Origin of the sequence: Gluconacetobacter liquefaciens (assembly GCF_003350405.1) — a bacterium.
Classification (GTDB): Bacteria; Pseudomonadota; Alphaproteobacteria; order Acetobacterales; family Acetobacteraceae; genus Gluconacetobacter; species Gluconacetobacter liquefaciens.
The window spans coordinates 111,768-168,286 of the sequence record NZ_QQAW01000005.1; the positions used below are offsets into that span (position 1 = coordinate 111,768).

Genomic DNA, 56,519 nt, shown 5'->3' on the forward strand with positions numbered 1-56,519 from the left:
GATTCTGCCGGTCGATGGCCAGCGTGTATTGCGTCAGGTCGTTGGTGCCGATCGAGAAGAAATCGGCATGTTCGGCCAGGATATGGGCCTGCACTGCCGCCGCCGGCACTTCGACCATGATGCCGACCGGCACGACCGGCGCGTCCAGTTCCACACGGATGGCCTCGCACCGCTGCCGCAGCGCGAGCAACTCGGGCACCGACGTGATCATCGGGAACATGATCAGCAATTCCCCGCCCGCCTTCGCCGCCCGATAGAGCGCGCGCAATTGCGGGTCGAGCAGGTCCGGCCGGCGCAACAGCAGCCGCGCGCCGCGCACGCCCAGGAATGGATTGTCCTCGTGGGGCAGGTCCAGATGCGGCACTTGCTTGTCGCCGCCGATATCGAGCGTGCGCACGATCAGCGGGCGATCGCCCAGTGCCGCGATCATCTCGCGATAGACGGCGTATTGCTCCTCCTCGCTCGGCGTCTCCCCGCGTTCGAGGAACAGGAACTCGGTCCGCATCAGGCCCACGCCCTCGGCCCCCTGCGACAGGCAGAACGCCACCTGGTCGGGCCGGTTGACGTTGGCGCCGATCGCCACGCGATGGCCGTCCGTCGTCTCGGCCGGGTTGGCGCGCTTCTCTTCCTCCGCCGCGCGCAGGCGGGCACGTTCTGCCAGCCATGCGCGGGCCGAATCCAGGTCGGCCGCGCTCGGGTCCAGCCAGACGCGCCCGGTATCGCCATCGACGATCGCCGTGGCGCCAGGGGGCAGGGCCAGCAATCCGGGGCCGCCGGCTACCACCGAGGGCAGGCCCAGCGTGCGCGCCAGGATTGCACTGTGCGATGTCGGGCCGCCCAGCGCGGTCGCAATGCCAGCCACGCGACTGATATCCAGCGTCGCGGTGTCGGAGGGCGACAGGTCGCCGGCCACCAGAATGCAGGGTTCCTCCGGCAGGTCGTCAAGCGTGCCGGTGCCCAGATCGGGGTCGATCTGCGCCAGCACCCGGCGCCCGACATCGCGCAGGTCCGCCGCCCGCGCGGCCAGCACCGGGTTGCCGAGCGAAGACAGCTTCGCCGCCATCTGTTCCACGGCCTGATGCCAGGACCATGCGACGCCATGCCCCTCGACCATGATCTGGCAGGTCAGCGTGATCAGGTCGGTATCGTCCAGCAGTCCCGCCTGCGCGATGAAGATGGCCGCGTCTCCGGCCCCCAGACGGCGTGTCGTGTCGTCGATCAGCCCCGCCATCTGCGCGCGTGTGCGCACCAGCGCGCCATTGAGCAGCGCGCCGCCGGCCACCAGGTCCACGGGTTCGTCCGGAACGTCCGCTTCGGCAGCGGCAAGGATATGGATCTTGCCGATGGCCAGACCAGGGCTGGCCGCGACGCCCGAGATCAGGCGCGGGGTGCTGCCGGCCGGCGTCCAGCCTTTCAGCGGCCCCTTGCGGGCTGCCGCCTCCGCCTTTTCGGCGGCGCGTGCGGCATCGGCCTTTTCCTGCACGGTCAGGCGGGTAACGACACCGTGGAACCGTTCCAGCGCCGCACGCGCATTGGCGCCGGCGGCCGAGATCACGATGGTATCCCCGGCCTTCAGGCCCAGTTGCAGCAGGGCGACCAGACTGCGCGGATCGGCGGCTTCCCCGCCATGCCGCACCCGCAGCGGGCTGCCGGCGCTCTTCGCGGTTTCGGACCATGTGGACGCCGGGCGCGCGTGCAGACCGGCCGGATAATCGACAATCCATTCGATGCGCTCGGGATAATCCTCCGCCGTGCCGGAGGCGGCGGGGGCCGGTGCTTCGTCGCGCAGGGCGGCGGCAATCACCTCCGGGTCGCGCGTGGCGATCAATTCGCGCAGGCGGGCCTCGTTCTGGATCAGGCGCGTCAGGCGCCGCAGGATCGCAATATGGCTGTCGGACCCGGCGGCGATGCCGACCACCAGATGCGCGACCTGTCCGGGATTCCATTCGATGCCATCGACGAATTGCAGCACCACGATGCCGTCGCTGCGCACCAGCCCCTTGTCCTCGCCGGTGCCGTGCGGAATGGCGACGCCGGAGCCGAGATAGGTGTTGGCCACCTGTTCGCGCCGGATCATGCTGTCCTCGTAACCGGGGACCACGCAGCCAGCGGCCACGAGCAATTGCCCGGCCTGCCGAATGGCATCCTCCTTGTCCGCCGCGCGGGCATCAATCCGGATCAGGGTTTCGACCGCAGGGCCGATAGGGGTGGGGAGCATGCGGCGCGCCTCTCCATTCTTGTTTTTCGGGTAGAGAAAACGTTCTCTCCACCTATTGTCAATAGACAGGTATAGGAGAAGGATGCCATTGGCAGAGCATCTTCCCGTGTAGGCCATTTTCGCATGGTATGTGGAGAGAGAACGATTTCTCGATGAGCGTCGGAATCAAGGATGTTGCGCGGGTGGCGGCGGTCTCTCCGGCCACGGTTTCGCGCGTGCTGGCCGGTCGCGCGGTCGACCCGGCGATGCGCGACCGGGTGGTCGCGGCGGTGCGCGAGACGGGCTACCGGCCCAATCTCGCGGCCCGGCGCCTGCGTTCGCGCCACTCCAACACCATCGGCCTGATCGTCGCCGATATCCGCAACCCGTTCTTCACCGCCGTGGCCCGGATGGTCGAAGGCATCGCCTACGAGCACGGCCTGCGCGTCATCTTCAGCAATACCGACGAGGACGCGGCGAAGGAGGCGATGTATCTGCAATTGATGCAGGAGGAGCGCGTCACTGGCGTCATCCTTGCCCCCACACGCCATGGCGTGGACAACATCGCCCAGTACCAGAGCGATTTTCCGATCGTCCTCATCGACCGAGCGGCGTCGGACGGCGCATGCGACAGCGTGGTGCTCGATAACGGCGCCATGGCGGCACGGCTCGTCGCCCACCTTCACGCATGCGGGCACCGCCGCATCACCGGCCTGTTCGGCACCGCCACCGTCACCGGCAATGAGCGCTGCGCCGGCTACGAGCGCGCCATGGCCGATTTCGGCCTGTCGGCGCATGCCGTGCGGGTGCCGCATGAGCGTGCGGAGGCCGAGCGAATCGTCACCGATCTGCTCGCCGATGAATCGCGGCGGCCGGGTGCGCTGATCGTCAGCAACGGCGTGATGCTGCTGAGCGTGCTGCGGGCCATCAATGCGCTGGGGCTGACGATCCCCAAGGATATCGCGATTACGAGCTTCGACAACGAGCCCTGGATGGAGTTCGTCGGCGGCGGGTTGAGCGTGATCGAGCAGCCGGTCGAGGAAATCGGGCGCGTCGCGGTGACGATGCTACTCGACCGGCTGGACCACGCCGATCAGGTCACGCGTCGGGTCGTGCTGGCAGGGCGATTCATCGCCAGGGGATCAGCCGGATGACGCGTGGCGCGCCAGCCTCGGCAAGCCCCCATCCAAAAAAACAGGAGAAGATGGACATGAAACCGCCGATTGGTCGCGATACGAAATTGTGCATGTCGCTGTCGGGCCGGCCCGGCAATGCGGGGTCGCGGTTGCATAACCGGCTCTATGAACTGCTGGACCTCGATTATATCTACAAATCATTCAGCACCACCGATCTGCCGGCGGCGATCGGCGGCGTCCGCGCGCTCGGCATCCGGGGCTGCGCGATTTCCATGCCGTTCAAGGAAGCCGTGATCCCGCTGATCGACGGGTTGGAGCCGTCGGCCCGGGCGATCGAGAGCGTCAATACCATCGTCAACGAAGGCGGTGTGCTGGTCGGCCACAATACCGATTACATCGCGGCGCGGAGCCTGCTGGCCCGGCGAGAGATCGACCCGGCGACTCCCTTCCTGCTGCGCGGCAGCGGCGGCATGGCCCGCGCGGTGGTGGCGGCCCTGCGCGACAGCGGTTTCACCGACGGCACGATCGTGGCCCGCAATGAAGAGGCAGGGCGGACGCTGGCCGACGAATACGGCTATCGCTGGCGCCCGGACATGCCCGACCAAGGGGTGCCCCTGCTGGTCAACGTCACGCCGCTGGGGATGGAAGGACCGGACAGCACGGCGCTGGCCTTCCCCGAAACGCTGATCGAGGCCTGCGCCATCGCGTTCGATGTCGTCGCCCAGCCACCGGAGACGCCATTTCTGCGTGCGGCCCGCGCACACGGAAAAACCGTCATTTCCGGTGCCGAAGTCATCGTGCTTCAGGCCATCGAACAGTTCGTGCTCTACACTGGCATCCGCCCAGCACCGGCGCAGATCCGCGAGGCGGTCCTGTTCGCCCACGGCGCCGCCACGGCCGATGCTCTGGCGCTGTCAGCGGACTGAAGCCGGGACTCGGGAGATTTTCAGGGCCGGACAGCCATTTTTGTCGCCGCAATTACGGCGCCCAGAAGATAGAAGCCGATGAGGGTATGGGCCATGCCGGCGTAATGCGGCATGGCCAGTTCCAGGGCGATGGCCGCGGCGCAGCCCGCGAGGCAGGAGAGGAAGAAGGTCTGGCCAGCCTGCATGGTCATTATCCCGCGACGGGGGTCAGGGCCGGGCGGCCGGCAAGGACCGCATCGACATTATCCAGCGCCAGCATGCACATGTCGGTGCGGGTTTCCACCGTGGCACTGCCCACATGTGGCGTCAGGAACAGGTTGGGCAGGGCCAGCAGGCGCGGGTCGGGGTTCGGTTCGTTGCGGCAGACATCCAGCCCGGCACCGGCGAGTTGCCCGTCCTTCAGGGCCGCGATCAGCGCGTCTTCATCCACCAGGCTGCCGCGTGCGGCGTTGACGAAGATGGCGCCGCGCGGCAGCAGGCCGAACAGTTCGGCCGTCATCACCGGCTTGCCGTCCTTGCTGCCCGGCATATGCAGGCTCAATACGTCGCAATGCGGCAGCATCTCGCGCGGATCGGCAAAATAGGTGGCACCCTCTTCCTGGTCCGGCGCCAGACGGCGGCGGTTGGAATAGAGAACCTTCATCTCGAAGCCCCGCGCCCGTCGGGCGAGTGCCCGGCCGATGCGCCCCATGCCGATAATGCCCAGCGTCTTGCCGGTCACGCGGGTGCCCAGCATTTCGTCCAGCCCCAGGGACCGACCCCAGCCCGAGTCGACCAGCGCGAGATATTCTTTCGCCCGGCGTGACGCGGCCAGGATCAGCAGCATCGCCATGTCGGCATTGCAGTCGGTCAGCACATCGGGCGTGTTGGTCAGGGTGATGCCGCGCGCAAGGATCGCGGGAATGTCCAGATGGTCGGTGCCGACGCTGATGGTGGCGATCACGCGCACGCTGTCGGGCAGGGCGGCGACTGTGGCGGCAGAGACTGGCGTGCTGCTGGTCACCACCACGGCATCGGGGCGGAATGCCTGGGCCTGGGCAACCAGTTCGTCTTCCGTCAGCTTGTGGTCCGGGGCGGGGGGCGTGTCATAGTCCTGCGCGATGCGGGCGTCGGCGGCGGCCAGCAGGTGCTGGGAAACGATCAGGCGGGGGCGTATCCGGGACATTGGTCGACCTCTTTTTCGTGGGTGCCGCGCAGCCGGCGTCCATTACAATTTCGACCGATTGCCGGTGTGTGTCCAGCCGCTTGGCACGGCACGAGGGAAAATGCGATGGGCGAGGGCATGGACATCACCCCCGAGATCATGATCCAGGCCTATTCGATCGGCCTGTTTCCAATGGCGCCCGATGCCCGGTCGGCGCGGCTGGAATGGTACGATCCGGCATTGCGGGGGATCATGCCGCTCGACGGGTTTCATGCGCCGCGCCGGCTGCTGCGTACCGTGTTGTCCGACCGGTTCGAGATCGTCTCCGACCGCGATTTCGAGGCAACGATCCGCGCCTGCGCCGCCCCGGCGCCGGGGCGGGAGGACACATGGATCAACGAGCGGATCGTCCGCCTGTTCTGCGACCTGCACGCGCAGGGCCACGCCCATAGCGTGGAAAGCTGGTGTGACGGGCACCTGGTGGGCGGTCTCTACGGGGTCGCGATCGGTGGTGCGTTCTTCGGCGAGAGCATGTTCAGCCGTGCCCGCGATGCGTCCAAGGTGGCACTGGTCTCGCTGGTCGCGCGGCTGCGGTGCGGGGGCTTCACGTTGCTCGACACCCAGTTCGGCACCGAGCATCTGGCGCAGTTCGGCGGGATCGAAATTCCCTCGTGGCGTTACAAGAAGGACCTGGCGACCGCATTGCGCCTGCCGGCCCGTTGGCCGGATGAAGCATCGCCCCTGGAGCGCGATGCGATCCGTCATGAAATTATCGCCATGCGGGGCGGAAGCGACGCAGGCGCAATTTCGTCCGACGACGGAAGCGGATAGGGTCGTCGGGCATTACTCGGAATAAGCAGGAAGGAATTCAGGACCATGATCCATCCGACAGGGGCGCGCGCGGGCCTGGCTGGCGCGCTGGCGGTGAGCCTGATGACGGCCATCGCGGTTCAGCCCGCTCGGGCGCAGAGCGATGGGGACCATCCGCCGCTGGCCCCCGCGCGCGACGTGCAGGTACAATATGCCGTGCAGCCCGACGGCGCGCCGGCCCCCAAGACGATCGAGGCCTGGTTCACCGCCAATGGCGGCATGATGCGCATCGACAGCCCCGAGGCCATGGGCTCGACCATCCTCAACCGCACCACGCGGCAGGTCACGATCGTACTGAACAAACAGAAGGTCTATACGCAGTTCGACGCCCATAACGGCATCCGCAACCCGTTCCTGCTCGATCTGTCGATGCAGTTCACCCGCAAGGGCAAGGCGCAGGTCGCGGGCGTGCCCTGTACCGAATGGGCCGTGGTGTCGGGGCGGGGCACGGCGACCGCCTGCGTCACCGATGACGGCGTGATCCTGCGCGAGGACGGGGTGGATGGCGACGGCATGAAGGGCCGGCTGGAAGCGACGCGCGTCACTTATGCTCCTCTTCCGACCAGCACGTTCCAGCCGCCCGAGGGCTATCAGATGGTCACGCGCCATCGGGTCGCGCCCTCGCACGCGGTGGGCAGCGGCCAGCCCGTCACCGGTGGGGCGGCGCAGTCCGGCCAATGAGGGAGGACGTGCGCCGTCTGGCGCTGGCTGGTCTGGTCCTGGTTCTGGCCCAGCCTGCCGGATCGGCGGTATGCGCGGCTGAAGATGCGCCGTTCGTCACGCCGCAGCAGGATGTCGATATACGCTACGCGCTGGCGTCGCCCGATCCGTCGATTCCGTTGCAGCACCAGCGCATGCGCTGGTCGGCCGCCACCCGTCGGCAGCGTGTCGACCCCGAAGGGTCGGCCACATACATGATCACCGATTATCGGGCGGGCAGCCTGACGGTGATCGACCAGGCCCGCCATGCCCGCACGGTCATTCCGGCCCCCGGTACGGCCCTGTCGGAGCCGGGGCAGCGGGCAGCGGGCAACTGGGCACGCGGCGAGACCATGCTGGTGGCCGGCGAGAGCTGCACCGTCTGGCATACGCATGACAGCGACGGCCGGGTCAGCGATGTCTGCTACAGCGAAGGTGGCGACATGTTGCAGGTCATGCAGGGCGACCAGATCGTGGTGCGTGCCGAGCAGGTCACCCATGATGCCCAGCCGGACACGATTTTTGCCGTGCCGACGGGACTGAAGGTCGTCCAGGCGGCCCATCCCTGAAACGTCGCTTTCCGTCCCCTTCACTTCATGACGGAAATGGGGCGAAACCTGCCCGTAAATCGCCATGAGGGCATGGTGTGTTTCTTTTCATGCAGGATGGTTCGGTTCCTGCACGGAAAGAAAGGGTACGGCCATGCATAAACTGGCTCGGCTTCTGCTGGTGGTTCCGGTGATGGCGGCGGGGCTTGCCGCCGCGGCCCCGGCGGCCCACGCGCAATGGCGCGGTCATGGATATGGCGGTCCCGGCCCAGGCCCTGGCTGGCACGGTGGCGGCTGGCATGGGGGCTATTATGGTCGTGGTCCAGGCTGGGGTGGTCGAGGCTATTATGGTCGCGGTCCCGGCATGGGCGGCGCCTTTGTCGGCGGCCTCATCGGCGGGGCGTTGATCGGCGCGGCCGGAACGGTGATTGCGGAACAGGCTTATGCGCCGCCCCCTCCGCCGCCGCCACCGCCCCCGCCGGTCTATGTGCAGCCGTACGGTTACGCCTATCCGGCCTATTGACCGGTATCAGAGTTCGGACGCCGCCTTCATCACTTCGGCAACATGGCCGGGCACCTTGACGTTCCGCCACACGCGGGCGACCCGGCCTGAGCCGTCGATCAGGAAGGTGGCCCGTTCGATGCCCATATATTTGCGGCCATACAGCGTCTTCTCGACCCAGACGCCATAGGCTTCGGTCACCGTGCCGATGGCGTCAGAGGCCAGCGGAAAGGCGAGGTTCTGCTTGGTGGCGAAATTGTCGATCGCCTTCATGGAGTCCCGCGATACGCCAATGACGGGGATGCCGGTGCTGCCCAGCGCGCCCAGTGCCTCCTGGAACCCGCATGCCTCGGTGGTGCAGCCTGGCGTGCTGGCCTTGGGGTAGAAATACAGGATGAACGGCTTGCCCCGCATGGCCGCCAGGCTGACATGCCGCCCCTTGCTGGCCTGCATATCGAAATCCGGCACCGGGGCGCCGATGGCGGGGAAAATCGGGGTCTCGGTCATGGATTGGGTCTCCGTTCGGCCCCGTTCGGGGCGATCTGCCATGGGCGGTTATTCTATTTTGATAGGTTTGCCGGTGTCCGCAAGCGCTCCCCCGGCTCCTCGACCGGGCCGACCAGTGTCGCGAACAGGGCGCGCACCGATCGGGCGAGGTCGTCCATCAGACCCAACGCCTCGTCCATCGACGCCACGCCGATTTCGCGCAGCAGGATATCGCTGGTGGCGGCGGGTATGGTGGCGGGGTCGGTCGGGGGGCGGGTGCCGAACAGGATACGCAGCATGCTCTGTACCGATCGCCACAGCCGGTCCGCCCGCAGCAGCACGCTTTCCGCGGCTGGGGCCAGATCGCCATGGCGCGCCAGCAGACGCAGCGCCTCCCGCGTGCAGGGCGAGCGCGCCTCGGCGGTACCGGCGACCAGTTGCAGCGTCTGCGCGATGAATTCCACATCCATCAGGCCGCCGGGCCGGCGCCGAATATCCCACGGTCCTTCGGGTGGCAATTCGCGCGCGATCCGTGCACGCATCGCGCTGGCATCGTCCAGAATCGCCTGGCGCGCGGCGGGCGCGCGGGTGCCATCCAGCGCGGTGCCGATTGCGGCGCGCATGGCGCGGACCAGCGGCGGCGCGCCGGCGACCACCCGCGCGCGGGTCAGGGCCATGCGCTCCCACGTCCAGGCGCTTTCCGCATGGTAGCGACGGAAGGAGTCCAGCGACAGCGCCACCGGCCCCTTGGAGCCGGAAGGACGCAGGCGCATGTCCACCTCATAGAGCGGGCCTTCCGGTCCCGGCGCGGTCAGTGCGGCGATGAAGGCATGGGCCAGCCGGACGAAATACTGCCCTACGGGCAGCGGGCGCGGTGGCAACCCGCCCCCCTGGGCGGCACTCCGCGACGGGACCACACTTTCGGTCACGTCCGCCGGATGGTCATAGATCAGCATCAGGTCCAGGTCCGAGCCGGGCATCATCTCGCGCGACCCGGCCTTGCCCAGTGCCACCACCACCATCGCCCCGCCGGGGATGCGCCCATAGCGTTCGCGATGCTCGGCGGTGACCGTGCGCAGCAGGCCACGAATCACCGCGTCAGCCATGTCGGTGCGGGCCCGGCTGGCGCTGTCCACGTCCATGCGGTGCTCCAGCCGGGCGCTGGAGAGGCGGAATTCCTCGCCACGCACCAGCGTACGCAGCACGGGCAGAAGCTGCTCAGTGGAGGTCGCCGCCGCCACATGCTGGCGCACGAGCTGGGCGGGCGGCAGGTCGGCGATGCGTGCGTCGGTCTCGTCGTCGCCGATGCCGCCCAGCAGCCCTTCCAGCGCCGCCGGGGTTTCCGCCAGATGGTCGGCCAGGAAGGCCGAGCCGTCGAGAATGGTGGCAATGCGCCCGATCAGCGCCGGATTGCGCTCCAGCAGCGAGAGAAACTGCACCCCGGCCCATTGGCGGGAGAGCATGGCGTCGAACCGGCGCAGGCAGGTCAACGGCTCGCGACGCTGGCCGAAGCTGGAGAGAAGGGCCGGCATCAGGCGGCGCAGCAGGCTGCGCGCGCGGTCCGAGCGCAGGGCACGCAGGCGATTGCCGCTCCATCGGCCCAGCAGGGCCAGCGCATCGGGAATGTCGGCCTCCGCGAAGCCGGCGCTGTGCAGATGCTCCGCCATGTCCTCGGCCTCGGGGTCGATCGAGGCTTCGGCGCCTTCGGGCTCGGCGAACTGGCGTTCGAAGATCCGGCGCGATTCCTGCATGATCGGCAGCATCATGGCCGCCAGGGCGCGACCGCTCTCCTCCTGCATGAAGATCGCGTAGATATTGAAGGTCTCGCGCGTCGCGGGCAGGCTGTGGGTCTGGTGGTCGGCCTGCATCTGCAACCGATGTTCGGCGCGGCGCAGCATACGATAGGTGCGGGCCAGGCTTTCGCCCTGCGGGCGGGGCAGAATGCCGGCGCGCACCAGCCGCCGCAACGCACCCAGCGTCGTGGGGTCGCGCAGTTCGGGCTCCCGCCCGCCCCAGACCAGTTGCAGCGCCTGGGCGACGAACTCCACTTCGCGGATACCGCCCTGGCCCAGTTTCAGGTTGTGGCCCAGCAGCCAGTCGCGGGCCAGTCCCGGATCATGCACCGTACGGTCGGTCAGGCGCGACAGGCCGGTATGGCCGGCATTGCGGTGGCGGTCGATGCGCGCCTTCATGTCGTGCAGGTCGTCGATCACCGCGAAATCGAGGTGCCGTCGCCAGACGAAGGGGTGGATCGCGCGCAGGAAGCGGCGGCCGGCACTGATGTCGCCGGCGACCGGGCGGGCCTTGGTCATCGCCGCCCGTTCCCAGGTCTGGCCCATGCTTTCGTAATAGGCGATGGCGGCGGGAAACGAGATTGCCGGCGGCGTCGCCGAGGGGTCCGGGCGCAGGCGCAGGTCGGTGCGGAAGACGTAGCCATCGGCATCGCGCGCTTCCATCAGGCTCACAAGATCGCTAGTCATGCGGATGAATATCCGGCGCAAATCCTCGTGGCCCGGATGGCAATCGGGATCGTACAGCACGATCAGGTCGATATCCGAGGAGTAGTTCAGTTCCCGCGCACCCAGCTTCCCCATCGCCAGCACGACGAATCCGCTGCCCCGGCTCGGATAGTTCGGGTCCGGCAGAACCAGTTGTCCGCTATCATGCGCCGTCCGCAGCAGATGTCTGACCGCTGCTTCCAGCGCGCCTTCGGCCAGTCGGCTGAGGGCGAGGGTCACCTGCTCCAGCGTCCACAGGTTGCCGATATCGGCCAATGCGATGGCCAGCGCGGCCTGACGCTTGGCGGCGCGCAGGGTGGTGGCGATTGTGGCGTGGCTGTCGCGCGGGGTCAGCGCCGCCATGCTGTCCAATGCCGCCGCCATGCCCGCATCCGGCCCCTCGGCCAGCAGACGGGCGAACGGCACGGCGTCGCGCCGGATCAACCCGGCCAGATAGGGGCTGTTGCCGCCTACCGCAGCCAGCATTGCCGACACCCCTTCGGCTTGCAGCAGGTCCGGGTCCAGTGCGTGTTCCTGCCACAGTTCGTCCAGATCCTCGCGCAGCAGGGCGGCGCCACGCGGGTCGGCAGGGGCGGGCCAGGCGCGGCTGGTCCAGGTGGCCGGGCCGCAGGCGGGCGGCATCTGCGTAGCGCGGGCGGTGCGATGTCGGGGCATGGATCGTCCTGGTCCGGACCCCGCGCCTTAGCACGCCGGGGTCGCGGCGCACCCTGGACGGCGGCATGACGCAAGGTCAAGACCCTCAACCGCCCCGGTCCCGCCGGCGGGTGCGCATCCTGTGCGCGCTCGCCGCGGCCTGCCTGGGGGCGCCGGCGTTGCTGGTTCTGGGGCTGCTGACGTGGCTCTCGTGGCGGCCGGTCGATGTCACTCCGCTGGCCCGGCTGGCCTTGGCACGCGTCCTGCCGGCCGATGCACCGGGGCGGCAGCCCAGCCGCCTGGATCTCGGGCGGATGCGCATCGGCTGGGACTGGCTGCATCGCGGCCTAGCTGCGCCGCTGGAGGTCGCGGCCGACGACCTGCGCCTGCACCGGCCCGACGGCAGCGTGGCGGCCAGAGTGGGCGCGGTGCGGCTGGTCGTGGCCAGCGGTCCGCTGCTGCATCGGCGCTTCGTCACGCCCGAACTGGTGCTTTCCGGCGCGCGGGTGGCGCTGCTGCGGAGCCGTGACGGCGCGATCGGCCTCGATACCGGGCCGGCGCCGGTCCGTGGTGGCGGTGAGGGCCTTCCGTTCGATCCCCGGATGATGGAGCGTCTGGCGCTGGAGGATGTGGCGGTCACGCTGCGCGACGTGCCTACCGGCCAGACCTGGCATGCCGACGGCGTGAATGCCGACCTGCATGCCGTGCATCATGCCGCCCTGTTCGGTCTCGTCGGCCATGCGGGCCTGACCCTGGCGGGGCCAGGTGTGCGCACGTCGCTGCGGGCCGACGGTCAGGCTGACGGTGCCGCCGGGCTGGTCTGGCATCTGTCCACGACGCCGGTGACGCCCAGCGCATTGGCCCCATTGGCGCCGGGTCTGGCGCATGTCGATCTGCCCGTCTGGCTGGACGGTACGGTGCATCTTGCAGCCGGCCGGGACGGGCTGATGGCTCGCCCGGTTTCTGCGGCGCTGCGCGTGCAAACCGGCGCCGGTCGGATCGTGACGGGGCCAGGTGGCCTTATTCGCGTGGCCGATGCGCGGGCCGACGTCATCGCCGGTTTCACGCCCGATGCCGGTGGCGGCATGCTGCCGGGCGGGACGAAGATCCGCCTGGACGCGCTGACGGCGAATCTGCTGCCGTCCGACCGTTCCGCCGGGACGCCCGCCGACACGGTCACGCTGACGGCCCATGCCGCGCTGAATATTGCCCGCCTTGATGGTCCTGGCCCGATCGACGGGTCGGCGGATGCCACCATTCCCGCGCTCGATTTCTCGACGCTCGGCTCCTACTGGCCGGCAGGGGCGATGAAGGGCGCGCGCGCATGGGTCACGCGGAACATCACGCGCGGCGCGGCGCGCGACCTGCATGTCGCGGTTGGGTTGGGCAGCCCGGCGGGGTGGAGCGGCATCACCATGCGGTCGATGACCGGCGGCGTCAGCGGCTCGGACCTGGAACTGCACTGGCTGCGCCCGATCCCGCCGATCGACGGGGTCAATGCCGTCCTGACCTTCGAGGGGCCCGATGCGCTGTCGATCGCTTTCAGCGACGGCACTCAGACCATGGAGCGCGCCGGTCGGAATGTCGGCGTCACTGGCACCGGCCATCTGGCGGTGGGCGACGGGCATATGCGCATCACCGGCCTGATGGGAAAGGACCAGATCGGCGACATCACCACCACCCTGCGCGGCAATCTGCGTGATGTGCTGGCCCTGTTGGCCGAACCGCGCCTGCACCTGCTCTCGCGCCATCCGGTCGCGTTCGAACGGCCCAGCGGCAATGCGCGGGTGCTGCTGCATCTGGTCCTGCCGCTGGACGACAAGGTGTCGGTCGACCAGATCCATCTGAACGGCCATGCCGACGTGGACCATCTGCATCTGGGCAACCTGGTGCAGGGGCGGGATCTGGATGACGGACGAGTGGCGCTGGATGCCACCACCGAAGGGTTGAACCTGCATGGCACGGCGTTGCTGGGCGGGATGCAGTCGGTCCTGACCTACGCCATGGATTTCCGGGGCACGCCCGATGTCCGCACCACCGAGACCGCGCATGTGCGCGCCCATGTTACGCCCGAGAGCGCGGCGCGCGCCGGTTTCGATGTCGGGCAGCGCTTTCATGGCAGCGCGGATCTGGATGTCGATTACGATCATTTCCCCGGCGGCGCCGGGCAGGTGGGCCTGAAGCTGGATCTGGCCGATGCCGCGCTGACCATCCCGGTATGGAGCAAGCAGCGGGGACAGCCGGCGGAGGCTTCTGCACGGCTGGGTCTGGATGACGGGCGCCTGGTTTCGGTCGAGGCCATTCACGCGACGGGCCCCGACCTGCTGATCGACGGGCGCGCCACCATGGGCCGCGATGGTGGGCGTACCCTGATCATGCGCGGCTTCCGCGTCGGCCGGTCGCGCGGCGATGCGACGGTGGGCGTCTCGCCCCGTCCGGCCGATCCGCTCCATGTGGCCGTCCATGCGTCGGTGCTGGATCTCTCGCCGCTGCTGGCCCCCACGCCGGACCCGGCGGCCCCTCCGAAAACACCCGCCAAAGCGGCCTATCACATGCCCGAGGCCGCGTCGGGCCGGGTGCATGGGCCCCCCGGACGAAGCTGGCTGATCGATGCCGATGTCCGCACCCTGTTCTACGCCCGAGAATCGGCCCTGACCGGCGTGCATGCGCATCTGGAGGATAATGGCGTCCGTCTCACGCGGATGCGGTTTTCCATGGCAGGCCCGTCGCCGGCCAGCGCGACGCTGACGCCGGAGCATGACGGGCGGCACCTATGGGCCAGCGTCGAGGATCTGGGCCTGATGCTGCGCACACTGGGCGTGAGCACGAAGTTCGACGGCGGCCGAACCGTGATCCGGGGCGTGTTCGATGACGCCCAGCCCACGGCGCCTTTCGCGGGGGTGCTGACGGTCGATCCGATCACGGTACGCGAGGTACCGCAGGTGGTACGCCTCGCCAACAATGCGTCGCTGTATGGGTGGATGCAGGCTGCGCCGGCACCGGGCTTCTCGATCGCGCGCATTTCGCTTCCCTTTACTTTCCGCGACGGGATTCTGGCGGTGCATGACGGCGTGGCCGGCAACGCCTCGCTGGGCGTGACGGTCGAGGGGCCGGTCGATCTGGACCGGGGGAAGCTGGACCTGAAAGGGACGATTGTGCCGGCCTTCGCCGTCAACACCATCCCCGGCCACATGCCAGGCGTGGGGCGGCTGATGAGCCCCGAGAAGGAGGGTGGCCTGCTGGCGGCTACCTTCGCGGTCAGTGGGGCGCTGGATTCGCCGGCACTGCGGGTCAATCCGTTCTCGCTCTTCCTGCCGGGCGTGATGCGGCGGCTGGTGGAATAGGCTGTTTTTGGGAGGAGAGGCGATGTCCGACGGTCTGGGCGCCGGCATATGGGGGCTCGTGGCCCTGGCGGCGATCGCGATCGTGGCCGTTCTGGCACTGATGGCCCGGCGCGGCGGGCGCGGAACGGACGGCGGCGACCTGCTGGCGCGTGTCTATGTGATGATGGAGCGTGATTCCTCGGCGCGCCAGGCCGATGCCGAGGCCCAGCGCACCCGGCTGGAGCAGTTCCGTGGCGAGACCGCCGACCGGCTGGCGCTGATGGCGCAATCCCTGACCCGCGACCTGGCCGAAGCACGGGTGCGGCAGAGCGAGGCGCTGCGGGAGATGGCCGAGAGTTCGGCGCGCCAGCTCGAAGCCATCCGTGCCACGGTGGACGAACGCCTGCACGAAGCAGTGGAACGCCAGATGCAGACCTCGTTCCAGCGCGTGCTGGAGCAGTTCACGGCCATGCAGAAGGCGATGGGCGAAGTCTCGGCGATGACGGCGCAGATCGGCGACCTCAAGCGCCTGTTCTCCAACGTCAAGACGCGCGGCGGTTGGGGCGAGGCGCAGTTGCGCGCCATCCTGGACGACGTGCTGCCCCCTGGCGCCTACGAGGCCAATTGCCGCCTGCGCGAGGGCAGTGCGGAAGTGGTGGAATTTGCCGTGCGCATGCCGGTAAGGGCCACTACCCCGCCGCTGCTGGCGATCGACTCAAAATTCCCGACCGAAGCCTACGAGCGCCTGCTGGATGCCGTGGACCGGGTGGACGCCGAAGCCGAACGCGCCGCCCGTCGCGCGCTGGAAACGACGCTGAAGATTGAAGCCCGCAAGATCGCGTCCAAATATATCGTCCCGCCGGTCACGGTGGAATTCGCGGTCCTGTATCTGCCCACCGATGGGCTCTATGCCGAAATCGCGCGGATTCCGGGGCTGGTGGACGAGATCGGGCGTACCTGCCGGGTGATGATCATGGGGCCGGGCCTGCTGCCGGCCATGCTGCGGACGATCCATCTGGGATACGTCACCATGGCGCTGGAGGAACGGACCGACGGCATCGCCCGCCTGCTGGGGGCCACCCGGCAGGAGATGCTGCGGATGGACGGGGTGCTGGAACGGCTGGCCCGCAATGCCTCGGCCATGTCGTCGTCGATCGACGAGGCACGGCGGCGGACGCGGGTGGTGGCGAAGCAATTGCGCGGGCTGGACGGGATCGACGCGACGGCCGCGCCCGCGGTGGACGAGGGCGCGACAGAGCGTGGTGAAACCGAATTTAATGGTGCTTGAGGCGGGGTGCGATCATGCCTGACCGGACCATGAATGCGACATCGACCTCAGAACCGTTTTCCTCGCCAGGGGAGGCCGGGCCAGGCCGCGAAGCCAGGCCACGGGTGCTGCTGGTGGAAGATGACGGCAAGATCGCCCAGGAAGTCGCCGAGGAACTGGAAAGTCGGGGCTTCGCCGTCCGCCATGCGGAAACCGGGCCGGCCGGACTGGCTGCGGCGCTGGCCGAGACGTTCGACGTCATGGTCGTGGATCGGATGCTGCCGGAATTGGACGGACTGACGCTGATCGAGACCCTGCGCGGCCGCCAGGTCTCCAGCCCGGTGCTGGTGCTCTCTGCGCTGTCGGCGGTCGATGACCGTGTCAGCGGCCTGAAAGCCGGCGGCGACGATTACCTGACCAAACCCTTCGCGATGGAGGAACTGGCCGCTCGGTTGGAGGCGCTGATGCGCCGCCCCAACAACACGCGCGAGACCATGCTGCATGTCGGCCCGTTGAGCATGGACCTGATCGAGCGTACGGTCACGCGCGACGGTCAGCCGATCGACCTGCTGCCGCGCGAATTCCGGCTGCTGGAATATCTGATGCGCCGGCCCAATCAGGTGCTCACCCGCACGATGCTGCTGGAAGATGTGTGGAACTACCGTTTCATTCCGCAGACCAACCTGGTGGATGTCCATATCGGCAAGCTGCGGCGCAAGATCGACGACCCCGCCGGCGTGCCGTTGATCCACAGCATCCGGGGTACCGGCTTCATGCTGCGCGTGCCCGAATAGGCCATGCAACTGGGCGAGGTGCTGCGCACCGCGACGTTCCGGCTGACGCTCGCGGTAGTGGTGGCGATGATCGGCACGGCGGCGCTGCAATTCTCGGTGGGATATAGCCAGACCAAGGCGTTCGAGTTCCGCCGCACGGATGCCCTGCTGCATCGTGAGGCCGCCCTGCTGGCGCAGGAAGCACCGCAGGATCTGGCGCACAAGGTCAGCGAGCGCGCGACCGATGATCTGCGCGTCGTGATTAACCAGGCCGCCCTGTTCGACTCCGCCCATCATTATGTCGCCGGAGATCTGCGCGCATGGCCCGAGGGGCTCGCGGTCGACGGCCGAGTCCACGAACTGACGGTGCGACCGAACGAGGACGAGCCCTATGTGCTGCGTGTCCTGGCCGTGCCGGTCGCGGGCGGCCGGGTGCTGGTGCTTGGGCGCGGGCTGCACATGCTGGCGGAATGGCGGCTGATGATGCGCCATTCGCTGCTGGTCTCGATCGTGCCCACGGTGCTGTTCGCGCTGCTGTGCGGCATCATATTGAGCCATCGTGCGCTGGGGCGCGTGGGCAGGATGCACGAGGCGATCGACCGGATCATGGATGGTGACCTGCACGAGCGCCTGCCCGCCGGGCGCCAGCGCGACGAGATGCAGCGCCTGGCCGGCAGCGTGAATCGCATGCTTGACCGGCTGGAGCATCTGATGGGCGAGATCCGCGATGTCGGGAACGATATCGCCCATGACCTGCGCACACCTCTGGCCCGCGTACGCGCCCGTCTGGACCGCGCGCAGGCCGGCACGCTGTCGGCCGACGACCTGCGCACCGTGATCGCCCGGGCGATCGACGATCTGGACCAGTGCTTTTCCGTCATCACCGCGCTTCTGCGGATCGGCGAGATCGAGAACGCCCGTCGCCGGGTCGGATTCTCGCTGGTGGACCTGAACGAGATCGCGGCCGACATTGTCGATCTGTACGAGCCGATCGCCGAGACGAGGCAGATCCGGCTGGAACTTCTCGCAGCATCGGGCCCTGTGCCTGTGCATGGAGACCGCGACCTGCTGATCGAAGTGCTGGCGAACCTGATTGATAATGCCCTGAAATTCACCGATGAAGGCGGCGATGTCACCCTGGCGGCCTTCACGGACAGCCAGGGTTCGGCACGGCTGGAAATTGCCGATACCGGCATCGGCATCATGCCCCAGGAGCGTCAGGCGGTGATGAACCGCTTCTACCGTTCGGACAAGAGCCGCCATGTGCCTGGCAGCGGGCTGGGGCTCAGCCTGGTCTCGGCCATCCTGCGGCTGCATAATGCGCAACTGACCATTTCCAACGCCCGCCAGCATGAAGAGCGCCCCGGCGCGCTGTTCGGGGTCACATTTCCCCCGCCTGCGCAGGCCGTTTTTTAAATGGGAATTTCATTGGCGTGATCGAATGGCGTGCTAACGAGGCGCCGAACGATCGGGAGTGACGACGATGCACGCTTGCGGGCCAGATCGCAGGAGCGTGGCGGACAGGCCGGATAGATGCGCGGTCCAACGCGCATGGGGGTCGCGCCGCGCATGAATTCGATTGTCGTTACCGCGCTCAAGCGGCCTTATACGTTCGTCGTCCTGTCGATTCTTATCGTCGTGTTCGGTGTCCGGTCGATGGTCCAGACCCCGACCGACGTCTTTCCCAGCATCAAGATCCCCGTCGTCGCGATCGTCTGGACCTATACCGGCCTGATGCCGGAGGATATGTCGGGTCGCGTCGTCTATTATTACGAGCGCGCGCTGACCGCGACCGTCAATAATATCGAGCATATCGAAAGCCAGTCCTATTACGGACGCGGCATCGTCAAGGTGTTCTTCCAGCCGGGCACCGATACCGCGGTGGCCCAGACCCAGATCACCTCCGTCTCGCAGACCGTGATCAAGCAGATGCCGGCGGGCATGACGCCGCCGCTGGTGCTGACCTACAATGCGTCCTCGGTGCCGGTGCTGACGCTCCAGGTGTCGTCGGACTCCATGACGGCCTCGCAGATCTACGACATGTCGTCGAACCTGATCCGCCCCGCATTGGTGGCGGTGGCGGGGGCGGCGATCCCGAATCCCTATGGTGGCCAGCCGGGCAATATCATGGTCGATCTCGACCAGGCGAAGCTGCTGGCGCACGGTCTCTCGGCCACCGACGTCGGCAATGCGCTGGGCAGGCAGAATATCGTTCTGCCCGCGGGCGACCAGAGGATCGGGGCGCTGGACTACATGGTCCAGACCAATGCGACGCCACGCGCAATTGACGAATTCAACGCGATTCCGATCAAGCAGGTCGGCAACGCGGTCGTCTATGTGCGTGACGTGGCGTGGGTACATCAGGGTGGGCCGCCGCAGACCAACATGGTGCTGGTCAAGGGCCATCAGGCGGTCCTGATCGTGATCATGAAGAGCGGCGACGCCTCGACGCTGGACGTGGTCAGCGGCGTGAAGGCCCTGCTGCCCGGTGTCACCGCCACCCTGCCGCCCGGCGTGCAGATCAAGGTGCTGAATGATGCCTCGACCTTCGTGAAGGAGGCGGTGCGCGACGTGGTGCAAGAAATGGGCACGGCGGCGCTGCTGACCAGCCTGGTGGTGCTGCTGTTCCTGGGCTCGTGGCGTTCGACGGTCATCATCGCCACTTCGATCCCGCTGGCCATGCTGTGCGCCATCATCGGGCTGGGCTGGGCCGGTCAGACCATCAATGTCATGACGTTGGGCGGTCTGGCCCTGGCGGTTGGCATTCTGGTCGATGATGCGACCGTCATGATCGAGAACATCGACGCGCATCTGGAAATGGGCAAGGACCTGGAAACCGCGATCATCGACGCGGCGAACCAGATCGTGATCCCGACCTTCGTGTCCACCTTGTGCATCTGTATCGTCTGGATGCCGCTGTTCCAGTTGACCGGCGTTGCCGGCTGGCTGTTCATGCCCATGGCCGAAGCCATCATTTTCGCGATGATCGCCTCCTTCATCCTCTCGCGAACCCTTGTTCCGACCATGGCCAAATACATGCTGGCGGCCCAGGTCGCGGCTCATGACGCCGCTGCGCACGGCCATGCACCGCCGAAGGGGTTCTTCGGACGCTTCCAGCAGGGGTTCGAGGCCAAATTCACGCGCTTCCGCCATGCCTACCGCGACATGCTGACGGCGCTGGTGGCCGCGCGCTTGCGCTTTATCGGCACGTTCCTGGGGCTGGCCGTCGGCTCGGTGGGGCTGTTAATGTTTGTCGGCCAGGATTTCTTTCCCGAGATCAACTCGAATGCGCTGGCCATGCATATGCGTGCGCCGCTGGGCACCAAGCTGACCGAAGCGGGCAAGATCTCGATGCTGGTCAACAACGAGATCCGTCGTCTGCTGCCCGGCGAGGTCGATGACATCGTGGCCAATTGCGGCCTTCCGTTCAGCGGCCTGAATCAGGCCTTCATCCCGACTCCCACCGTCGGCACGCAGGATTGCGACCTGACCATCACCCTGCGCGACGAGGAAGCGCCGGTAGCAGCCTACCGCGATATCCTCCGCAAGGGGCTGGGCGACCGCTTCCCCGGCACCGAAATGACCTTCATGCCCGCCGACCTGACGGCCAAGATCCTCAATTTCGGCCTCCCGGCACCGCTGGATGTGCAGATCAGCGGCCGCAACCTGGCCGAGAACTTCACCTTCGCCCAGCATCTGGCCGAACGACTGCGCCATGTGACGGGCGTGACCGACGTTTCGGTGCAGGAACCGATGACGACGCCCACGCTGCGGGTGAATGCCCGGCGCTCCTATGCGCTGGGCACCGGCCTCACGGAAGCCGATATCGCCAACAACGCGTTGGCGACCCTTTCGGGCAGCGGTCAGGTCTCGCCGACCTACTGGCTGGACCCGAAGACTGGGGTGTCGCATCTGGTCGATATCCAGACGCCGCTGCAATTCCTGCAGAAGCTGAACGACCTGGAGACGATCCCGATCGACCGGGGCGATGGCAATCCGCTGAGCAAGGCGCCGCAGATCCTGGGTGGCCTGAGCCAGATCGTCCAGACCGGCACGCCCGGCGAGGTCTCGCACTACAATATCCTGCCGGTGTTCAACATCTACGCCACCAATAACCGGCTCGATCTGGGTGCGGTCTCGCGTGAGGTGAACCGGGTGGTAGAGGCATCGCGCCACGACCTGCCGCGCGGCTCCAGCCTGACGGTGCGCGGCCAGGCAGTGACGATGAACAGCGCCTACCGCCAGCTTGGCATCGGGTTGGCGATGTCGATCCTGCTGGTGTACCTGATCATCGTCGTCAACTTCCAGTCGTGGCTGGACCCCTTCATCATCATCACGGCTCTGCCCGGAGCGCTGGCGGGCATTGCGTGGAGCCTGTTCCTGACGCACACGGCGCTCTCGGTGCCGGCGTTGACGGGCGCGATCATGTGCATGGGCACCGCCACCGCCAACTCGATCCTGGTCGTCTCCTTTGCCCGCGAACGGCTGGACGTGCATGGCGATGCCATCAAGGCGGCGATCGAGGCCGGGTTCGAACGTATCCGGCCGGTGCTGATGACGGCATCGGCCATGATCATCGGCATGCTGCCGATGTCCCTGAGCAATTCGCAGAACGCGCCGCTGGGCCGGGCGGTGATGGGCGGGCTGATGGTGGCGACGGTGGCGACGCTGCTGTTCGTGCCCTGCGTCTTCGCCCTGCTGCACGGCAGACGGTCCGAACGACATAGTAGCGCCGAAGGAGAACGCGCATGAGCGCCGTGGAACAGACCCGCGGATCAAAACCGTCGGGGCGCGGCAAGCTTCTTGCCGGCGTTGGCGTCATCCTTGCGGTGGTGGTGGTCGGCGGCGGAATCATCCAGCGGCAGATGCATGTCAGCGCCCTGCACCAGCAGACGGAAGATGCCGCGATCCCCAGGGTGCAACTCATCTCGCCTGCCAGGGGGCCGAGCATCCGCACGCTGGATCTGCCGGGCAATATATCGGCTTGGTACCTGGCGCCGATCTATGCCCAGGTCTCGGGCTATGTGCGCATGTGGTACAAGGATTTCGGCGCCGAGGTGAAGGCGGGCGACGTGCTGGCCACCATCGACACGCCGGGTCTGGACGCGCAGTACGCGGCCTCGAAGGCGAATTTCGACGTGGCGATGGCGCGCTACAAGCTGGCGCAGATCACGGCGAAGCGCTGGAAGGCGTTGCAGGGCACGCAGGCCGTGTCGCAGCAGGAAGTCGACGTGCAGGCCGCGAACGCCGAGGCCGAACAGGCCCAGGTGGAGGCCGCCCGGCACGAGGTCTCACGGTATGCCGCGCTGATCGGCTTCAAGCAGATCGTCGCGCCGTTCGATGGCGTCGTGACCTCGCGTCTGGCCGATGTCGGCGATTATGTAAATGCAGGCGGGGGCGATGTCAGTTCCCGTGGCACGGCGACCGAACTGTTCAGCGTGGCCGATGTGCATCGCATGCGCGTGTTCGTGTCGGTGCCGCAGGATTACGCCGACATCATCAGCCCCAAGCTGACGGCCGAGGTGACCGTGCCGCAGCATCCGGGGCGGGTGTACAAGGCCACGTTCCTGGCGACTGCCGGTGCGTTTAATTCCACGACCCGCACGGTTACCACCGAACTGACGCTGGATAACAGCGACCGTACCCTATGGCCGGATTCCTATGCCACGGTTCATTTTCGTGCGCCGGGCGATCCGGACATTCTGGTGATTCCGGAAGGCGCGCTGATCTTCCGTGCAGAAGGCATGCAGGTGGCTCTGGTCGACGAGCATAACCGCATCCGACTGCATAACGTGACGGTCGGGACCAACCTGGGCACCACAGTGCAGATCCGGGGCGGACTGAAGGTGACCGACCGGCTGGTCAACAACCCTTCGGCCGGCCTGCTGGACGGGCAGGAAGTCCGCGTGGTGGACGCGACGCCGGGTTACAACGCGCAGCGGCCCACGGGCAGCGAACCGGTCCGCTCCGACGATGTCCGTGCCATGCCGAACGATCGGGCAGGCACGGAGGAGGCGGGAGCCCGTCAATGACCCTGTCTTCTCGTGCGCGGCGAGCGCGGCTCCGTTCCGCCCGTCGATTGTGGCGTGCAGCCCGGCTGGCTGGCGGTCTGGGGGTGCTCGTCGGCGTGGCCGGGTGCGACATGGCGCCGGCCTATCATCCCGATCATTTCGTCTTTCCGGACAACTGGAAGGGTGAGGGAACGGTGCGGTATGCCGCGCCGAACGAAGCGGCCTTGCGGGGCGACTGGTGGACGCTGCTGGGCGACCCGATCCTGAACCGGCTGGAAGAGCAGGCCAATCGGGTCAATCCCGACCTGCAGGTTGCGGCGGAAACCTTCACCCAGGCGCGCGACATGGCGGCCGAGGCGCAGGCAGGGCTGTATCCGCAGGTCGCGGCCAGCGCGGGCATGGGAAAATACAAGGCGTCTCAGCATCGCCTGTGGCGCGGCCATGGCGCGACGGGTCCGACCTACATGTCGTCGGAGCAATATAGCGGGACCGCGACCTGGGAGCCGGATTTCTGGTCGGCGATCCGCAACCGCAAGCGGATGCGCACCCAGCAGGCGCAGGAGCGCGCGGCCGACTATGCGGTGATGCGGCTGAGTACCGATGCCGAACTGGCATCGGACTATATCGCGATCCGTGGGCTGGACGTGCAGGACGCGGTCTATCGCGACTCGATTCGGACATGCAAGCTTGCGGTGCAGATCACGCGGATGCGGCAGGCCGGGGCGATCGCCGCCGGGTTGGATGTCTCGCGCGCGGAAAACCAGCTTTATGCGACCCAGGCGCAGGAAACCGACCTGCTGGCGCGTCGGGCGGTGCTGGAGCACGCCATCGCGGCCTTCGTCGGCGTGGCGCCGGCGGCGTTCCATCTGGAGCCTGAAAGCCAGATGCGCTTCCCCGATATCGGGGTGCCGATGCTTCTGCCCTCCGCATTGCTGGAGCGGCGGCCGGACGTGGCCGCGGCGGAGCGGGAGATGGCGCAGGCCAACCGCGCCATCGGCGTGTCGCGGGCCGCGTTCTATCCGAATGTCTCGGTGAATGCGATGACCGGCTTCATGGATAACGGCTTCACGCTCGCCGACCTGTCGAACAGCATGTATTCCTATGCCGTTCAGGCCGCGATGCCGCTGTTCCAGGGGGGGCTGCGTCGCGCAGAACTGCAACGCACATGGTCGCAGTACCGCCAGGCGGAAGACAATTATCGCGGGACCGTGCTCCAGGCGTTCCAGGATGTCGAGGACGGGCTGACCATGACCGGGCAGTTGCGGGCAGAACTGGCGCAGCAGCATCGTTCGGTCCAGGCCGCGATGCGGACCCAGGGCATGACCATGGCGCTCTATACGGGTGGGCTGACCAATTACCTGGACGTGGTGGTGGCCCAGATCGCGGCCCTGACGGCGCGGATCGCGGAAGTGCAGGTCGAAACGCGCCGTCATCAGGCGACGGTGTCGCTGATCCGCGCGCTGGGCGGCGGCTGGACGCGCGACCAATTGCCTTCCGATAAGTCGATCATGCCCTTCTCGCCGCTGCAATATGACGGGTTGCGCGTGCCGAAGGAGGCTGGCGGCATCGCGACGGGCAGTGGGCCGGAGAAGCTGAACCTGACGGGTCCCGGCCTGGCGGGGGTGGGGTTGACAACCCCGGCCCAATAAGGTTAGGGACCCGCCTCTTACGGAACGCGGGAGGTCGCGTCCGCTGCCTTGCGCGGCGGGGCGACCGCAGGAACCGCGGTCCGGGTGAAACAGTCAGGAGCCCCGGATATGGCCAAAAAGATCGTTGGCTACATCAAGCTACAAATTCCCGCCGGCAAGGCGAATCCGTCCCCGCCGGTCGGCCCGGCGCTGGGTCAGCGCGGCCTGAACATCATGCAGTTCTGCAAGGAGTTCAACGCCAAGACGCAGGGCCTCGAGCCCGGCATGCCGATCCCGGTCGTCATCACCGCCTTCGCCGACCGTACCTTCACCTTCATCACCAAGACTCCGCCGAACACCTATTTTCTGATGAAGGCTGCCAACATCAAGAAGGGTAGCTCGACGGTCGGCAAGGCGGCCGCAGTCGGCAGCGTCACGATGACGCAGCTGCGCGAGATCGCCGAGCAGAAGAAGCAGGACATGAATGCCAACGACATCGACGGGGCTGTGCGGATGCTGATCGGCTCCGCCCGTTCGATGGGCCTTACGGTGGTGGAGGGCTGATCCAATGGCCAAGAACAAGCGTCTGACGGCCGGCCAGGCCTCTGTTGACCGTAACAAGGCCTATGGCCTCGACGAGGCGATCGGTCTGGTGAAGCAGACGGCGACCGCCAAGTTCGACGAGACGATCGAGATCTCGCTGAACCTGGGCATCGACCCGCGTCACGCCGACCAGATGGTCCGCGGCCTGCTGTCGCTGCCGAACGGCACCGGCAAGACCCTGCGCGTGGGCGTGTTCGCCCGTGGCGCGAAGGCCGAGGAGGCTTTGGCCGCCGGTGCCGACGTGGTCGGCGCCGAGGATCTGGCCGAGAAGGTGCAGGCTGGTGAAATCGCGTTCGATCGCTGCATCGCGACGCCGGACATGATGGCCCTCGTCGGTCGCCTGGGTAAGATCCTGGGCCCGCGCGGCCTGATGCCGAACCCGAAGCTGGGTACGGTGACCATGGACGTGAAGGGTGCCGTCACGGCGGCCAAGTCCGGTCAGGTCGAGTACCGCGCCGAAAAGGCCGGTATCATTCACGCCGGTATCGGCAAGGCGTCTTTCGGCAGCGACAAGCTGGCCGAAAACATCCGCGCCTTCGTCGATGCGGTGCAGAAGGCCAAGCCGACGGGGGCCAAGGGCACCTATCTGCGCAAGGCCGCTCTGTCGTCCACGATGGGCCCCGGCGTGCGCGTCGACGTGTCCGCGTTCTCGGCGGCCTGAGCATCAGGAGATGACGTGATGCCCGCAAGGGCATCACGGACAGGAGGCGAGGTGCTTCGGGCCTCGTTCTTCCGAACCTGTCCATGACCGGATGTGGCTTATGCCTTGATGGGCCTTCGGGTCCGCAACCGGAAGACGGGGATTGCCGGATAGGGGTGGCTTCGCTGCCCGCACTGGTTGTTCCGTTGTTCACAGGACAGGCGAACCGGAGGATGGGCTGCAAGGCTCTGTCCTCCTAGGGTAAACCCGGCCTGTTGGGGCATCCCCGGCAGGTCACGACGGAGACGGGAATTGGACCGTACGGAGAAGCGGGAGTTTGTTGCCTCCCTCGCGGCCGTGTTCGCCGAGACGTCCATGGTTGTCGTAACCCGCAATGACGGGCTCACGGTGGCCGATGCGACGATCCTTCGGCAGCGCGTGCGTGCGGCTGGAGCGACTTACAAGGTCGCGAAGAACCGGCTGGCCAACCTCGCCCTGGCAGGGACCCGATTCGAAGGCATTTCGCCGCTGCTGAAGGGGCCGACCGCGATTTCGTGGTCTGCCGATCCGGTGGCCGTGGCGAAGGTGCTTGTCGAGTTCGCCAAGACCAACGAAAAGCTCGTTCTGCTCGGTGGAGCGCTCGGCACCCAGACATTGAATGTCGATGGTGTGAAGGCGCTGGCCGAACTGCCGTCCCTGGATACGCTCCGGGCGCAGCTGGTGGGGATGATCTCCACGCCGGCCACGCGCATCGCGAGTGTCGTCCAGGCGCCGGCCGGACAGCTTGCGCGGGTTTTTGGGGCCTACGCCAAGAAGGACGAGGCTGCCTGAGCCATCTGCGCCCCGCATGCGCGGGGTGATGAAATTTACACAGTCTCGTGAAATCGGGATTGTGTTGCGCCAATCAGTGTATAAATTAGGAAGACCAAATCATGGCCGATCTGACCAAACTCGTTGACGAGCTGTCCGCCCTCACGGTTCTCGAGGCCGCCGAGCTCTCCAAGCTGCTGGAAGAGAAGTGGGGCGTTTCCGCCGCCGCTCCGGTTGCCGTTGCCGCTGCGCCGGCCGCTGCCGCCGCTGCCCCGGCTGAAGAGCAGACCGAGTTCACCGTTGTCCTGGCCAAGGCCGGCGACAAGAAGATCAACGTCATCAAGGAAATCCGTGGCATCACCGGCCTGGGCCTGAAGGAAGCCAAGGACCTGGTCGAGGGTGCGCCGAAGACCGTGAAGGAAGGCGTGAACAAGGACGAAGCCGAGAAGATCAAGAAGGTTCTTGAAGAGAACGGCGCGACCGTCGAAGTGAAGTAATCTGCCGGATGCAGGCGGCCTCCGGGCTGCTTCTCCTGCTTGATGCCAGGTGAGGGCGGGAAACCGAAAGGTGCCCGCCCCCTTGGCCGTTCTGGCGCCCTGACCGCGAGGTCTCGGGCGCCTTCGGCGGTAGAAGGCCCATCTTTCGGGGTGGGCGGGGGTGCCGGTTTCGGCGCCCAGGCATGGATGGTTTGTGATGATCCGCTTTCGGTCGCCGTGGCTCCGGGTTCCGGGCGCGGAAAGGTCCGGGTCGTCGGGGATGGGGGCAGGATAGACGATGAACGCCATTACGAAATCGTTCACGGGACGCAAGCGCATCCGCAAGAGCTTCGGGCGGATACCCGAAATCGCTCCGATGCCCAATCTGATCGACGTGCAGCGCGCCAGCTACGAGGCGTTCCTGCAGATGAACGTGTCGCCCGACAGCCGGACGCAGACCGGCCTGCAGGAAGTGTTCCGTTCGGTTTTTCCGATCAATGATTTCGCCGGGCGCGGTCGCCTGGAGTTCGTGCATTACGAACTCGAAGAGCCGAAATACGACGTCGAGGAATGCATCCAGCGCGGCCTGACCTTCGCGGCGCCGCTGAAGGTGGTCCTGCGCCTGATCGTGTGGGATGTCGACGAGGACACCGGCTCGCGCTCAATCCGCGACATCAAGGAACAGCCCGTCTATATGGGCGACATGCCGCTGATGACGGATAACGGCACCTTCATCATCAACGGGACCGAGCGCGTCATCGTCAGCCAGATGCACCGCAGCCCCGGCGTGTTCTTCGATCACGACAAGGGCAAGACCCATTCGTCGGGCAAGTTCCTGTTCGCCGCCCGCGTCATCCCCTATCGCGGCTCGTGGCTCGATTTCGAATTCGACAGCAAGGACCTGATCTACGTCCGCATCGACCGCAAGCGGAAGCTGCCGGTCACGACGCTGCTCTACGCCCTGGAAGGCGAGGCTTCAGCCGCCGCCCGTGCCGCGAAGACCGCCGAGGGTGGCGACGTGGACGCGATGGAGATCCGCGGCATGGATGCCGACGAGATCCTGGGCTATTTCTACAACAAGGTCGTCTTCACCAAAGGCCCCAAGGGCTGGGCCCGTCCGTTCGACGCCGAGTCGTTCCGCGGCATGAAGCTGCTGGAGCCGCTGGTGGACGCGCAGAGCGGCGAAGTGGTGGCCGAGGCTGACGCCAAGCTGACCGCCCGCATGGTGCGCAAGATCGCCGAGACGACCAAGGAAGTGCTGGTCGGCGCCGCCGGTCTGGTCGGTCGTTACGTCGCGCATGACCTGGTCAATCCCGAGACCGGCGAGATCTATGCCGAGGCTGGCGAGGAACTGACCGAGGCGCGCCTCGAGGCCCTGGAAGAGGCGGGCGTCGACTGCCTGCCAACGCTGGCGGTCGATGCCGCGAACGGCCCGTGGATCCGCAACACGCTGGCGGTGGACAAGAACGGCTCGCGCGACGACGCGCTGACCGACATCTATCGCGTGATGCGCCCCGGTGAGCCGCCGACCCCGGAAACCGCCGAGGCCATGTTCTCGGGCCTGTTCTTCGATGCAGACCGCTACGACCTCTCGGCCGTCGGTCGCGTGAAGATGAACATGCGCCTGGGCCTGGACGCGCCGGACACCATGCGCGTGCTGCGCAAGGAAGACATCCTGCGCACCGTCAAGATCATGTGCGAGCTGAAGGACGGCCGCGGCGCGATCGACGACATCGACAATCTGGGCAACCGTCGCGTCCGCTCGGTCGGCGAACTGATGGAAAACCAGTACCGCGTCGGCCTGCTGCGCATGGAGCGTGCGATCCGCGAGCGTATGGGTTCCGTCGATATCGACACCGTGATGCCGCATGACCTGATCAACGCCAAGCCGGCGGCAGCCGCGGTGCGCGAGTTCTTCGGCTCGTCGCAGCTCAGCCAGTTCATGGATCAGACCAACCCGCTCTCCGAAGTGACGCACAAGCGCCGCCTCTCGGCGCTTGGCCCGGGCGGTCTGACCCGTGAGCGCGCGGGCTTCGAGGTGCGTGACGTTCACCCGACCCATTATGGCCGCATCTGCCCGATTGAGACGCCGGAAGGCCCGAACATCGGTCTGATCAACTCGCTGGCCACCTACGCCAAGGTGAACAAGTACGGCTTCATCGAGACTCCGTACCGCCTGGTGCGTGACGGCGTGCTGCAGGACGGCTGGAAATACCTCTCCGCCATGGAAGAGGAAAAGCTGATCGTCGCCCAGGCCGATGCGAAGCAGGATCAGGAAGGCCGTCTGACGGACGAACTGGTTTCGGTGCGTCGTGGTGGGGACTTCCGTCTGGTGAAGCCGGAAGAGGTGACCGCCTGCGACGTGTCGCCCAAGCAGCTTGTCTCGGTCGCGGCCGCTTTGATCCCGTTCCTGGAGAACGATGACGCGAACCGCGCGCTGATGGGCTCGAACATGCAGCGTCAGGCGGTGCCGCTGGTCCGCTCCGATGCGCCGCTGGTCGGCACGGGCATGGAAGCGGCCGTGGCACACGATTCGGGTGCGACGATCGTGGCGAAGCGCAGCGGCGTGATCGACCAGATCGACGGCGCGCGCATCGTGGTTCGCGCCACCGATACGGCCGGGGCGACCCAGGGCGTCGATATCTACCGTCTGCGTAAATATATGCGCTCGAACCAGTCCACCTGCATCAACCAGCGCCCGCTGGTGCGCGTGGGCGACCAGGTGCTGGCCGGCGACATTATCGCCGACGGCCCGTCGACCGAACTGGGCGAACTGGCGCTGGGCCGGAACGTGCTGGTCGCGTTCATGCCGTGGAACGGGTACAACTTCGAAGATTCGATCCTGATCTCCGAGCGGATCGCCCGGGATGACGTCTTCACCTCGATCCATATCGAGGAATTCGAGGTCATGGCCCGCGATACCAAGCTGGGCCAGGAAGAAATCACCCGCGACATTCCCAATGTCGGCGAGGAAGCCCTGCGTAATCTCGACGAGGCGGGTATCGTCTATGTCGGCGCCGAGGTGAATCCGGGTGATATCCTGGTCGGTAAGGTGACGCCGAAGGGCGAAAGCCCGATGACGCCGGAAGAGAAGCTGCTGCGCGCCATCTTCGGCGAAAAGGCGTCGGATGTCCGCGATACGTCGCTGAAGCTGCCGCCCGGCACCACAGGCACGATCGTCGATGTGCGCGTCTTTTCGCGTCGCGGCGTCGACAAGGACGAGCGCGCGATGGCGATCGAGCGCGCCGAGATCGAGCGTCTGGCCAAGGACCGCGACGACGAGCGCGCGATCCAGGAGCGGTCGTTCTACAACCGGCTGCGCGAGCGTCTGGTGGGCCAGGTATCCGGCACGGGCTTCAAGGGCATCCGTTCGGGCACCGAGATCACCGAAGAGGTGCTGGCCGAGCATCCGCGCGGTGCATGGCGCAACATCACCGTTGCCGCCGATCCGGTGATGGTCGAGCTGGAAGTGCTGCGGCGCGAGTTCGATGCCGCCGTGGCCCGCATCCAGGCGCGCTTCGAAAGCAAGGTCGAGAAGCTGCAGCGCGGTGACGAACTGCCGCCCGGCGTGATGAAGATGGTCAAGGTGTTCGTCGCGGTGAAGCGCAAGCTGCAGCCCGGCGACAAGATGGCCGGCCGCCACGGCAACAAGGGTGTGGTGTCGCGCGTCGTGCCGGTGGAAGACATGCCGTTCCTCGAGGACGGCACGCCGGTCGATCTGGTGCTGAACCCGCTGGGCGTGCCCTCGCGCATGAATGTCGGGCAGATCCTGGAGACCCATCTGGGCTGGGCCTGCGCCAATATCGGCAAAGGCATCGGCGGACTGGTGGATGAATACCAGCGCACCGGCGAGAAGAAGCAGGAACTGCTGGACCGTCTGAAGACCGTCTATGGCGACAAGGTCTATGACGACTCCATCGTCACCCTGCCCAACGAGCAGCTGGTCGAACTGGCCAACAACCTGCGCAAGGGCGTGCCGATCGCGACTCCGGTGTTCGATGGCGCATCGATCCCCGATATCGAGGCGATGCTGGAGGATGCCGGCGTCAACAAGTCGGGCCAGTCGCAGCTGATCGACGGGCGCACGGGCGAAAAGTTCGAGCGTGTGACCACGGTGGGCTACATCTACATGCTCAAGCTGCATCACCTGGTCGACGACAAGATCCATGCTCGGTCGATCGGTCCGTATTCGCTGGTCACGCAGCAGCCGCTGGGCGGCAAGGCCCAGTTCGGTGGCCAGCGTTTCGGCGAAATGGAGGTCTGGGCGCTGGAAGCCTACGGCGCGGCCTACACGCTGCAGGAAATGCTCACGGTGAAGTCGGACGACGTGTCCGGCCGCACCAAGGTCTACGAAGCGATCGTGCGCGAGCAGGACGATTTCGAGGCCGGTATCCCCGAGAGCTTCAACGTTCTGATCAAGGAACTGAAGTCGCTCGGCCTGAACGTGGATCTGGAGCAGAGTGGCGACTGACGCCGCCGTCAGTCACACCACTTCGTCTCTATCTGTTCTTTTTTCATGGATGGTTGCAACCCGGTGGGTCGCAGCCATTCATTTCCCCCAGGGGGTTTGCGGCGCATGAACGAACTCATGAAGATCCTGGGCCAGACTGGCCAGACCACGGTCTTCGATCAGATCAAGATCCAGCTCGCTTCGTCCGAGCAGATCCGGTCCTGGTCGTACGGCGAGATCAAGAAGCCCGAGACCATCAATTACCGGACCTTCAAGCCCGAGCGCGACGGCCTGTTCTGCGCGCGGATCTTCGGGCCGATCAAGGACTACGAGTGCCTGTGCGGCAAGTACAAGCGCATGAAGTTCCGCGGCATCATCTGCGAGAAGTGCGGCGTTGAGGTCACGCTGGCCAAGGTCCGCCGCGAGCGGATGGGCCATATCGAACTGGCCAGTCCGGTCGCGCATATCTGGTTCCTGAAGTCGCTGCCCAGCCGTATCGGCCTGATGGTCGACATGACGCTGAAGGATCTGGAAAAGATCCTGTATTTCGAAAGCTACGTGGTGCTGGAGCCCGGCACCTCGCCGCTCAAGCAGTACAGCCTGCTGAACGAAGACCAGTATCTCGACGTCATGGACGAGCATGGCGAGGAAGGGATCGAGGTCGGAATCGGCGCCGAGGCCATCAAGAAGGTCCTGGAGCGGATCGACTGCAAGGCCGACAAGGAGCGCCTGCGCCAGGAGCTGAAGGACACGACGTCCGAGGCCAAGCGCAAGAAGCTGGTCAAGCGCCTGAAGCTGATCGAGGCGTTCGCTGAGAGCGAATCGCGCCCCGAGTGGATGATCATGGACCTCATCCCGGTGATTCCGCCGGAGCTGCGTCCGCTGGTCCCGCTCGATGGCGGCCGTTTCGCGACCTCCGACCTGAACGACCTGTATCGCCGCGTCATCAACCGTAACAACCGCCTGAAGCGGCTGATCGAGCTGCGCGCGCCGGACATCATCGTCCGCAACGAAAAGCGCATGCTGCAGGAATCGGTCGATGCGCTGTTCGATAACGGCCGTCGTGGCCGCGCGATCACGGGCGCCAACAAGCGGCCGCTGAAGTCGCTGTCCGACATGCTCAAGGGCAAGCAGGGTCGCTTCCGTCAGAACCTGCTGGGCAAGCGCGTCGATTACTCGGGCCGTTCGGTGATCGTGGTCGGGCCGGAGCTGAAGCTGCATCAGTGCGGCCTGCCCAAGAAGATGGCGCTGGAGCTGTTCAAGCCGTTCATCTACTCGAAGCTCGAGAAATACGGTCACGCCACCACCATCAAGGCCGCGAAGCGGATGGTGGAGAAGGAGCGTCCCGAGGTATGGGACATCCTCGAAGAGGTGATCCGCGAGCATCCGGTGATGCTGAACCGCGCGCCGACGCTGCATCGCCTGAGCATCCAGGCGTTCGAGCCGGTGCTGATCGAAGGCAAGGCGATCCAGCTTCACCCGCTGGTCTGCACCGCCTTCAACGCGGATTTCGACGGCGACCAGATGGCCGTGCACGTCCCGCTGAGCCTCGAGGCCCAGTTGGAAGCGCGCGTGCTGATGATGTCGACCAACAACATCCTCAGCCCCGCCAACGGCAAGCCGATCATCGTGCCGTCGCAGGACATCGTGCTGGGGCTGTATTATCTCAGCCTCGAGACGCCCGAGTTCCGCGTCACGCCCGACCGTAACGAGTACGACGCCGAGGGCCGGATCACGGTGCAGGGCGCGTCGTCCTTCGCCACGGTCGGCGAGGTCGAGTACGCCCTGTCGGCCGGCGCCATCAAGCTGCATGACAAGATCGTCGCGCGGTACGAGACAGTCGATGCCGATGGCAAGCCCGTGCGCCAGACGGTCATCACCACGCCGGGCCGTATGCTGATCGCGCAGATCCTGCCGCGTCATGCGGCGATTCCCTTCGCGCTCATCAACAAGCAGCTGACGAAGAAGAACGTGTCGGACGTGATCGACGCGGTCTATCGTCACTGCGGCCAGAAGGAAGCGGTGATCTTCTGCGACCGCATGATGGGGCTGGGCTTCCGTCACGCGGCCAAGGCCGGCATCTCGTTCGGCAAGGATGACATGATCATCCCGACCGAGAAGAAGGGCCTGGTCGATCGCACCGCCACCGAGGTGAAGGAGTTCGAGCAGCAGTATCAGGACGGTCTGATCACCGCTGGCGAGCGCTACAACAAGGTGGTCGATGCCTGGTCGCGCTGCACCGACGAGGTGCAGGCCGCGATGATGAAGGAGATCTCGCGCCAGGAGGTCGGCAAGGTCACGAACTCGGTGTGGATGATGAGCCACTCCGGTGCCCGTGGGTCGCCGGCACAGATGAAGCAGCTGGCCGGCATGCGCGGCCTGATGGCCAAGCCATCGGGCGAGATCATCGAGCAGCCGATCATCGCCAACTTCAAGGAAGGCCTGTCGGTTCTCGATTACTTCACCTCGACCCACGGCGCCCGTAAGGGCCTGGCGGACACCGCGCTGAAGACCGCGAACTCGGGTTACTTGACCCGTCGTCTAGTCGACGTGGCGCAGGACTGCATCATCGTCGAGGAAGATTGCGGTTCCGAGCGCGGCCTGACGGTTCGTGCCGTGATGGATGGCGGCGAAGTCGTCTCCTCGCTGTCCGAGCGGATCCTGGGCCGCACGGTCGCGGCCGATGTGCTGGACCCGGCGACGGGCGAAGTGCTGGTGAAGCGCGACCTGTTGATCGACGAGGCTCTGGCCGAGAAGATCGAGAAGGCCGGCGTGGAAAGCATGCTGATCCGTTCGGTCCTGACCTGCGAGAGCCGGGTCGGCGTCTGCGGCCTGTGCTACGGGCGCGATCTGGCGCGCGGCACCCCGGTCAATATCGGCGAGGCGGTCGGCGTGATCGCGGCGCAGTCGATCGGCGAGCCGGGCACCCAGCTGACCATGCGTACCTTCCATATCGGCGGTGCGGCGCAACGTGGCGCCGAGCAGTCGATGGTCGAGGCGTCGCGTGACGGACAGGTGACGATCAACAACCGCAACGTCGTCCATAACAGCCAGAACGTGCCGATCGTGATGTCGCGTAACTGCGAGATCGTGCTGACGGACGAGAAGGGGGTCGAGCGTGCCCGCTTCCGTGTGCCTTACGGCGCGCGCCTGCTGGTGGAAGAAGGGGCCACGGTCACACGCGCCCAGAAGCTTGCCGAGTGGGATCCGTACACCCTGCCGATCATCACCGAGCAGTCGGGAACGGTCGAGTATCTGGACCTGATCGACTCCATCACGCTCGTCGAGCGAATGGACGAAGTGACGGGCCTGACCTCGAAGGTGGTCGTCGATTACAAGCAGGCGGCCAAGGGTGTGGACCTGCGTCCGCGCCTGCAGCTCAAGGACGCGAACGGCAACGTCATCAAGCTGTCCAACGGCAACGACGCCCGCTACTTCCTCTCGCCCGATTCGCTGCTGTCGGTCGAGAACGGGGCGCAGGTCAGCGCCGGTGACGTGCTGGCCCGTATCCCGCGCGAAGGTTCGAAGACCCGTGACATCACCGGTGGTCTGCCGCGCGTCGCCGAACTGTTCGAGGCAAGGCGCCCGAAGGACCATGCGATCATTTCCGAGACCGACGGTCGCGTCGAGTTCGGCAAGGATTACAAGGCCAAGCGCCGGGTCATCGTGAAGAACGACGAGACGGGCGAAGAGACCGACTACCTGATCCCGAAGGGCAAGCACGTCTCGGTCCAGGAAGGCGATTTCGTCCGCGTGGGCGATCCGCTGGTCGACGGTCCGCGCGTGCCGCATGACATCCTGAAGGTTCTGGGTGTCGAGGCGCTGTCGGACTACCTGGTGAACGAAATCCAGGACGTCTATCGACTCCAGGGCGTGAAGATCAACGACAAGCACATCGAGGTGATCGTTCGCCAGATGCTGCAGAAGGTCGAGATCCTCGAGCCTGGCGACACGACCTACCTGGTCGGCGAGACGGTGGACCGGATCGAGTACGAGACCGAGAACACGAAGCGCCTGAACATGGGCGAGCGCCCGGCCGCGGCCATGCCTGTGCTCCAGGGCATCACCAAGGCCTCGCTGCAGACCCAGTCCTTCATCTCGGCGGCGTCGTTCCAGGAGACGACTCGTGTCCTGACCGAGGCTGCCACGGCCGGCAAGCGCGACACGCTGAACGGCCTGAAGGAAAACGTGATTGTCGGGCGTCTGATCCCGGCGGGCACGGGCAGCGTGATGAACAAGCTGCGGGCGATCGCAGCAGGGCAGGACCGCCAGCGCCTGGCGCAGGGCCGTCCCGTGGTCACCAAGGCCGGCTGAGCCCGTCTCGGCTGTGTTCGCCGCCCCTTGTGACGGGGCGGGTTGTGGAAGGGGCCGGGTGGCAACACCCGGCCCCTTTCCTATGGGGCCGAGGTCCTGTATCTGATGGCCGACCGGATCGTGCCGAATCGGATGATTGGCACGGTCGGGATGCGTGACGATCGCGCGACGGCGGGCCTGCCGTGACTGCATGCCCGCCATCGCCTGCCCGCTGAGATAATTCGGCGGGAATCGGCCGCGAATCCCGAGGTAACACTTGACTCAAGGGCAGGGGCTTCGTAGGTTCCGCGCCCTCGGCTAGCCCCGTCTCGTATGACGTCGTTGGCCGTCGAATGCAGCATGCAGGCATGCGGTGCCGTGGTCCGAAAGGGCCGCCAAGGCCGGATGTAAATATGATGCCCAGGCGAATGATCCTCATTCGGTGGGATTTTGTTGTGAACGACAGTCGGCAATCTAAGACGCGGTTGGCCGGCCGAAATTTGTAAGGATCGGGAAAGGCGTATGCCGACCATCAACCAGCTGATCGCCAAAGGCCGCGAGCCCGCAGCCAAGCGCAATAAGGTGCCTGCTCTGCAGGGTTGCCCGCAGAAGCGCGGTGTCTGCACCCGCGTCTACACAACCACACCGAAGAAGCCGAACTCGGCTCTGCGTAAGGTTGCGAAGGTGCGTCTGACGAACGGCTATGAGGTCGTCAGCTACATCCCCGGTGAAGGCCACAACCTGCAGGAGCACAGTGTGGTCCTGATCCGTGGTGGCCGCGTCAAGGATCTTCCGGGCGTTCGTTACCACATCCTGCGTGGCGTTCTGGATACCCAGGGTATCGCCAAGCGTCGTCAGCGTCGCTCGCTCTATGGCGCGAAGCGTCCGAAGTAAAAGGAATAACCAGGCATGAGTCGCCGTCATCGCGCCGTGAAGCGCGAGATTCTTCCCGATCCGAAATTTGGTGATGTCGTCATCACGCGCTTCATGAATGCGCTCATGTATGACGGCAAGAAATCCACCGCCGAAGGCATCGTCTATGGTGCGCTCGAGGTGTTGCGTCGCCGTGGTGGTGCAGCAGCCGATCCGGTTGTGATGTTCCACAGCGCGCTGGACAACGTGAAGTCGGCCGTCGAGGTCCGTTCGCGTCGCGTCGGTGGTGCCACCTACCAGGTGCCCGTCGAAGTGCGCACGGAGCGTCGTCAGGCGCTGGCGATCCGCTGGCTGATCGACGCCTCGCGCAAGCGCGGCGAGAACACCATGCAGGAACGCCTGTCCAACGAGCTTCTGGACGCGGTCAACAATCGCGGGTCCGCCGTGAAGAAGCGTGAAGACACGCATCGCATGGCCGAGGCCAACAAGGCGTTCAGTCATTATCGCTGGTAAGGGGCGTTTGTCCGGTCTAAAGACCGGCACGCTTCCGGTTAGGAACATTTCAACCCGACTCCCGGCCTGAAGGCCGAGGTAACGGAGATAGACGATGGCAAAGGCTAAATTCGAGCGGACGAAGCCGCACTGCAATATCGGCACGATCGGTCACGTCGATCACGGCAAGACGTCGCTGACCGCCGCGATCACCAAGACGCTGGCGAAGACCGGTGGCGCCACCTTCAAGGCGTACGATCAGATTGACGCGGCGCCGGAAGAGCGCGCTCGTGGCATCACGATCTCGACCGCCCACGTCGAGTACGAGACCGCCGCGCGTCACTACGCGCACGTCGACTGCCCCGGCCACGCCGACTACGTGAAGAACATGATCACGGGTGCGGCGCAGATGGACGGCGCCATCCTGGTGGTTTCGGCTGCCGACGGCCCGATGCCGCAGACCCGCGAGCACATCCTGCTGGCGCGTCAGGTCGGCGTTCCGGCGCTGGTCGTGTTCCTGAACAAGGTTGACCAGGTCGACGATCCGGAACTGCTGGAACTGGTCGAGATGGAAGTGCGCGAGCTTCTGTCCGCTTACCAGTTCCCGGGCGACGATATCCCCATCATCAAGGGCTCGGCCCTGGTGACGCTGGAAGATGGCGATCCGGAAGTCGGCGAGAACCGGGTGCGCGACCTGATGGACGCCGTTGACGCGTACATCCCGCAGCCGGAGCGTCCGGTCGACCGTCCGTTCCTGATGCCGATCGAAGACGTGTTCTCGATCTCGGGCCGCGGCACCGTGGTGACCGGCCGTGTCGAGCGTGGCGTCGTGAACGTCGGTGACGAAATCGAAATCGTCGGTCTGCGTGCGACGCAGAAGACGACGGTGACGGGCGTCGAAATGTTCCGCAAGCTGCTGGATCGCGGCGAGGCCGGTGACAACATCGGTGCGCTGGTCCGTGGCACGAAGCGTGAAGACGTCGAGCGTGGCCAGGTTCTGGCTAAGCCGGGTTCGATCACCCCGCATACGAAGTTCAAGGCCGAAGCGTACATCCTCACGAAGGAAGAGGGTGGCCGTCACACGCCGTTCTTCACCAACTACCGTCCGCAGTTCTATTTCCGCACCACCGACGTGACGGGTGTCGTTCACCTGCCGGAAGGCACGGAAATGGTCATGCCGGGCGATAACGTTGCGATGGATGTCGAGCTGATCGCACCGATCGCGATGGACGAAGGTCTGCGTTTCGCCATCCGCGAAGGCGGCCGCACTGTCGGCGCCGGCGTGGTGGCCTCGATCACGGCCTGATCGGGTTAGTAACCAGAACTGGCGACCCCGGCCGGAGCAATCCGGCCGGGGTCTCCTTTGGCGGCTCGGGTTCCCCCGAACCATTGAAGTTGGACTGAATAGACGATGGACAACCAGAACATCCGCATTCGCCTGAAGGCGTACGATCATCGGGTGCTCGATAACAGCACCAAAGAGATCGTCAACACGGCGAAGCGTACGGGTGCGCGGGTTCGGGGTCCTATCCCGCTGCCGACGCATATCGAACGGTTCACCGTGAACCGCTCCCCCCACGTGGACAAGAAAAGCCGCGAGCAGTTCGAAATTCGGACTCATCGCCGGCTGCTCGACATTGTCGAGCCGACCCCGCAGACCGTGGACGCTCTCATGAAGCTCGACCTCGCCGCTGGCGTGGACGTCGAGATTAAACTTTAAGGTCCAGACGATGCGCACCGGATTGATCGCAAAGAAGCTGGGCATGACCCGGCTGTTTAAGGAAGACGGCACCCATGTGCCTGTCACCGTCCTGCATATCGACAACGTGCAGGTGGTGGATGTCCGTACCCAGGAACGCGACGGCTATACGGCCGTGCAGCTCGGGCTCGGCAACGCCAAGGTGAAGAACGTCTCCAAACCGAACCGCGGCCATTTTGCCCGCGTGAAGGTCGAACCCAAGAAGAAGCTCGTCGAATTCCGCGTTGCGGAAGATGCCGTGCTGGAAGCAGGCGCCACTCTCTCTGCCGCCCATTTCGTGGTGGGTCAGAAGATCGACGTGACGGCCACCAGCAAGGGCAAGGGCTTCGCCGGCGCCATGAAGCGCTGGAACTTCGCGGGTCTCGAAGCTTCGCACGGCGTGTCCATCAGCCATCGTTCGCATGGTTCGACGGGTAACCGCCAGGATCCGGGCAAGACCTTCAAGAACAAGAAGATGGCCGGGCACCTGGGCTCTGAGCGCGTGACCACCCTCAATCTCGAGGTGGCGGCGGTGGATGCCGAAAAGAACCTGCTCCTGGTCCGTGGCTCCGTGCCCGGCGCCAAGAACGAGCTGGTGCTGGTTCGTGATGCGATCAAGAAAGCCCGTCATGCCGAGGCGCCGTATCCGGCGGCCCTGGTTGAGGCTGCGGGCTGAGGATAGAGGGCAATGGATTACGAAATCAAAACCCTCGACAACGGGAGCGCCGGCACGGCCGTGCTTCCTGACGAGATTTTCGGGGTGACGCCGCGGGCCGATATCATGGCGCGTGTGGTGCACTGGCAGCTGGCCAAGCGCCGCGCCGGCACGCACAAGGTCAAGGGGATGGGCGAAGTCTCCGGCACGACCAAGAAGCCGTACCGCCAGAAGGGCACGGGTAGCGCCCGCCAGGGTTCGCTGCGTGCGCCGCAGTACCGCACCGGTGGTGCCGTGCATGGGCCGGTCGTCCGCGATCATGGCTACGACCTGCCGAAGAAGGTGCGTCGTCTGGGCCTGATCTCCGCGCTGTCGCAGAAGGCCGCCGAAGGCAAGCTGGTGGTGCTGGACGCCGCCACGTCGTCGGGCCGCACTGCCGAGCTGGCCGCGAAGGTCCAGGCGCTGGGCTGGAAGTCCGCCCTGATCGTCGATGCGACGGTCGAGGAGAATTTCGGTCGCGCCACCCGCAACCTGCCGAAGATCGACGTGCTGCCCACCATCGGCGCGAACGTCTACGACATCCTCAACCACGACGTGCTCGCGATCACCCGCGCCGGCGTCGAAGGCCTGAAGGAGCGCCTGGCATGACCAACGTGCTCGCAATCCGCAAGAAGGCGGAGCGGATGTCGCGCGAGACGATGTACGACATCGTTCGCGCGCCGCTGATCACCGAGAAGGCGACGGCGCTGTCCGAGAAGAACCAGGTGGTCTTCAAGGTCGCGATCGACGCCACGAAGCCGGAGATCAAGGTCGCGGTCGAAGGTCTGTTCGGCGTGAAGGTCCTGGGCGTGAACACGCTTGTCCAGAAGGGCAAGACGAAGCGCTTCAAGGGCCGCCCGGGCCAGCGTTCCGATGTGAAGAAGGCGTTTGTGCAGCTTGCCGAGGGTCAGTCCATCGACCTGACCGCGAAGCTGGTCTGACGCGGGGTAGCAAGACATGGCACTGAAGCACTTTAATCCGGTCACCCCCAGCCTGCGCAATACGGTCCTGATCGACCGTAAGGAGCTGTGGAAGGGTAAGCCTGTAAAGGCTCTGACCGAAGGCAAGAACAAGTCCGGCGGACGCAACAACCATGGGCGCATCACCTCGCGCTTCATCGGTGGCGGCCACAAGCAGTCCTATCGTTTCGTCGATTTCAAGCGGCGCAAGTTCGATGTGGCCGGCACGGTCGAGCGTCTGGAATATGACCCGAACCGCACCGCCTTCATCGCACTGGTGAAGTATGAGGACGGCGAGCTGGCCTACATCCTGGCGCCGCAGCGCCTGAAGGTGGGCGACCAGGTGGTGGCCGGCGCGCGCGTCGACATCAAGCCGGGTAACGCGATGCCGCTGTCGGCCATTCCGGTCGGCACGATCGTGCACAATATCGAGCTGAAGCCGGGCGCCGGGGGCAAGATTGCCCGTTCGGCCGGCACATACTGCCAGCTGGTCGGCAAGGATGCCGGCTATGCGCAGATCAAGCTGCAGTCGGGCGAGCTGCGCGTCGTGCGCGGCGAGTGCATGGCGACGGTTGGCGCGGTGTCCAATCCGGACAACATGAACCAGCACATGGGCAAGGCCGGTCGCGGCCGCTGGCTGGGTCGTCGTCCGCATAACCGCGGCGTCGTGATGAACCCGGTTGACCATCCGCATGGTGGTGGCGAAGGCCGCACCTCGGGCGGCCGTCATCCGGTCACGCCGTGGGGCAAGCCGACCAAGGGTTACAAGACCAGGGTTAACAAGCGTACGGACAGTCTGATTATCCGTCGCCGGAAAACCGGTAAGTAAGGGGCAAAGAAGATGGCACGTTCCGTCTGGAAGGGCCCGTTCGTGGACGGGTATCTGCTGAACAAAGCCGATGCGTCGCGCGCGTCGGGCCGTAACGAAGTGATCAAGATCTGGTCGCGTCGCTCGACAATCCTGCCGCAGTTCGTCGGTCTGACGTTCGGCGTCTATAACGGGCACAAATTCCTGCCCGTTCAGGTGTCGGAGAACATGGTGGGGCACAAGTTCGGCGAGTTCTCGCCGACTCGTACCTTCACGGGGCATTCGTCGGACAAGAAGGCGAAGCGGGGCTGATATGAGCAAGCCGAAGCATCCGCGCACGCTCGCGGAAACCGAGGCGCAGGCCGTCACGCGGAACATCCGCGTGAGCCCGCGCAAGCTGAACCTGGTCGCAGCGCTGATTCGCAACAAGCCGGCGGCCCAGGCCGTGGCGACGCTGACGTTCTCGAAGCGGCGCATCGCGCAGGACGTCAAGAAGACGCTGCAGAGTGCGATCGCGAACGCCGAGAACAACCATCAGCTGGACGTGGACCAGCTGGTGGTGGTGCGCGCCGAGGTTGGCAAGTCGATCGTCATGCGTCGTTTTCATGCGCGTGGCCGTGGTCGTTCGTCCCGCATCGAGAAGTTCTTCAGCCATCTGAAGATCGTCGTGGCCGAGCGTTCGGCCGAGGCGGAGACAACCGAGCAGAAGGCGGCCTGATCCATGGGACACAAAGTCAATCCGATCGGGCTGCGGCTCGGCATCAACCGCACCTGGGATAGCCGCTGGTATGCTGGCGCTGACTATTCGCGCCTGCTGCATGACGACCTGAAGCTGCGTTCGCACCTGCGCCGCAAGCTGTCGGGTGCCGGCGTGTCCCGCGTGGTGATCGAGCGTCCGGCGAAGAAGCCCCGCGTGACGATCTACGCCGCCCGTCCGGGCGTCGTGATCGGCAAGAAGGGCCAGGATATCGACGTCCTGCGCAAAGATCTGACCCGTATGGCGAAGACCGACGTTGCGCTGAACATCGTCGAGATCCGCAAGCCCGAGATCGACGCGACGCTGGTGGCCGAGAACATCGCCCAGCAGCTGGAGCGTCGCGTGGCCTTCCGTCGCGCCATGAAGCGCGCTGTGCAGTCGGCGATGCGTCTGGGCGCGCAGGGTATCCGGATCAACTGCGGTGGCCGTCTGGGCGGCGCCGAGATCGCGCGTGTCGAGTGGTATCGCGAAGGCCGGGTGCCGCTGCACACGCTGCGCGCGGACATCGATTATGGCGTGGCCACGGCGAAGACCACCTATGGCACCTGTGGTGTGAAGGTCTGGATCTTCAAGGGTGAGATCCTCGCCCAGGACCCGCTGGCGCAGGATCGGCGCGCCGCCGAGCAGGCTCCGCAGCGCTAAGCTGCGGAACCTAAGGATCTAGAACGGCGCCAGGCGGCGCGTGAGGATTTAGAACAATGCTTTCTCCCAAGCGGACAAAGTACCGCAAGGCCCACAAGGGCCGCATTCATGGGCTGGCAAAAGGCGGAACGACACTGAATTTCGGTGCGTTCGGCCTGAAGGCCCTGGAGCCGGAGCGGGTTACCGCCCGGCAGATCGAGGCCTCCCGCCGGGCCATCACCCGTGCGATGAAGCGTGCCGGTCGCGTCTGGATTCGGATCTTCCCCGATCTTCCGGTCTCGACAAAGCCCGCCGAAGTGCGTATGGGCTCCGGCAAGGGGTCGCCGGAATACTGGGTGGCCCGTGTTAAACCGGGTCGTATCCTGTTCGAGATCGAAGGCGTTTCGCCGGAACTGGCGCGCGAAGCGCTGGCTCTCGGCGCTGCGAAGCTGCCGATCAAGACCAAGTTCGTGACCCGCATCGGAGAGGCGTGAGATATGGCAAAGGCAACCAAGCCGGCCGATCTGCGTGCCAAGACCGCGGAAGAACTGGAGGCGCTTCTCATCGACCTGAAGCGCGAGCAGTTCAACCTGCGGTTCCAGCGCGCGACCGGCCAGAATGAAGGACAGGCACGTGTTCGTACGGTGCGTCGTGAGATCGCCCGTCTGAAGACGATTGCGTCCGAGGCGTTGAAGAAGAGTGCAGCCGGCGCGAATGCGTCGGCCGCGAAGTCCTGAAGGGAGACGGGCGATGCCGAGGCGCGTCCTGAGTGGACGTGTGACCAGCGACAAGATGGACAAGACGGTGACCGTCCTTGTCGATCGTCGCGTCATGCATCCGCTGTATAAGAAGTTCATTCGCCGCTCGAAGAAATATGCGGCGCATGATGAGCAGAACGAATGCAAGGTTGGTGACACGGTGCGCATCGAAGAGTGCAAGCCGATCTCCAAGCGCAAGACCTGGACCGTGATCGTCCGTAACGGTGCCCAGCTGGGTACCGCCGGCGTCGAGTCCGGCGCGCAGGCGTAAGAAGGGCATAGGTTATGATCCATCCCGAGACCAACCTGGACGTCGCCGATAATTCGGGCGCGCGTCAGGTGCAGTGCATCAAGGTGCTGGGCGGTTCCAAGCGGAAGACTGCCTCGGTCGGCGACGTGATCGTCGTGTCCGTCAAGGAAGCGATCCCGCGCGGCAAGGTCAAGAAGGGCGACGTTCACCAGGCGGTGATCGTGCGTACTTCGTACCCCGTGCGTCGTCCCGATGGCAGCGCCATCCGCTTCGACCGGAATGCGGCCGTCCTGATCAACAAGCAGCAGGAGCCGATCGGCACCCGCATCTTTGGGCCGGTTGTGCGTGAACTGCGTGCGCGCAAGTTCATGAAGATCATCTCGCTGGCGCCGGAGGTGCTGTAATGGCCGCGCGTATCAGGAAAGGCGACCAGGTCGTCGTCACCACCGGGTCGTCCAGGGGCGTCCGGGGCGAGGTGCTTTCGGTGCTGCCCGGTGACAACAAGGCCGTGGTGCGCGGTGCAGCGGTGGCCAAGCGCCACACGCGCCCGAACCGCATGGGTGAGCAGGGAGGCATCATCGAGAAGGAGATGCCGATCCACCTGTCGAACCTGAAGCTGGTCGATCCCAAGAGCGGCAAGCCGACGCGCGTCGGTTTCCGTGTCCTGGAAGATGGCCGCAAGGTCCGCGTCGCCAAGGCGACCGGCGAAGTCATCGAAGGCTGAGGAGGCGCGGATGTCTGAAGTACAAGCCACCCGCTCGGTGCCGCGTCTGCAGAAGCGTTATCAGGACGAGCTGCGCGCCAAACTGCGCGAAGAGTTCGGCTACAAGAACGTGATGCAGGTTCCGCATCTCGAGAAGATCGTCATCAACATGGGTGTTGGCGAGGCCGCGGGCGACCAGAAGAAGCTGGACGCCGCCGTTGCCGAGCTGACGCTGATCGCCGGACAGAAGCCGGTCAAGACGATTGCCAAGAAGGCGATCGCCGGCTTCAAAATCCGTGCGGGTCTGCCGATCGGCTGCAAGGTCACCCTGCGCCGCGCCCAGATGTACGAGTTCCTCGACCGTCTCGTGACCATCACGCTGCCGCGCGTCCGCGATTTCCGTGGCCTGCCCGGCAACAAGGGTTTCGACGGCCATGGCAACTTCGCCATGGGGATGAAGGAACAGATCGTGTTCCCGGAAATCGAGTACGACAAGGTCGACGATATCCGTGGCATGGACATCATCTTCGTCACCAGCGCGAAGACGGATGCGGAAGCGAAGGCTCTTCTGAAGGCGTTTGATCTGCCCTTCGCTGCGTAATTGCAGCGATTGGGGCTTCCGCCCAGAGGTCAGAAGACCTATTAGACACGTTGTTTGGAAAACCGTCGGGATGGCCCGACAGGTTCCGGAGGGTAGAACAAGGCATGGCCAAGATCTCCGCCGTTAACCGGAATGCCAAGCGTCAGCGCATGGCAACCCGGGACAAGGCTAAGCGGATTGCGCTCAAGAACATTGTCATGGATCGGACGCTTCCGGTCGAAGACAGGTTCGAGGCAACTCTGAAACTCGCAGAGCTTCCCCGCAATGGTTCGCGCGTTCGCGTGCGTCTGCGGTGCAAGCTGACGGGGCGTTCACGCGCCAATTACAGGAAGTTCGAACTCTGCCGTATCGCGCTGCGCGATCTGGCTTCCAGTGGCCAGATTCCTGGCATGGTCAAGTCGAGCTGGTAAGGGCAGAGAACGATGTCACTTTCTGATCCGTTGGGTGATATGCTCACCCGGATCCGCAACGCGCAGCGCGCGCGTCATGCGGCCTGTGTCTCGCCGGCGTCCAAGCTGCGCGCGAATGTTCTCGAGGCTCTGCGCCGCGAGGGCTATATCCGCGGCTACGCCCAGGAAGAGGTGCGCAAGGGCATTGCCCAGCTGCGCATCGAGTTGAAATACCTGGATGGCGAGCCGGTCATCAAGGAGATCCACCGCGTGTCCAAGCCGGGCCGCCGGGTCTACTCGAAGATCAAGGAACTGCCGCGGGTCTATGCCGGCCTCGGCGTGTCGATCCTGTCGACGCCGCGTGGCGTCCTGTCCGATGCGGAAGCCCGCGCTGCCAATGTTGGCGGCGAGGTCCTCTGCCGCGTGTTCTGAGGAGGGATACATGTCGCGTGTAGGCAAATATCCCGTCGAAGTTCCGTCGGGCGTCCAGGTCTCGATCGTCGATGGCGTGTTCGTGGCCAAGGGCAAGTTGGGCGAGCTGAAGCTGCCGCTGTCCTCGCATGTCGAAACCGAGATCACCGACAACAAGGTTGCGGTCCGTCCGGTCGGCACCCAGGCGCAGGCCCGGATGATGTGGGGCACCACGCGCGCGCTGGTGGCCAGCATGGTCAAGGGCGTGTCCGTGGGCTTCTCCAAGACCCTGGAAGTGACCGGCACCGGCTATCGTGCCGCCGTGCAGGGCAGCAACCTGGTCATGAACCTCGGCTACTCGCATGACATCGTCTATGCGATTCCGCCGGGCATCAAGATCTCGACGCCGCGCCCGACTGCTATTGTGGTCGAAGGCGTGGACAAGCAGCGGGTTGGTCAGGTTGCGTTGGATATCCGCAGCTTCCGCAAGCCCGAGCCCTACAAGGGCAAGGGCGTCCGCTACGACACCGAGACCATCCGTCGCAAGGAAGGCAAGAAGAAGTAATGAGCACGCAGCAGGATCTGCGGGAGCGTCGGCGTCAGCGTCTGCGCTTCCAGCTTCGCCGCAAGGGCGGCGGGCGTCCGCGTCTGTCGGTGTTCCGGTCAGGCAAGAATATTTATGCCCAGGTCATCGACGATGCCGCCGGGCGTACCCTTGCCGCCGCTTCGAGCCTGGACAAGGCGCTGCGCGAGCAGCTGAAGACCGGTGCCGATTCCGACGCGGCGACGGCGGTTGGCAAGCTGGTTGCCGAGCGCGCGGTTGCGGCCGGTGTGACGCAGGTGGTCTTCGACCGCGGTTCGTATCTGTATCATGGGCGCATCAAAGCCCTGGCGGAGGCTGCCCGCGAGGGTGGTCTCGCCTTCTAAGGAAAGGGGCACGCAATGGCACGTGAACCGAGAGAAGGCGGCCGGGGTGGCCGCGAGCGTGAGCGCGAAGGCGACGATCTGGTCGACAAGCTCGTCACGATCAACCGCGTTGCGAAGGTCGTAAAAGGCGGCCGTCGCTTTGCTTTTGCTGCGCTGGTCGTGGTGGGTGACCAGAAGGGTCGTGTCGGCTATGGCGCCGGCAAGGCCCGCGAGGTGCCCGAGGCGATCCGCAAGGCGACCGAGCGCGCCAAGCGCACGATGATCCGCGTTCCGATGAAGGAGGGTCGTACTCTCCATCACGACGTCGCCGGTCATTTCGGCGCTGGTAAGGTGGTGCTTCGTTCGGCTGATGCCGGCACGGGTATCATCGCCGGTGGCCCGATGCGCGCTGTGTTCGAGAGCCTGGGCATCAATGACGTGGTGGCCAAGTCGCTCGGCACCCGGAACCCGCATAACATGGTCAAGGCCACCTTCGACGCGCTGGAGCGTTGCGCCAGCCCGCGTTCGGTTGCCAACCGTCGCGGCAAGAAGGTCTCCGACATCCTGGGCCGCCGTGAGGTGGCCGGTACGGCGGAGGCGAGCGCCGATGTCTGAAGGCAAGACCGTCCGCGTCACGCAGGTGGCGTCGGGTAACGGCCGCAAGCCGGGCCAGCAGGCAACGCTGGTCGGGCTCGGCCTCAACAAGATCGGTCGCACGCGGGAACTGGAGGATACACCTTCGGTTCGCGGCATGATCACCAAGGTGGCCCACCTCGTGAAGGTGGAGGATTGAGATGAACCTCAACGAACTGCGCGATAACGAGGGCTCTCGTTATCGCAAGAAGCGTCTGGGTCGCGGCATCGGGTCCGGCAAGGGCAAGACGTCGGGAAAGGGCGTGAAGGGCCAGAAGGCGCGTGAGGGTGTGTCCCTCAACGGTTTCGAGGGTGGTCAGCTTCCGCTGTACCGTCGTCTGCCGAAGCGCGGCTTCAAGAACATCTTCCGCAAGGTCTACGCTCCGGTGAACCTGGGTGCGCTGGACCAGGCCATCGAGGCTGGCAAGATCGACGCCAGCGCGACGGTGACCGAAGATGTGCTGCGTGCGGCCGGTCTGGTCGGCTCGGGCAAGTTTGCCGGTGTCCGCCTGCTGGCGAAGGGCGAGCTGGCCCGTGCCGTGACCATTGAGGTCGCTGGCGCGTCGGCTACCGCGATCGCGGCAGTCGAGAAGGCCGGTGGAACTGTCCGGGTTGCCAAAGCGGCGCAGGACGAGGCGACGGCGTCGGCTTGAGCCGGATTCCGGGATGGCATGCCCGTCAAGCCGTCCCGGATCGGCCCCGGCGTTGTCTCTTGCGTTGGTGCAAGACGACGCCTTACACTCTTTGCTGATGTGTCATGACAGCGTCCCGTTTCGTGCGGTGACGCTGTTGTTGTTGAAAGGGACGGGCGCATGGCCTCCGCGGCCGAGCAGCTGGCTGCCAATCTGAATTTCAGCTCCTTCGCCAATGCGACGGAGTTGAAGAAACGAATCTGGTTTACCCTGGGGGCGTTGATCGTCTACCGTCTGGGTACCTACATTCCGGTTCCCGGCGTCGACGCGACGGTCATGGGCCAGCTTCTGGCGCAGCACCAGGGCGGTATCCTGGGAATGTTCGACATGTTCACCGGCGGTGCGCTCGGTCGTATGACCGTCTTCGCCCTGAACATCATGCCGTATATCAGCGCCTCGATCATCGTGCAGCTGATGTCTTCGGCGATTCCCGCGCTTGAGAACCTAAAGAAGGAAGGTGAGCAGGGGCGGCGCAAGCTGAACGAATATACCCGCTACCTGACTGTGCTGATCGCGCTGTTCCAAGCCTATGGCATCGCCGTTGGACTCGAGAACATGCACAGTGCAGCGGGGTCGGCGGTGATCGCGCCCGGCATGTTCTTCATCGTTTCGTGCGTGGTGACGCTACTGGGCGGCACGATGTTCCTGATGTGGCTTGGTGAGCAGATCACATCCCGCGGTGTGGGCAATGGCATTTCGCTGATCATCTTCGCCGGTATCGTGGCGAACTTGCCGCATGCGTTGGCCAGCCTGTTCCAGCTTGGCTATACGGGCGCCCTGTCGCCCTTCTTCGTGCTGGTCTTCCTAGTGCTGGCGGCGATAACCATCGCCTTCATTGTCTTCATGGAGCAGGCGCAGCGCCGGGTGGTCATCCAGTATCCCAAGCGGCAGGTCGGTCAGCGCATCTATGGCGGCGACTCCACCCATATGCCGCTGAAGGTGAATACTGCCGGTGTGATTCCGCCGATTTTCGCCTCTTCGGTACTGCTGATTCCGGTGACGATCGCTGGTTTTATGAATAGTGCGTCGATGCCCGGATGGCTTTCGTTCCTGGGGCAGGAACTCGGGCAGGGGCAACCGCTTTACATGCTGTTCTATGCGGCCATGATCGTCTTCTTCTCGTATTTTTATGCGGCGGTGACGTTCAATCCGCAGGAAACGGCCGATAATCTGCGTAAGCAGGGTGGTTTCATCCCGGGCATCCGACCAGGTGCGAACACGGCGGCTTATTTTGACCGGATTCTGACGCGATTGACGACGATCGGTGCCGCCTACCTGGTGGCGGTGTGTTTGCTGCCGCAGATTCTGATCAGTCATTATAACGTGCCGTTCTATTTCGGCGGGACCAGCTTGATCATCATCGTATCAGTGACCATCGACACCGTGACGCAGATCCAGTCCCACCTGGTGGCTCACCAGTACCAGGGGCTGATGCGGCGGGCGCGTGGGAAAGGCAGGGGTCGGTGAACGTCATATTTCTTGGCCCTCCTGGGGCCGGCAAGGGAACCCAGTCCAAGCGGCTGGAAGCGCGCTACGGTATCGCGCAGATCTCGACGGGGGACATGCTGCGCGCCGAGGTGGCAGCAGGGACTCCGATCGGCCAGGAGGCAAAGGCTCTGATGGATTCGGGGCAACTGGTCCCCGATGACGTGATCATTGCGATGCTCGAATCGCGCATCGCGCAGCCTGATTGCGCAAAGGGATTCATTCTCGATGGATTCCCCCGGACAGCGGGTCAGGCTGCGGCATTGGATTCGATGCTGAAGCGGCGGGGGGCGCGAATCGACGTCGTGCTGTTTCTTGAGGTCGATGAAAATGCGCTGGCGGACCGGATCGCCGGCCGCTTCACCTGCGGTACCTGCGGGACAGGATATAACGACCTGTTCAAGAAGCCGAAGGTCGAGGGCACATGTGATGTCTGTGGCGGGCATTATTTTGTCCGCCGCGAGGACGACCGGCGCGAGACCGTTGCTGCCCGTCTGGCCGCCTACCGAGAGCAGACGGCGCCTATCCTGCCGTATTACGAGGCCGAAGGGCGCCTGTACCCGGTGGACGGCATGGCCGACATCGACACGGTGACTGAGCAAGTCTTCGAAATCATGGATGGCATCACGAAAAAGTGATCGTTATTCATTGACTCAAAAGGGCGCGCGGGTATATTGCGCGCCCTCAAGGTATCGGCTCCCGTGCCCGACTGGCGCGGAGAGCGGAGATCACGAATCCGATTGATGATGGGGTTGACCGGCGGTGCCGGCACGTTCACGACGCTCCGGCTTGCCGGTGGTGTGGAAAAGCCCCGGCGACGATCTTAAGGGCCCGAGTAACGCGGGCGGACGAGGAGTAAGTGGCGTGGCGCGTATTGCCGGCGTGAACATCCCAACCAACAAGCGGGTGACGATTGGCCTGCGTTATATTTATGGCATTGGTCCGACCAAGGCCGAGCAGATCTGCCAGCAGCTCGAGATTCCGGCTGAGCGCCGGGTGAATGAGCTGTCGGACGACGAGATCCTGAAGATCCGTGAGCTGATTGACAGCGAATACCGGGTCGAAGGCGATCTTCGTCGCGAAGTGGCGATGAACATCAAGCGCCTGATGGACCTGGGTTGCTACCGTGGCCTGCGTCACCGTCGCGGTCTTCCGGTCCGTGGCCAGCGGACGCACACCAATGCCCGTACCCGCAAGGGTAAGGCGGTGGCGATCGCCGGTAAGAAGAAGGCTACCCGCTAAGCGGCTCCAGCCGCATTCGCGGCCAGCGCCGGGTGTCCCTGGTTACAATCTCCAGGGGTATCCGACGCGGCTCGCGTTGATGAACAGACAGGACCAGGAAGACTATGGCGAAGGCTGCAGCTCCGCGTATTCGGAAGAAAGAGCGGAAGAACATTATCTCGGGGGTGGCGCATGTGCTCTCCACCTTCAACAACACGATGATCACGATCTCCGATGCCCAGGGCAACGCGATCGCGTGGTCTTCCGCTGGTGCTCAGGGCTTCAAGGGCTCGCGCAAATCCACCCCGTACGCGGCGCAGGTCGCCGCCGAGGATGCAGGCCGCAAGGCGCGTGAGCACGGCATGGAGACGCTGGAGATCGAAGTGTCGGGTCCGGGTTCGGGGCGTGAGAGCGCACTGCGCGCGTTGCAGGCGGTCGGGTTCTCGATCACCTCGATCCGCGACATGACGCCGGTGCCGCATAACGGTTGCCGTCCGCGCAAGCGTCGTCGCGTCTGATCGTCAGGCTCGGATTCGTTTTCTGCCGGCCTCGTGCTGGCGGGGTTGAGTGTCATCAGGCACCCGTTCGCACGGGTGCCGTCTGCCTTGGTGCAGATCAGTTTTGAAAGGCCATCAACTTGGTCCTCCAGAAAAACTGGCAATCTCTGATCAAGCCGGAGAAGCTGGAAGTCGAGCCGGGCGGCCAGCCGTTGCGCACAGCGACTGTGGTGGCGGAACCGCTCGAGCGTGGCTTCGGCATGACGCTCGGCAATGCTATCCGGCGCGTGCTGCTGTCCTCCCTTCAGGGGGCTGCCGTAACGGCGATCCAGATCGACGGCGTGTTGCATGAGTTCTCGTCAGTGGCCGGCGTCCGCGAGGACGTGACGGACATCGTCCTGAACATCAAGCAGCTTGCCCTGCGGATGCATGGCGAAGGCCCGAAGCGCATGGTGCTGACGGCCACCGGACCGGGCGAAGTGCGTGCGGGCCAGATCCAGACCGGCCACGATATCGAGGTGATGAATCCTGATCTCGTGATCTGCACCCTCGACGAAGGCGTGAAGTTCGGGATGGAATTCACCGTCAATCTGGGCAAGGGCTACGTTCCCGCGGCGGCCAACCGCCCCGAGGATGCGCCGATTGGCCTGATTCCGGTGGACGCGATCTATTCGCCGGTGCAGCGCGTGTCCTACAAGGTCGAGCCGACCCGCGTGGGGCAGGTGACCGACTATGACCGGCTTCTGCTGACGGTCGAGACGAACGGCGCGGTGACGCCTGAGGATGCGGTGGCCCTGGCCGCCCGGATCCTACAGGACCAGCTCCAGCTGTTCATCAATTTCGACGAGCCGCGCCCGGTCCGGACCGAAGAGCCGCAGGACGACCTGCCGTTCAATCGGAACCTGCTGCGCAAGGTCGACGAACTGGAACTGTCGGTTCGCAGTGCCAACTGCCTGAAGAACGACAATATCGTCTATATTGGCGATCTGGTGCAGAAGACCGAGCAGGAGATGCTGCGGACGCCGAATTTCGGCCGCAAGTCCCTGAACGAGATCAAGGAGGTCCTGACGTCGATGGGGCTCTCCCTTGGTATGAACGTCCCGGCCTGGCCGCCGGAAAATATCGAAGACCTGGCCAAGAGGCTCGACGAGCCCTTCTGACCGGAAAGACAGGAAGACTTTATCATGCGTCACGGTGTTGCCGGCCGGAAGCTCGGCGTTACCTCCACCCATCGCGCCGCCATGTTCCGCAACATGGCTGTCGCGCTGATCAAGCACGAGCAGATCACCACGACTCTGCCCAAGGCGAAGGAGCTTCGCCCCGTGGTCGAGAAGCTGATCACGCTCGGCAAGCGCGGCGACCTGCACGCCCGCCGTCAGGCTTATGCGCAGCTCCGTGACGACGTGATCGTCTCCAAGCTGTTCGCGGCCGTGGCGGATCGCTACAAGGCCCGTAGCGGTGGTTATATCCGCGTCCTGCGCGCGGGCATCCGTCATGGCGACGCTGCCGACATGGCGGTGATCGAACTGGTGGATCGCGATGTGTCCGCCAAGGGCCAGGATAGCGGCCCGCGTCCGGAAGTCGTTTCCGACGAGGGGCTGGCAGCGTAAGTCTTACGCTCTGGCTTTATGAAAAGACCCGGCCCTTTGGCCGGGTTTTTTTATGTCTGAACGGCGGGGACGGGCAGGCGGTTTCACCTCCGTCAGACGATCCGATCCCTGCAGCCCGATCAGCCGTCTATGCCCATTCCTTCGTCCTGCGTTCAGGTGAGCCGGAAACCACGAGCGCCATCAACAGGGCCGCTATCCGATCGGGAGGCCAGTGAGGCGTCCGGTCGAGTATTCCCCTCTTTTCGCTCGAATTCTGCATTGGGTGATGGCCGCGATGCTCCTGGCAATGCTCTTCATCGGCATCATCATGGCGTCGACGGTGGCACCGACCTATCACCGGCTGCTCGATCCGCATCGCCCACTCGGCATCTGTGGTTCGCCAGGTCAATCGACTGCTGCTGCGCGACGATGCGCTGCCATTATGGCAGGCGGCCGGAGCAGCAGGGCGATGGACGAGCCAGCCTCTTAACCCGGCTTGATCGGTGTGTAATGCGTGCCGGGCGAGATCGCGGTGACGTAGGGGCCGGTCCAGTCCCGTGTGAAGATACGGTTCAGGGTCGCGGCCGGGTTGTGACCATGGACGAAGATCGAGGCATCGACAGTGGTGTTGAAATAGCTCCATTCCCAGTTGCCGGTGCCGATGAAGATGGCATCGTCGTCGGCAACGGCATATTTGCAATGCTCGACACGGGCGAAGGGAATGAATCCGCTGCTGGCTTGGGGAACAGTGCTGAATTTCACTTCGATATTCGGCATGGCGGCCAAGCTCTTCAGATAGGACTGCATCGGCTCGTTTAGCGCCCAGTTCGACACGATGATCTGCACCGATACGCCACGGGCCGCTGCATCGCGCAGCGCCGTATCCAGTACAGGCCAATATCCTTTCGGGCCGTAATGTTTCAGAGCACTCAGCGTCAGGACCTGAAGCCGGAAGACATGCCGGGCCGCGTGGATCATCGTGACCAGAGATGGTTCTTCCGCTGTCAGCGAGGTCGGCATCATCATCGGCGGGCTGAAGGCGGGGAAGGCGATCACACTTTCCCCGCCTGGCTCGCGCAGCATGGCCGGGGCGAAACCGGTCGCGATCGGCCGCTCGGCCGGCGGCTGCATGCGCATCTGGGGCAGGGTTCGGCCGCCGCCCAATGCCCACAGTGTGTCGAACGCGCTCTCGAAACTGCCGGCGATGGCAGTGTCCTCGATCGCAGCACCGATCTCGTGGATTTCCTCCAGTGCCCGCCAGTCCCAGTTCTGGCTGCCGACGAATACCTGCCGCCCATCGATGATCATGAATTTGGCGTGCAGTACACCGCCCGTCAGGCGCTGGGTCGGCAGGGTTTCGATCTGGATGTTATGGATGGGCTTCAGCCGTTCCAGAACTGGCGCCGTCTCTTTCAGGAAACTGTCATCCACCACCAGGCGGACCTGGATACCGGCATTGGCGCGTTCGATCAGCGCCTCGATAACGGCGGACATCGCGCGGCCGGGTTTATCGGCAATATAGAACTGCGCCACGTCGATCGTGTGGCGGGCATGACGGATCATGTCCAGCCAGACTGGCTGGGTGCGCGGAACGCCCGGTTCTCCATAGATGCTTTCTTCCGGCACGCTCTCGACGATTCGGAAGGTCGGGGCCGCACTCTCGGCCCATGCTGCGTGGACCGAAAGAGAGAAGGACGCGAGAAGGGCGAGAAGGCCAACCCCGTTCCGAAACCGGAAGGTAGAAGATGTCTCGGCCATATCCTGCTCCAATCATATTCCGGGCAGGGCGTCACGTCGCGCCGTCTCGCCAGTGGCCGGCATTCTGATCATGGGCGGCCAACCCGGCAAGACGGGTCGTCACCCGCGCATACGGAAAATTTGCGAAAAGTCTGGTGATAGTGGCCGCTTACTGATAAAAATGCCTAATCCACGCCCGTTCAGTACCGAAACTTGATGACGATCCGGACTTCGCACCTCCGGGACAGGGCTTCATCGCGACAGGGTGTTCGTCACCCTGACATTCGGTACCGGGGGAGCCGTCATGACGGTCGATCTGCTGATCAGGGATGCTTTTCTTTATATTGATCGCGACTGGGAAGTGGCGAATGGCTGGCTGGCGATCAAGGACGGTCGCGTCCATGGTATCGGCGACCGGGCTGAGGATGCGCCGGCTGCACGATCGGTCATTTCGGCGCGCGGGCGGCTGGTCACGCCCGGACTCGTCAATGCGCATCACCATATGTATCAGAACCTGACCCGGGCCTACGCCCCGGTGACGAACGGCACGCTGTTCGAATGGCTCAAAGGCCTCTATCCGCTTTGGGCCGATCTGGATGAAGAGTCGGTCTATCTCTCGACCTGCGTGGCTATGGTCGAACTGCTGATGGGCGGCTGCACGACCTCCATGGACCATATGTATGTCCATCCCCGGCCATTCCTGATCGATGCGCAGTTTCGCGCGGCGCGCGATATCGGGTTTCGTTTCCACGCCACGCGCGGGTCGATGACGCGATCGGTCGAGGATGGCGGGCTACCGCCGGCCTCGGTGGTGCAGGATGAAGATACGATCCTGGCCGACAGCGAACGGCTGGTGGGGGCCTTCCACGATCCGGCACCGGGTGCGATGGGCCGGGTGGCGCTGGCACCCTGTTCGCTGTTCAGCGTGTCTGAACGGATCATGACGGAATCAGCGCGTCTGGCCGAAAAGCACGATCTGCGCCTGCATACCCACTTGGCGGAAGATCCCGATGAAGACGCCTATTGTGCCGAAATCTACGGCTGCACGCCGACCGAATATTTCGAGCGTGTCGGCTGGGCCAGCCCACGTTCGTGGGTAGCGCATTATATCTACCCCACGGGTGACGAGATCGACCGGCTGGCCCATGCCGGCGTCTGCACGGCGCAATGCCCCTGTTCAAACATGATGATCGGCGGCGGTACGGCCGATGCGATGGACATGCGGCGACGCGGCATGCGCGTCGGTCTGGGGTGTGACGGGTCGGCGTCGACCGATCATGCGTCGATGTGGCTGGAAACCCGCATGGCGATGCTGCTGGGTCGGTTTCGGCATGGTCCGCACGCCATGTCGGCGCGCGATGCGCTGGACATGGCGACGCGTGGCGGCGCCGCCTGCCTGGGCTGGGAGGACGAGATCGGGCATCTGCGGCCCGGTGCCTGCGCCGATCTGGTTATCTGGTCGATCTCCGAGGTCGCGGCTGCCGGTGCGTTAAGCGATCCGGTCGAGGCGTGGCTGCGCTGTGCGCCGGCCGTGGCGGGCACCACCATCATCAATGGAAAGGTGCTGGTGTCGGATGGCGTGCCTGTGCTGGCCAATCTGGGCGACATCCTGCGCGATCATGCGCGGGAGGCGAGGCGGATACAGCGGCTCGGGACGTGAGCAGGGTATCTTCTTTTTTCTGAAGAAAAAGAAGCAAAAAACTTCGCCATTCGGGGCCGTCGTCTGTTCCCCGGCCGAAGGCTCCGGGGCGGATCAGAACAAACGCACATG

The 56,519-nt window shown here is 65.1% G+C and carries 56 protein-coding genes (1 of these 56 only partly in view); 50 read left to right on the top strand and 6 right to left on the bottom strand.

All coding sequences use genetic code 11. The annotated features are described in order from the left end of the window. Window positions 1-2,218, bottom strand: the 5' portion of a protein-coding gene (gene ptsP, locus C7453_RS10320; RefSeq protein ID WP_114727465.1) for a phosphoenolpyruvate--protein phosphotransferase. 320 nt of this gene lie to the left of the window's left edge; the window shows 2,218 of its 2,538 coding nt (coding positions 1-2,218); it begins with the start codon at window positions 2,216-2,218; its stop codon lies beyond the left edge, outside the window. A 152-nt stretch (window positions 2,219-2,370) separates the two neighbouring features. Between ptsP and C7453_RS10325 the strand changes: the two genes are divergently transcribed. Both C7453_RS10325 and C7453_RS10330 read left to right on the top strand, forming a co-directional pair. Further along, entirely contained in the window at window positions 2,371-3,351 is a 981-nt protein-coding gene (locus tag C7453_RS10325; protein WP_114727466.1) for a LacI family DNA-binding transcriptional regulator, read from the top strand. Between the two features lie 56 nt (window positions 3,352-3,407). After that, window positions 3,408-4,259, top strand: coding sequence for a shikimate 5-dehydrogenase (locus C7453_RS10330; RefSeq protein WP_114727467.1), 852 nt, complete (start codon window positions 3,408-3,410; stop codon window positions 4,257-4,259). A gap of 20 nt (window positions 4,260-4,279) precedes the next feature. On the opposite strand, the gene C7453_RS18950 is transcribed toward C7453_RS10330, so the two are convergent. Next, window positions 4,280-4,444, bottom strand: a complete 165-nt coding sequence (locus C7453_RS18950; protein WP_170143193.1) for a hypothetical protein — start codon at window positions 4,442-4,444, stop codon at window positions 4,280-4,282. Window positions 4,445-4,449: 5 nt separating this feature from the next. Further along, window positions 4,450-5,424, bottom strand: coding sequence for a 2-hydroxyacid dehydrogenase (locus C7453_RS10335; RefSeq protein WP_114727468.1), 975 nt, complete (start codon window positions 5,422-5,424; stop codon window positions 4,450-4,452). A gap of 105 nt (window positions 5,425-5,529) precedes the next feature. Here C7453_RS10335 and aat point away from each other — a divergent pair, with 105 nt between their 5' ends. The 4 genes from aat to C7453_RS10355 all read left to right on the top strand — a co-directional run bounded on the left by aat (window position 5,530) and on the right by C7453_RS10355 (window position 8,043). Beyond that, on the top strand, window positions 5,530-6,234 hold the full coding sequence (aat, locus tag C7453_RS10340; RefSeq protein WP_114727469.1) for a leucyl/phenylalanyl-tRNA--protein transferase: 705 nt from the start codon (window positions 5,530-5,532) through the stop codon (window positions 6,232-6,234). Between the two features lie 45 nt (window positions 6,235-6,279). Next, window positions 6,280-6,954, top strand: a complete 675-nt coding sequence (locus C7453_RS10345; protein ID WP_114727470.1) for a DUF4412 domain-containing protein — start codon at window positions 6,280-6,282, stop codon at window positions 6,952-6,954. Then, window positions 6,951-7,541, top strand: a complete 591-nt coding sequence (locus C7453_RS10350) for a hypothetical protein (RefSeq protein WP_114727471.1) — start codon at window positions 6,951-6,953, stop codon at window positions 7,539-7,541. The genes C7453_RS10345 and C7453_RS10350 overlap by 4 nt, the downstream gene beginning before the upstream one ends. A gap of 133 nt (window positions 7,542-7,674) precedes the next feature. Then, window positions 7,675-8,043 (top strand): hypothetical protein, encoded by a 369-nt coding sequence (locus C7453_RS10355; RefSeq protein ID WP_114727472.1) that lies wholly within the window; start codon window positions 7,675-7,677, stop codon window positions 8,041-8,043. 6 nt (window positions 8,044-8,049) lie between these two features. Here the strand turns inward: C7453_RS10355 and C7453_RS10360 are convergent, their stop codons facing one another. Beyond that, window positions 8,050-8,529 carry a peroxiredoxin gene (locus tag C7453_RS10360; protein ID WP_114727473.1) on the bottom strand — a complete coding sequence of 160 codons (480 nt, stop codon included), beginning with the start codon at window positions 8,527-8,529 and terminating at the stop codon, window positions 8,050-8,052. A gap of 53 nt (window positions 8,530-8,582) precedes the next feature. After that, a complete protein-coding gene (locus tag C7453_RS10365; protein WP_114727474.1) occupies window positions 8,583-11,681 on the bottom strand; it encodes a bifunctional [glutamine synthetase] adenylyltransferase/[glutamine synthetase]-adenylyl-L-tyrosine phosphorylase in 3,099 nt (1,032 codons plus the stop codon). A gap of 65 nt (window positions 11,682-11,746) precedes the next feature. Between C7453_RS10365 and C7453_RS10370 the strand changes: the two genes are divergently transcribed. The 43 genes from C7453_RS10370 to rplQ all read left to right on the top strand — a co-directional run bounded on the left by C7453_RS10370 (window position 11,747) and on the right by rplQ (window position 53,032). Continuing rightward, the gene (locus C7453_RS10370) at window positions 11,747-15,004 is read left to right on the top strand and encodes an AsmA-like C-terminal region-containing protein (RefSeq protein WP_141288829.1); all 3,258 of its coding nucleotides are present in this window, start codon (window positions 11,747-11,749) and stop codon (window positions 15,002-15,004) included. A gap of 22 nt (window positions 15,005-15,026) precedes the next feature. After that, window positions 15,027-16,271, top strand: a complete 1,245-nt coding sequence (locus C7453_RS10375; RefSeq protein WP_114727476.1) for a DNA recombination protein RmuC — start codon at window positions 15,027-15,029, stop codon at window positions 16,269-16,271. 29 nt (window positions 16,272-16,300) lie between these two features. After that, window positions 16,301-17,044: a response regulator transcription factor gene (locus tag C7453_RS10380; protein ID WP_114727477.1), complete on the top strand. Its 744-nt coding sequence runs from the start codon at window positions 16,301-16,303 to the stop codon at window positions 17,042-17,044. A gap of 3 nt (window positions 17,045-17,047) precedes the next feature. Then, window positions 17,048-18,439 carry a sensor histidine kinase gene (locus C7453_RS10385; RefSeq protein WP_114727478.1) on the top strand — a complete coding sequence of 464 codons (1,392 nt, stop codon included), beginning with the start codon at window positions 17,048-17,050 and terminating at the stop codon, window positions 18,437-18,439. Between the two features lie 153 nt (window positions 18,440-18,592). Beyond that, a complete protein-coding gene (locus C7453_RS10390) occupies window positions 18,593-21,775 on the top strand; it encodes an efflux RND transporter permease subunit (protein ID WP_114727643.1) in 3,183 nt (1,060 codons plus the stop codon). Then, window positions 21,772-23,055: an efflux RND transporter periplasmic adaptor subunit gene (locus C7453_RS10395; protein ID WP_114727479.1), complete on the top strand. Its 1,284-nt coding sequence runs from the start codon at window positions 21,772-21,774 to the stop codon at window positions 23,053-23,055. Before C7453_RS10390 ends, C7453_RS10395 begins: the two co-directional genes overlap by 4 nt. After that, the gene (locus C7453_RS10400; protein ID WP_114727480.1) at window positions 23,052-24,683 is read left to right on the top strand and encodes an efflux transporter outer membrane subunit; all 1,632 of its coding nucleotides are present in this window, start codon (window positions 23,052-23,054) and stop codon (window positions 24,681-24,683) included. Before C7453_RS10395 ends, C7453_RS10400 begins: the two co-directional genes overlap by 4 nt. Window positions 24,684-24,791: 108 nt before the next feature. Continuing rightward, window positions 24,792-25,226: a 50S ribosomal protein L11 gene (gene rplK, locus C7453_RS10405; RefSeq protein WP_114727481.1), complete on the top strand. Its 435-nt coding sequence runs from the start codon at window positions 24,792-24,794 to the stop codon at window positions 25,224-25,226. Between the two features lie 4 nt (window positions 25,227-25,230). Further along, window positions 25,231-25,926 carry a 50S ribosomal protein L1 gene (rplA, locus tag C7453_RS10410; RefSeq protein ID WP_114727482.1) on the top strand — a complete coding sequence of 232 codons (696 nt, stop codon included), beginning with the start codon at window positions 25,231-25,233 and terminating at the stop codon, window positions 25,924-25,926. Between the two features lie 291 nt (window positions 25,927-26,217). Beyond that, complete coding sequence (rplJ, locus tag C7453_RS10415; protein ID WP_114727483.1) at window positions 26,218-26,736, top strand: 50S ribosomal protein L10; 519 nt, start codon at window positions 26,218-26,220, stop codon at window positions 26,734-26,736. A 101-nt stretch (window positions 26,737-26,837) separates the two neighbouring features. Next, window positions 26,838-27,212, top strand: coding sequence for a 50S ribosomal protein L7/L12 (gene rplL, locus C7453_RS10420; protein WP_114727484.1), 375 nt, complete (start codon window positions 26,838-26,840; stop codon window positions 27,210-27,212). A gap of 277 nt (window positions 27,213-27,489) precedes the next feature. Next, a complete protein-coding gene (gene rpoB / locus C7453_RS10425) occupies window positions 27,490-31,662 on the top strand; it encodes a DNA-directed RNA polymerase subunit beta (protein WP_114727485.1) in 4,173 nt (1,390 codons plus the stop codon). 105 nt (window positions 31,663-31,767) lie between these two features. Next, complete coding sequence (rpoC, locus tag C7453_RS10430; RefSeq protein WP_114727486.1) at window positions 31,768-35,955, top strand: DNA-directed RNA polymerase subunit beta'; 4,188 nt, start codon at window positions 31,768-31,770, stop codon at window positions 35,953-35,955. A 501-nt stretch (window positions 35,956-36,456) separates the two neighbouring features. After that, window positions 36,457-36,828 carry a 30S ribosomal protein S12 gene (rpsL, locus tag C7453_RS10435; protein WP_003621118.1) on the top strand — a complete coding sequence of 124 codons (372 nt, stop codon included), beginning with the start codon at window positions 36,457-36,459 and terminating at the stop codon, window positions 36,826-36,828. Between the two features lie 15 nt (window positions 36,829-36,843). Continuing rightward, entirely contained in the window at window positions 36,844-37,320 is a 477-nt protein-coding gene (gene rpsG / locus C7453_RS10440; RefSeq protein WP_114727487.1) for a 30S ribosomal protein S7, read from the top strand. A gap of 94 nt (window positions 37,321-37,414) precedes the next feature. Then, complete coding sequence (gene tuf / locus C7453_RS10445) at window positions 37,415-38,605, top strand: elongation factor Tu (protein WP_114727488.1); 1,191 nt, start codon at window positions 37,415-37,417, stop codon at window positions 38,603-38,605. A 105-nt stretch (window positions 38,606-38,710) separates the two neighbouring features. Further along, on the top strand, window positions 38,711-39,019 hold the full coding sequence (gene rpsJ, locus C7453_RS10450; RefSeq protein WP_007282720.1) for a 30S ribosomal protein S10: 309 nt from the start codon (window positions 38,711-38,713) through the stop codon (window positions 39,017-39,019). Window positions 39,020-39,029: 10 nt separating this feature from the next. Then, window positions 39,030-39,713, top strand: coding sequence for a 50S ribosomal protein L3 (gene rplC / locus C7453_RS10455; RefSeq protein ID WP_114727489.1), 684 nt, complete (start codon window positions 39,030-39,032; stop codon window positions 39,711-39,713). A 12-nt stretch (window positions 39,714-39,725) separates the two neighbouring features. Then, window positions 39,726-40,340, top strand: coding sequence for a 50S ribosomal protein L4 (gene rplD, locus C7453_RS10460; protein WP_114727490.1), 615 nt, complete (start codon window positions 39,726-39,728; stop codon window positions 40,338-40,340). A 35-nt stretch (window positions 40,341-40,375) separates the two neighbouring features. After that, window positions 40,376-40,672 carry a 50S ribosomal protein L23 gene (locus C7453_RS10465; RefSeq protein WP_174787951.1) on the top strand — a complete coding sequence of 99 codons (297 nt, stop codon included), beginning with the start codon at window positions 40,376-40,378 and terminating at the stop codon, window positions 40,670-40,672. A 16-nt stretch (window positions 40,673-40,688) separates the two neighbouring features. Then, window positions 40,689-41,519 (top strand): 50S ribosomal protein L2, encoded by an 831-nt coding sequence (gene rplB / locus C7453_RS10470; RefSeq protein WP_114727492.1) that lies wholly within the window; start codon window positions 40,689-40,691, stop codon window positions 41,517-41,519. Window positions 41,520-41,531: 12 nt separating this feature from the next. Next, window positions 41,532-41,810 carry a 30S ribosomal protein S19 gene (gene rpsS / locus C7453_RS10475; protein WP_007399623.1) on the top strand — a complete coding sequence of 93 codons (279 nt, stop codon included), beginning with the start codon at window positions 41,532-41,534 and terminating at the stop codon, window positions 41,808-41,810. A gap of 1 nt (window position 41,811) precedes the next feature. Next, entirely contained in the window at window positions 41,812-42,216 is a 405-nt protein-coding gene (gene rplV, locus C7453_RS10480; protein WP_114727493.1) for a 50S ribosomal protein L22, read from the top strand. Between the two features lie 3 nt (window positions 42,217-42,219). Further along, window positions 42,220-42,897: a 30S ribosomal protein S3 gene (rpsC, locus tag C7453_RS10485; RefSeq protein ID WP_114727494.1), complete on the top strand. Its 678-nt coding sequence runs from the start codon at window positions 42,220-42,222 to the stop codon at window positions 42,895-42,897. A 56-nt stretch (window positions 42,898-42,953) separates the two neighbouring features. Beyond that, window positions 42,954-43,370: a 50S ribosomal protein L16 gene (rplP, locus tag C7453_RS10490; RefSeq protein WP_114727495.1), complete on the top strand. Its 417-nt coding sequence runs from the start codon at window positions 42,954-42,956 to the stop codon at window positions 43,368-43,370. A gap of 3 nt (window positions 43,371-43,373) precedes the next feature. Continuing rightward, entirely contained in the window at window positions 43,374-43,613 is a 240-nt protein-coding gene (gene rpmC, locus C7453_RS10495) for a 50S ribosomal protein L29 (RefSeq protein ID WP_114727496.1), read from the top strand. Between the two features lie 13 nt (window positions 43,614-43,626). Beyond that, window positions 43,627-43,905 carry a 30S ribosomal protein S17 gene (rpsQ, locus tag C7453_RS10500; RefSeq protein ID WP_114727497.1) on the top strand — a complete coding sequence of 93 codons (279 nt, stop codon included), beginning with the start codon at window positions 43,627-43,629 and terminating at the stop codon, window positions 43,903-43,905. Window positions 43,906-43,919: 14 nt separating this feature from the next. Further along, complete coding sequence (gene rplN, locus C7453_RS10505; protein WP_042059420.1) at window positions 43,920-44,288, top strand: 50S ribosomal protein L14; 369 nt, start codon at window positions 43,920-43,922, stop codon at window positions 44,286-44,288. Beyond that, the gene (gene rplX, locus C7453_RS10510) at window positions 44,288-44,608 is read left to right on the top strand and encodes a 50S ribosomal protein L24 (RefSeq protein WP_114727498.1); all 321 of its coding nucleotides are present in this window, start codon (window positions 44,288-44,290) and stop codon (window positions 44,606-44,608) included. Before rplN ends, rplX begins: the two co-directional genes overlap by 1 nt. A gap of 10 nt (window positions 44,609-44,618) precedes the next feature. Continuing rightward, window positions 44,619-45,188 (top strand): 50S ribosomal protein L5, encoded by a 570-nt coding sequence (gene rplE / locus C7453_RS10515; protein ID WP_114727499.1) that lies wholly within the window; start codon window positions 44,619-44,621, stop codon window positions 45,186-45,188. Between the two features lie 104 nt (window positions 45,189-45,292). Continuing rightward, on the top strand, window positions 45,293-45,598 hold the full coding sequence (gene rpsN / locus C7453_RS10520) for a 30S ribosomal protein S14 (RefSeq protein ID WP_114727500.1): 306 nt from the start codon (window positions 45,293-45,295) through the stop codon (window positions 45,596-45,598). Window positions 45,599-45,610: 12 nt separating this feature from the next. Continuing rightward, window positions 45,611-46,009 (top strand): 30S ribosomal protein S8, encoded by a 399-nt coding sequence (rpsH, locus tag C7453_RS10525; RefSeq protein WP_114727501.1) that lies wholly within the window; start codon window positions 45,611-45,613, stop codon window positions 46,007-46,009. 10 nt (window positions 46,010-46,019) lie between these two features. Continuing rightward, window positions 46,020-46,553 (top strand): 50S ribosomal protein L6, encoded by a 534-nt coding sequence (rplF, locus tag C7453_RS10530; RefSeq protein WP_114727502.1) that lies wholly within the window; start codon window positions 46,020-46,022, stop codon window positions 46,551-46,553. Then, window positions 46,553-46,915, top strand: a complete 363-nt coding sequence (rplR, locus tag C7453_RS10535; RefSeq protein WP_114727503.1) for a 50S ribosomal protein L18 — start codon at window positions 46,553-46,555, stop codon at window positions 46,913-46,915. Before rplF ends, rplR begins: the two co-directional genes overlap by 1 nt. Before the next feature lie 15 nt (window positions 46,916-46,930). Next, complete coding sequence (gene rpsE, locus C7453_RS10540; RefSeq protein ID WP_114727504.1) at window positions 46,931-47,509, top strand: 30S ribosomal protein S5; 579 nt, start codon at window positions 46,931-46,933, stop codon at window positions 47,507-47,509. Continuing rightward, complete coding sequence (rpmD, locus tag C7453_RS10545) at window positions 47,502-47,687, top strand: 50S ribosomal protein L30 (protein WP_114727505.1); 186 nt, start codon at window positions 47,502-47,504, stop codon at window positions 47,685-47,687. The genes rpsE and rpmD overlap by 8 nt, the downstream gene beginning before the upstream one ends. A 1-nt stretch (window position 47,688) precedes the next feature. Next, window positions 47,689-48,180 carry a 50S ribosomal protein L15 gene (rplO, locus tag C7453_RS10550; RefSeq protein WP_114727506.1) on the top strand — a complete coding sequence of 164 codons (492 nt, stop codon included), beginning with the start codon at window positions 47,689-47,691 and terminating at the stop codon, window positions 48,178-48,180. A 159-nt stretch (window positions 48,181-48,339) separates the two neighbouring features. Next, window positions 48,340-49,686, top strand: a complete 1,347-nt coding sequence (gene secY / locus C7453_RS10555) for a preprotein translocase subunit SecY (protein WP_114727507.1) — start codon at window positions 48,340-48,342, stop codon at window positions 49,684-49,686. Continuing rightward, a complete protein-coding gene (locus C7453_RS10560) occupies window positions 49,683-50,342 on the top strand; it encodes an adenylate kinase (RefSeq protein WP_114727508.1) in 660 nt (219 codons plus the stop codon). The genes secY and C7453_RS10560 overlap by 4 nt, the downstream gene beginning before the upstream one ends. Before the next feature lie 226 nt (window positions 50,343-50,568). After that, window positions 50,569-50,946, top strand: coding sequence for a 30S ribosomal protein S13 (gene rpsM / locus C7453_RS10565; protein ID WP_114727509.1), 378 nt, complete (start codon window positions 50,569-50,571; stop codon window positions 50,944-50,946). A gap of 104 nt (window positions 50,947-51,050) precedes the next feature. After that, window positions 51,051-51,443, top strand: coding sequence for a 30S ribosomal protein S11 (rpsK, locus tag C7453_RS10570; RefSeq protein WP_012227919.1), 393 nt, complete (start codon window positions 51,051-51,053; stop codon window positions 51,441-51,443). Between the two features lie 119 nt (window positions 51,444-51,562). Further along, complete coding sequence (locus C7453_RS10575; RefSeq protein ID WP_114727510.1) at window positions 51,563-52,582, top strand: DNA-directed RNA polymerase subunit alpha; 1,020 nt, start codon at window positions 51,563-51,565, stop codon at window positions 52,580-52,582. Window positions 52,583-52,606: 24 nt separating this feature from the next. Continuing rightward, the gene (gene rplQ / locus C7453_RS10580) at window positions 52,607-53,032 is read left to right on the top strand and encodes a 50S ribosomal protein L17 (RefSeq protein ID WP_114727511.1); all 426 of its coding nucleotides are present in this window, start codon (window positions 52,607-52,609) and stop codon (window positions 53,030-53,032) included. A 465-nt stretch (window positions 53,033-53,497) separates the two neighbouring features. On the opposite strand, the gene C7453_RS10595 is transcribed toward rplQ, so the two are convergent. Continuing rightward, window positions 53,498-54,769 carry a phospholipase D-like domain-containing protein gene (locus tag C7453_RS10595; protein ID WP_114727512.1) on the bottom strand — a complete coding sequence of 424 codons (1,272 nt, stop codon included), beginning with the start codon at window positions 54,767-54,769 and terminating at the stop codon, window positions 53,498-53,500. Between the two features lie 283 nt (window positions 54,770-55,052). Here C7453_RS10595 and C7453_RS10600 point away from each other — a divergent pair, with 283 nt between their 5' ends. Next, window positions 55,053-56,408 carry an 8-oxoguanine deaminase gene (locus C7453_RS10600; protein WP_114727644.1) on the top strand — a complete coding sequence of 452 codons (1,356 nt, stop codon included), beginning with the start codon at window positions 55,053-55,055 and terminating at the stop codon, window positions 56,406-56,408. Window positions 56,409-56,519: the final 111 nt, after the last annotated feature.

Bases quoted from the DNA above. Each gene is read 5' to 3' on its own strand.
- C7453_RS10325 (WP_114727466.1), top strand. From the start codon at position 2,371: ATGAGCGTCGGAATCAAGGATGTTGCGCGGGTGGCGGCGGTCTCTCCG.
- C7453_RS10330 (WP_114727467.1), top strand. From the start codon at position 3,408: ATGAAACCGCCGATTGGTCGCGATACGAAATTGTGCATGTCGCTGTCG.
- C7453_RS18950 (WP_170143193.1), bottom strand. From the start codon at position 4,444: ATGCAGGCTGGCCAGACCTTCTTCCTCTCCTGCCTCGCGGGCTGCGCC.
- C7453_RS10335 (WP_114727468.1), bottom strand. From the start codon at position 5,424: ATGTCCCGGATACGCCCCCGCCTGATCGTTTCCCAGCACCTGCTGGCC.
- aat (WP_114727469.1), top strand. From the start codon at position 5,530: ATGGGCGAGGGCATGGACATCACCCCCGAGATCATGATCCAGGCCTAT.
- C7453_RS10345 (WP_114727470.1), top strand. From the start codon at position 6,280: ATGATCCATCCGACAGGGGCGCGCGCGGGCCTGGCTGGCGCGCTGGCG.
- C7453_RS10350 (WP_114727471.1), top strand. From the start codon at position 6,951: ATGAGGGAGGACGTGCGCCGTCTGGCGCTGGCTGGTCTGGTCCTGGTT.
- C7453_RS10355 (WP_114727472.1), top strand. From the start codon at position 7,675: ATGCATAAACTGGCTCGGCTTCTGCTGGTGGTTCCGGTGATGGCGGCG.
- C7453_RS10360 (WP_114727473.1), bottom strand. From the start codon at position 8,529: ATGACCGAGACCCCGATTTTCCCCGCCATCGGCGCCCCGGTGCCGGAT.
- C7453_RS10365 (WP_114727474.1), bottom strand. From the start codon at position 11,681: ATGCCCCGACATCGCACCGCCCGCGCTACGCAGATGCCGCCCGCCTGC.
- C7453_RS10370 (WP_141288829.1), top strand. From the start codon at position 11,747: ATGACGCAAGGTCAAGACCCTCAACCGCCCCGGTCCCGCCGGCGGGTG.
- C7453_RS10375 (WP_114727476.1), top strand. From the start codon at position 15,027: ATGTCCGACGGTCTGGGCGCCGGCATATGGGGGCTCGTGGCCCTGGCG.
- C7453_RS10380 (WP_114727477.1), top strand. From the start codon at position 16,301: ATGAATGCGACATCGACCTCAGAACCGTTTTCCTCGCCAGGGGAGGCC.
- C7453_RS10385 (WP_114727478.1), top strand. From the start codon at position 17,048: ATGCAACTGGGCGAGGTGCTGCGCACCGCGACGTTCCGGCTGACGCTC.
- C7453_RS10390 (WP_114727643.1), top strand. From the start codon at position 18,593: ATGAATTCGATTGTCGTTACCGCGCTCAAGCGGCCTTATACGTTCGTC.
- C7453_RS10395 (WP_114727479.1), top strand. From the start codon at position 21,772: ATGAGCGCCGTGGAACAGACCCGCGGATCAAAACCGTCGGGGCGCGGC.
- C7453_RS10400 (WP_114727480.1), top strand. From the start codon at position 23,052: ATGACCCTGTCTTCTCGTGCGCGGCGAGCGCGGCTCCGTTCCGCCCGT.
- rplK (WP_114727481.1), top strand. From the start codon at position 24,792: ATGGCCAAAAAGATCGTTGGCTACATCAAGCTACAAATTCCCGCCGGC.
- rplA (WP_114727482.1), top strand. From the start codon at position 25,231: ATGGCCAAGAACAAGCGTCTGACGGCCGGCCAGGCCTCTGTTGACCGT.
- rplL (WP_114727484.1), top strand. From the start codon at position 26,838: ATGGCCGATCTGACCAAACTCGTTGACGAGCTGTCCGCCCTCACGGTT.
- rpoB (WP_114727485.1), top strand. From the start codon at position 27,490: ATGAACGCCATTACGAAATCGTTCACGGGACGCAAGCGCATCCGCAAG.
- rpoC (WP_114727486.1), top strand. From the start codon at position 31,768: ATGAACGAACTCATGAAGATCCTGGGCCAGACTGGCCAGACCACGGTC.
- rpsL (WP_003621118.1), top strand. From the start codon at position 36,457: ATGCCGACCATCAACCAGCTGATCGCCAAAGGCCGCGAGCCCGCAGCC.
- rpsG (WP_114727487.1), top strand. From the start codon at position 36,844: ATGAGTCGCCGTCATCGCGCCGTGAAGCGCGAGATTCTTCCCGATCCG.
- tuf (WP_114727488.1), top strand. From the start codon at position 37,415: ATGGCAAAGGCTAAATTCGAGCGGACGAAGCCGCACTGCAATATCGGC.
- rpsJ (WP_007282720.1), top strand. From the start codon at position 38,711: ATGGACAACCAGAACATCCGCATTCGCCTGAAGGCGTACGATCATCGG.
- rplC (WP_114727489.1), top strand. From the start codon at position 39,030: ATGCGCACCGGATTGATCGCAAAGAAGCTGGGCATGACCCGGCTGTTT.
- rplD (WP_114727490.1), top strand. From the start codon at position 39,726: ATGGATTACGAAATCAAAACCCTCGACAACGGGAGCGCCGGCACGGCC.
- C7453_RS10465 (WP_174787951.1), top strand. From the start codon at position 40,376: ATGTCGCGCGAGACGATGTACGACATCGTTCGCGCGCCGCTGATCACC.
- rplB (WP_114727492.1), top strand. From the start codon at position 40,689: ATGGCACTGAAGCACTTTAATCCGGTCACCCCCAGCCTGCGCAATACG.
- rpsS (WP_007399623.1), top strand. From the start codon at position 41,532: ATGGCACGTTCCGTCTGGAAGGGCCCGTTCGTGGACGGGTATCTGCTG.
- rplV (WP_114727493.1), top strand. From the start codon at position 41,812: ATGAGCAAGCCGAAGCATCCGCGCACGCTCGCGGAAACCGAGGCGCAG.
- rpsC (WP_114727494.1), top strand. From the start codon at position 42,220: ATGGGACACAAAGTCAATCCGATCGGGCTGCGGCTCGGCATCAACCGC.
- rplP (WP_114727495.1), top strand. From the start codon at position 42,954: ATGCTTTCTCCCAAGCGGACAAAGTACCGCAAGGCCCACAAGGGCCGC.
- rpmC (WP_114727496.1), top strand. From the start codon at position 43,374: ATGGCAAAGGCAACCAAGCCGGCCGATCTGCGTGCCAAGACCGCGGAA.
- rpsQ (WP_114727497.1), top strand. From the start codon at position 43,627: ATGCCGAGGCGCGTCCTGAGTGGACGTGTGACCAGCGACAAGATGGAC.
- rplN (WP_042059420.1), top strand. From the start codon at position 43,920: ATGATCCATCCCGAGACCAACCTGGACGTCGCCGATAATTCGGGCGCG.
- rplX (WP_114727498.1), top strand. From the start codon at position 44,288: ATGGCCGCGCGTATCAGGAAAGGCGACCAGGTCGTCGTCACCACCGGG.
- rplE (WP_114727499.1), top strand. From the start codon at position 44,619: ATGTCTGAAGTACAAGCCACCCGCTCGGTGCCGCGTCTGCAGAAGCGT.
- rpsN (WP_114727500.1), top strand. From the start codon at position 45,293: ATGGCCAAGATCTCCGCCGTTAACCGGAATGCCAAGCGTCAGCGCATG.
- rpsH (WP_114727501.1), top strand. From the start codon at position 45,611: ATGTCACTTTCTGATCCGTTGGGTGATATGCTCACCCGGATCCGCAAC.
- rplF (WP_114727502.1), top strand. From the start codon at position 46,020: ATGTCGCGTGTAGGCAAATATCCCGTCGAAGTTCCGTCGGGCGTCCAG.
- rplR (WP_114727503.1), top strand. From the start codon at position 46,553: ATGAGCACGCAGCAGGATCTGCGGGAGCGTCGGCGTCAGCGTCTGCGC.
- rpsE (WP_114727504.1), top strand. From the start codon at position 46,931: ATGGCACGTGAACCGAGAGAAGGCGGCCGGGGTGGCCGCGAGCGTGAG.
- rpmD (WP_114727505.1), top strand. From the start codon at position 47,502: ATGTCTGAAGGCAAGACCGTCCGCGTCACGCAGGTGGCGTCGGGTAAC.
- rplO (WP_114727506.1), top strand. From the start codon at position 47,689: ATGAACCTCAACGAACTGCGCGATAACGAGGGCTCTCGTTATCGCAAG.
- secY (WP_114727507.1), top strand. From the start codon at position 48,340: ATGGCCTCCGCGGCCGAGCAGCTGGCTGCCAATCTGAATTTCAGCTCC.
- rpsK (WP_012227919.1), top strand. From the start codon at position 51,051: ATGGCGAAGGCTGCAGCTCCGCGTATTCGGAAGAAAGAGCGGAAGAAC.
- rplQ (WP_114727511.1), top strand. From the start codon at position 52,607: ATGCGTCACGGTGTTGCCGGCCGGAAGCTCGGCGTTACCTCCACCCAT.
- C7453_RS10595 (WP_114727512.1), bottom strand. From the start codon at position 54,769: ATGGCCGAGACATCTTCTACCTTCCGGTTTCGGAACGGGGTTGGCCTT.
- C7453_RS10600 (WP_114727644.1), top strand. From the start codon at position 55,053: ATGACGGTCGATCTGCTGATCAGGGATGCTTTTCTTTATATTGATCGC.